At 39.2% G+C, this 57,343-nt stretch carries 57 protein-coding genes, 2 tRNA genes and 2 pseudogenes (1 of these 61 cut by a window edge); 32 read left to right on the top strand and 29 right to left on the bottom strand.

All coding sequences use genetic code 11. The annotated features are described in order from the left end of the window. The 8 genes from glmU to B9T25_RS08780 all read right to left on the bottom strand — a co-directional run. Positions 1–1,191, bottom strand: the 5' portion of a protein-coding gene (gene glmU / locus B9T25_RS08815; RefSeq protein WP_086188072.1) for a bifunctional UDP-N-acetylglucosamine diphosphorylase/glucosamine-1-phosphate N-acetyltransferase GlmU. It extends 174 nt beyond the left edge of the window; 1,191 of the gene's 1,365 nt are visible here — the first part of the coding sequence; the start codon lies at positions 1,189–1,191; its stop codon lies beyond the left edge, outside the window. A 17-nt stretch (positions 1,192–1,208) separates the two neighbouring features. Continuing rightward, positions 1,209–1,736, bottom strand: coding sequence for a phosphatidylglycerophosphatase A (locus tag B9T25_RS08810; protein WP_086188071.1), 528 nt, complete (start codon positions 1,734–1,736; stop codon positions 1,209–1,211). After that, a complete protein-coding gene (gene thiL, locus B9T25_RS08805) occupies positions 1,714–2,646 on the bottom strand; it encodes a thiamine-phosphate kinase (RefSeq protein WP_086188070.1) in 933 nt (310 codons plus the stop codon). The genes B9T25_RS08810 and thiL overlap by 23 nt, the downstream gene beginning before the upstream one ends. 21 nt (positions 2,647–2,667) lie before the next feature. After that, positions 2,668–3,117: a transcription antitermination factor NusB gene (gene nusB, locus B9T25_RS08800; RefSeq protein WP_004649642.1), complete on the bottom strand. Its 450-nt coding sequence runs from the start codon at positions 3,115–3,117 to the stop codon at positions 2,668–2,670. A gap of 3 nt (positions 3,118–3,120) precedes the next feature. Further along, a complete protein-coding gene (gene ribE, locus B9T25_RS08795; protein WP_004649641.1) occupies positions 3,121–3,591 on the bottom strand; it encodes a 6,7-dimethyl-8-ribityllumazine synthase in 471 nt (156 codons plus the stop codon). Positions 3,592–3,609: 18 nt separating this feature from the next. Then, complete coding sequence (gene ribBA, locus B9T25_RS08790; protein ID WP_086188069.1) at positions 3,610–4,725, bottom strand: bifunctional 3,4-dihydroxy-2-butanone-4-phosphate synthase/GTP cyclohydrolase II; 1,116 nt, start codon at positions 4,723–4,725, stop codon at positions 3,610–3,612. Positions 4,726–5,028: 303 nt separating this feature from the next. Continuing rightward, positions 5,029–5,104: transfer RNA gene (locus tag B9T25_RS08785), tRNA-Gly, on the bottom strand. A gap of 40 nt (positions 5,105–5,144) precedes the next feature. Next, positions 5,145–5,220: transfer RNA gene (locus B9T25_RS08780), tRNA-Gly, on the bottom strand. Positions 5,221–5,457: 237 nt separating this feature from the next. On the opposite strand from B9T25_RS08780, the gene B9T25_RS08775 reads away from it, so the two are divergent. The 5 genes from B9T25_RS08775 (at position 5,458) to B9T25_RS08755 (ending at position 8,316) form a co-directional block, all read left to right on the top strand. Then, complete coding sequence (locus tag B9T25_RS08775) at positions 5,458–5,769, top strand: BolA family protein (RefSeq protein ID WP_086188068.1); 312 nt, start codon at positions 5,458–5,460, stop codon at positions 5,767–5,769. Between the two features lie 13 nt (positions 5,770–5,782). After that, a complete protein-coding gene (locus B9T25_RS08770) occupies positions 5,783–6,175 on the top strand; it encodes a SirB2 family protein (protein WP_086188067.1) in 393 nt (130 codons plus the stop codon). Positions 6,176–6,257: 82 nt separating this feature from the next. Beyond that, entirely contained in the window at positions 6,258–7,100 is an 843-nt protein-coding gene (locus B9T25_RS08765) for a ParA family protein (protein WP_086188066.1), read from the top strand. Between the two features lie 8 nt (positions 7,101–7,108). After that, complete coding sequence (locus B9T25_RS08760) at positions 7,109–7,498, top strand: hypothetical protein (protein WP_086188065.1); 390 nt, start codon at positions 7,109–7,111, stop codon at positions 7,496–7,498. Between the two features lie 227 nt (positions 7,499–7,725). Next, entirely contained in the window at positions 7,726–8,316 is a 591-nt protein-coding gene (locus tag B9T25_RS08755; RefSeq protein WP_086188064.1) for a LysE family translocator, read from the top strand. A gap of 179 nt (positions 8,317–8,495) precedes the next feature. Here B9T25_RS08755 and B9T25_RS08750 read toward each other — a convergent pair whose 3' ends face one another. Then, a complete protein-coding gene (locus B9T25_RS08750; protein WP_086188063.1) occupies positions 8,496–9,128 on the bottom strand; it encodes a DedA family protein in 633 nt (210 codons plus the stop codon). A gap of 190 nt (positions 9,129–9,318) precedes the next feature. Here B9T25_RS08750 and B9T25_RS08745 point away from each other — a divergent pair, with 190 nt between their 5' ends. From B9T25_RS08745 to guaA, 3 genes are all read left to right on the top strand, one after another. Next, a complete protein-coding gene (locus B9T25_RS08745; RefSeq protein WP_086188062.1) occupies positions 9,319–9,735 on the top strand; it encodes a DoxX family protein in 417 nt (138 codons plus the stop codon). Between the two features lie 135 nt (positions 9,736–9,870). After that, on the top strand, positions 9,871–10,239 hold the full coding sequence (locus tag B9T25_RS08740; RefSeq protein ID WP_086188061.1) for a NirD/YgiW/YdeI family stress tolerance protein: 369 nt from the start codon (positions 9,871–9,873) through the stop codon (positions 10,237–10,239). Between the two features lie 152 nt (positions 10,240–10,391). Next, the gene (gene guaA, locus B9T25_RS08735) at positions 10,392–11,975 is read left to right on the top strand and encodes a glutamine-hydrolyzing GMP synthase (RefSeq protein WP_086188060.1); all 1,584 of its coding nucleotides are present in this window, start codon (positions 10,392–10,394) and stop codon (positions 11,973–11,975) included. A 64-nt stretch (positions 11,976–12,039) separates the two neighbouring features. On the opposite strand, the gene B9T25_RS08730 is transcribed toward guaA, so the two are convergent. Both B9T25_RS08730 and B9T25_RS08725 read right to left on the bottom strand, forming a co-directional pair. Further along, positions 12,040–14,454 (bottom strand): AAA family ATPase, encoded by a 2,415-nt coding sequence (locus B9T25_RS08730; protein ID WP_086188059.1) that lies wholly within the window; start codon positions 14,452–14,454, stop codon positions 12,040–12,042. Between the two features lie 69 nt (positions 14,455–14,523). Further along, entirely contained in the window at positions 14,524–15,654 is a 1,131-nt protein-coding gene (locus B9T25_RS08725; RefSeq protein ID WP_228146871.1) for a GGDEF domain-containing protein, read from the bottom strand. A gap of 467 nt (positions 15,655–16,121) precedes the next feature. Between B9T25_RS08725 and B9T25_RS08720 the strand changes: the two are divergent. The 3 genes and pseudogenes from B9T25_RS08720 to B9T25_RS08710 all read left to right on the top strand — a co-directional run bounded on the left by B9T25_RS08720 (position 16,122) and on the right by B9T25_RS08710 (position 18,228). After that, positions 16,122–17,070: pseudogene (locus B9T25_RS08720) on the top strand (pirin family protein). A 21-nt stretch (positions 17,071–17,091) separates the two neighbouring features. Next, positions 17,092–17,490, top strand: coding sequence for an OsmC family protein (locus B9T25_RS08715; protein WP_086188246.1), 399 nt, complete (start codon positions 17,092–17,094; stop codon positions 17,488–17,490). Between the two features lie 90 nt (positions 17,491–17,580). After that, positions 17,581–18,228, top strand: a complete 648-nt coding sequence (locus B9T25_RS08710; RefSeq protein WP_086188057.1) for a glutathione S-transferase — start codon at positions 17,581–17,583, stop codon at positions 18,226–18,228. Between the two features lie 370 nt (positions 18,229–18,598). Here the strand turns inward: B9T25_RS08710 and phoR are convergent, their stop codons facing one another. The 3 genes from phoR to B9T25_RS08695 form a co-directional block, all read right to left on the bottom strand. Continuing rightward, positions 18,599–19,957: a phosphate regulon sensor histidine kinase PhoR gene (gene phoR / locus B9T25_RS08705; RefSeq protein WP_086188056.1), complete on the bottom strand. Its 1,359-nt coding sequence runs from the start codon at positions 19,955–19,957 to the stop codon at positions 18,599–18,601. Positions 19,958–19,982: 25 nt separating this feature from the next. After that, on the bottom strand, positions 19,983–20,693 hold the full coding sequence (gene phoB, locus B9T25_RS08700; RefSeq protein WP_086188055.1) for a phosphate regulon transcriptional regulator PhoB: 711 nt from the start codon (positions 20,691–20,693) through the stop codon (positions 19,983–19,985). Positions 20,694–20,913: 220 nt separating this feature from the next. Then, positions 20,914–21,621: a TetR/AcrR family transcriptional regulator gene (locus B9T25_RS08695; RefSeq protein WP_086188054.1), complete on the bottom strand. Its 708-nt coding sequence runs from the start codon at positions 21,619–21,621 to the stop codon at positions 20,914–20,916. A 231-nt stretch (positions 21,622–21,852) separates the two neighbouring features. Here B9T25_RS08695 and B9T25_RS08690 point away from each other — a divergent pair, with 231 nt between their 5' ends. Further along, entirely contained in the window at positions 21,853–22,692 is an 840-nt protein-coding gene (locus tag B9T25_RS08690) for an SDR family NAD(P)-dependent oxidoreductase (protein WP_086188053.1), read from the top strand. A 233-nt stretch (positions 22,693–22,925) separates the two neighbouring features. Here B9T25_RS08690 and B9T25_RS08685 read toward each other — a convergent pair whose 3' ends face one another. Together B9T25_RS08685 and B9T25_RS08680 are read right to left on the bottom strand one after the other, a co-directional pair. After that, the gene (locus tag B9T25_RS08685; protein WP_086188052.1) at positions 22,926–24,293 is read right to left on the bottom strand and encodes an MATE family efflux transporter; all 1,368 of its coding nucleotides are present in this window, start codon (positions 24,291–24,293) and stop codon (positions 22,926–22,928) included. 121 nt (positions 24,294–24,414) lie between these two features. Next, complete coding sequence (locus B9T25_RS08680; RefSeq protein WP_086188051.1) at positions 24,415–25,569, bottom strand: methionine aminotransferase; 1,155 nt, start codon at positions 25,567–25,569, stop codon at positions 24,415–24,417. A 226-nt stretch (positions 25,570–25,795) separates the two neighbouring features. Between B9T25_RS08680 and B9T25_RS08675 the strand changes: the two genes are divergently transcribed. From B9T25_RS08675 to B9T25_RS08665, 3 genes are read left to right on the top strand one after another with little or no spacing between them, the layout of a single operon-like run. After that, on the top strand, positions 25,796–29,113 hold the full coding sequence (locus tag B9T25_RS08675; protein ID WP_086188050.1) for a type VI secretion system Vgr family protein: 3,318 nt from the start codon (positions 25,796–25,798) through the stop codon (positions 29,111–29,113). Positions 29,114–29,115: 2 nt separating this feature from the next. Continuing rightward, positions 29,116–30,426 carry a M15 family metallopeptidase gene (locus B9T25_RS08670; RefSeq protein WP_086188049.1) on the top strand — a complete coding sequence of 437 codons (1,311 nt, stop codon included), beginning with the start codon at positions 29,116–29,118 and terminating at the stop codon, positions 30,424–30,426. Further along, entirely contained in the window at positions 30,416–30,889 is a 474-nt protein-coding gene (locus B9T25_RS08665; protein WP_228146870.1) for a hypothetical protein, read from the top strand. The genes B9T25_RS08670 and B9T25_RS08665 overlap by 11 nt, the downstream gene beginning before the upstream one ends. A gap of 71 nt (positions 30,890–30,960) precedes the next feature. Here the strand turns inward: B9T25_RS08665 and B9T25_RS08660 are convergent, their stop codons facing one another. After that, complete coding sequence (locus B9T25_RS08660) at positions 30,961–31,881, bottom strand: Dyp-type peroxidase (protein WP_086188047.1); 921 nt, start codon at positions 31,879–31,881, stop codon at positions 30,961–30,963. Positions 31,882–32,043: 162 nt separating this feature from the next. Here B9T25_RS08660 and B9T25_RS08655 point away from each other — a divergent pair, with 162 nt between their 5' ends. Beyond that, positions 32,044–32,664, top strand: coding sequence for a LysE family transporter (locus tag B9T25_RS08655; protein ID WP_086188046.1), 621 nt, complete (start codon positions 32,044–32,046; stop codon positions 32,662–32,664). Between the two features lie 92 nt (positions 32,665–32,756). Here the strand turns inward: B9T25_RS08655 and znuB are convergent, their stop codons facing one another. Genes znuB through B9T25_RS08640 form a run of 3 tightly spaced genes read right to left on the bottom strand, consistent with a single transcriptional unit; the run spans position 32,757 to position 34,822 of the window. Further along, positions 32,757–33,557, bottom strand: coding sequence for a zinc ABC transporter permease subunit ZnuB (gene znuB / locus B9T25_RS08650; RefSeq protein WP_086188045.1), 801 nt, complete (start codon positions 33,555–33,557; stop codon positions 32,757–32,759). Between the two features lie 3 nt (positions 33,558–33,560). Continuing rightward, positions 33,561–34,352 carry a zinc ABC transporter ATP-binding protein ZnuC gene (gene znuC, locus B9T25_RS08645; protein ID WP_086188044.1) on the bottom strand — a complete coding sequence of 264 codons (792 nt, stop codon included), beginning with the start codon at positions 34,350–34,352 and terminating at the stop codon, positions 33,561–33,563. Beyond that, positions 34,328–34,822 carry a transcriptional repressor gene (locus tag B9T25_RS08640; RefSeq protein ID WP_086188043.1) on the bottom strand — a complete coding sequence of 165 codons (495 nt, stop codon included), beginning with the start codon at positions 34,820–34,822 and terminating at the stop codon, positions 34,328–34,330. Before B9T25_RS08640 ends, znuC begins: the two co-directional genes overlap by 25 nt. Before the next feature lie 141 nt (positions 34,823–34,963). Between B9T25_RS08640 and B9T25_RS08635 the strand changes: the two genes are divergently transcribed. The 11 genes from B9T25_RS08635 (at position 34,964) to B9T25_RS08585 (ending at position 43,664) form a co-directional block, all read left to right on the top strand. Then, the gene (locus B9T25_RS08635; RefSeq protein ID WP_086188042.1) at positions 34,964–35,803 is read left to right on the top strand and encodes a metal ABC transporter solute-binding protein, Zn/Mn family; all 840 of its coding nucleotides are present in this window, start codon (positions 34,964–34,966) and stop codon (positions 35,801–35,803) included. Positions 35,804–35,973: 170 nt separating this feature from the next. Then, the gene (locus B9T25_RS08630; RefSeq protein WP_086188041.1) at positions 35,974–36,372 is read left to right on the top strand and encodes an ATP synthase subunit I; all 399 of its coding nucleotides are present in this window, start codon (positions 35,974–35,976) and stop codon (positions 36,370–36,372) included. A 105-nt stretch (positions 36,373–36,477) separates the two neighbouring features. Next, entirely contained in the window at positions 36,478–37,353 is an 876-nt protein-coding gene (gene atpB, locus B9T25_RS08625) for a F0F1 ATP synthase subunit A (RefSeq protein WP_004649569.1), read from the top strand. Positions 37,354–37,437: 84 nt separating this feature from the next. Next, positions 37,438–37,689, top strand: coding sequence for a F0F1 ATP synthase subunit C (gene atpE, locus B9T25_RS08620; RefSeq protein WP_039620623.1), 252 nt, complete (start codon positions 37,438–37,440; stop codon positions 37,687–37,689). 38 nt (positions 37,690–37,727) lie between these two features. Further along, on the top strand, positions 37,728–38,198 hold the full coding sequence (locus tag B9T25_RS08615) for a F0F1 ATP synthase subunit B (protein ID WP_086188040.1): 471 nt from the start codon (positions 37,728–37,730) through the stop codon (positions 38,196–38,198). 12 nt (positions 38,199–38,210) lie between these two features. Next, positions 38,211–38,747, top strand: coding sequence for a F0F1 ATP synthase subunit delta (locus tag B9T25_RS08610; RefSeq protein ID WP_086188039.1), 537 nt, complete (start codon positions 38,211–38,213; stop codon positions 38,745–38,747). A gap of 45 nt (positions 38,748–38,792) precedes the next feature. After that, the gene (atpA, locus tag B9T25_RS08605; RefSeq protein WP_086188038.1) at positions 38,793–40,337 is read left to right on the top strand and encodes a F0F1 ATP synthase subunit alpha; all 1,545 of its coding nucleotides are present in this window, start codon (positions 38,793–38,795) and stop codon (positions 40,335–40,337) included. 88 nt (positions 40,338–40,425) lie between these two features. Continuing rightward, complete coding sequence (gene atpG / locus B9T25_RS08600; protein WP_086188037.1) at positions 40,426–41,295, top strand: F0F1 ATP synthase subunit gamma; 870 nt, start codon at positions 40,426–40,428, stop codon at positions 41,293–41,295. A gap of 26 nt (positions 41,296–41,321) precedes the next feature. Next, on the top strand, positions 41,322–42,716 hold the full coding sequence (atpD, locus tag B9T25_RS08595; protein WP_086164851.1) for a F0F1 ATP synthase subunit beta: 1,395 nt from the start codon (positions 41,322–41,324) through the stop codon (positions 42,714–42,716). A 27-nt stretch (positions 42,717–42,743) separates the two neighbouring features. After that, complete coding sequence (locus tag B9T25_RS08590; RefSeq protein ID WP_086164850.1) at positions 42,744–43,163, top strand: F0F1 ATP synthase subunit epsilon; 420 nt, start codon at positions 42,744–42,746, stop codon at positions 43,161–43,163. Between the two features lie 192 nt (positions 43,164–43,355). Beyond that, positions 43,356–43,664 carry a hypothetical protein gene (locus B9T25_RS08585; RefSeq protein ID WP_086188036.1) on the top strand — a complete coding sequence of 103 codons (309 nt, stop codon included), beginning with the start codon at positions 43,356–43,358 and terminating at the stop codon, positions 43,662–43,664. Positions 43,665–43,682: 18 nt separating this feature from the next. Here B9T25_RS08585 and B9T25_RS14860 read toward each other — a convergent pair. The 5 genes and pseudogenes from B9T25_RS14860 to B9T25_RS08560 all read right to left on the bottom strand — a co-directional run. Beyond that, positions 43,683–44,121 (bottom strand): annotated as a pseudogene (locus tag B9T25_RS14860) (ATP-binding protein); the annotation flags it as partial. 143 nt (positions 44,122–44,264) lie between these two features. Further along, positions 44,265–44,846 (bottom strand): hypothetical protein, encoded by a 582-nt coding sequence (locus tag B9T25_RS08575; protein ID WP_086188035.1) that lies wholly within the window; start codon positions 44,844–44,846, stop codon positions 44,265–44,267. Between the two features lie 145 nt (positions 44,847–44,991). Continuing rightward, a complete protein-coding gene (locus B9T25_RS08570; protein WP_086188034.1) occupies positions 44,992–45,366 on the bottom strand; it encodes an RcnB family protein in 375 nt (124 codons plus the stop codon). A gap of 211 nt (positions 45,367–45,577) precedes the next feature. Further along, the gene (locus B9T25_RS08565) at positions 45,578–46,123 is read right to left on the bottom strand and encodes a glutathione peroxidase (RefSeq protein ID WP_086188033.1); all 546 of its coding nucleotides are present in this window, start codon (positions 46,121–46,123) and stop codon (positions 45,578–45,580) included. 408 nt (positions 46,124–46,531) lie between these two features. Then, positions 46,532–47,290: an AraC family transcriptional regulator gene (locus B9T25_RS08560; RefSeq protein WP_416202359.1), complete on the bottom strand. Its 759-nt coding sequence runs from the start codon at positions 47,288–47,290 to the stop codon at positions 46,532–46,534. 187 nt (positions 47,291–47,477) lie between these two features. On the opposite strand from B9T25_RS08560, the gene B9T25_RS08555 reads away from it, so the two are divergent. After that, the gene (locus B9T25_RS08555; RefSeq protein ID WP_086188031.1) at positions 47,478–48,368 is read left to right on the top strand and encodes a DMT family transporter; all 891 of its coding nucleotides are present in this window, start codon (positions 47,478–47,480) and stop codon (positions 48,366–48,368) included. Between the two features lie 375 nt (positions 48,369–48,743). Here B9T25_RS08555 and B9T25_RS08550 read toward each other — a convergent pair whose 3' ends face one another. Genes B9T25_RS08550 through B9T25_RS08540 form a run of 3 tightly spaced genes read right to left on the bottom strand, consistent with a single transcriptional unit; the run spans position 48,744 to position 51,675 of the window. Next, on the bottom strand, positions 48,744–49,313 hold the full coding sequence (locus B9T25_RS08550) for an L-threonylcarbamoyladenylate synthase (protein ID WP_086188030.1): 570 nt from the start codon (positions 49,311–49,313) through the stop codon (positions 48,744–48,746). 43 nt (positions 49,314–49,356) lie between these two features. Then, positions 49,357–50,502 (bottom strand): DNA-processing protein DprA, encoded by a 1,146-nt coding sequence (gene dprA, locus B9T25_RS08545; protein ID WP_086188029.1) that lies wholly within the window; start codon positions 50,500–50,502, stop codon positions 49,357–49,359. A gap of 18 nt (positions 50,503–50,520) precedes the next feature. Further along, complete coding sequence (locus B9T25_RS08540; RefSeq protein ID WP_086188028.1) at positions 50,521–51,675, bottom strand: LysM peptidoglycan-binding domain-containing protein; 1,155 nt, start codon at positions 51,673–51,675, stop codon at positions 50,521–50,523. A 119-nt stretch (positions 51,676–51,794) separates the two neighbouring features. Here B9T25_RS08540 and def point away from each other — a divergent pair, with 119 nt between their 5' ends. The 3 genes from def (at position 51,795) to B9T25_RS08525 (ending at position 55,001) form a co-directional block, all read left to right on the top strand. Further along, positions 51,795–52,325: a peptide deformylase gene (gene def / locus B9T25_RS08535; RefSeq protein WP_086188027.1), complete on the top strand. Its 531-nt coding sequence runs from the start codon at positions 51,795–51,797 to the stop codon at positions 52,323–52,325. Between the two features lie 92 nt (positions 52,326–52,417). Next, a complete protein-coding gene (locus B9T25_RS08530; protein ID WP_086188026.1) occupies positions 52,418–52,852 on the top strand; it encodes a DUF2946 family protein in 435 nt (144 codons plus the stop codon). An 88-nt stretch (positions 52,853–52,940) separates the two neighbouring features. After that, complete coding sequence (locus tag B9T25_RS08525; protein WP_086188025.1) at positions 52,941–55,001, top strand: TonB-dependent copper receptor; 2,061 nt, start codon at positions 52,941–52,943, stop codon at positions 54,999–55,001. Between the two features lie 80 nt (positions 55,002–55,081). Here the strand turns inward: B9T25_RS08525 and B9T25_RS08520 are convergent, their stop codons facing one another. After that, entirely contained in the window at positions 55,082–56,290 is a 1,209-nt protein-coding gene (locus B9T25_RS08520) for an oxygenase MpaB family protein (RefSeq protein ID WP_086188024.1), read from the bottom strand. Between the two features lie 86 nt (positions 56,291–56,376). On the opposite strand from B9T25_RS08520, the gene B9T25_RS08515 reads away from it, so the two are divergent. After that, a complete protein-coding gene (locus tag B9T25_RS08515) occupies positions 56,377–56,973 on the top strand; it encodes a TetR/AcrR family transcriptional regulator (RefSeq protein ID WP_086188023.1) in 597 nt (198 codons plus the stop codon). Positions 56,974–57,343: the final 370 nt, after the last annotated feature.

Raw genomic sequence — 57,343 nt, 5'->3', positions numbered from 1 at the left:
GGAGTCGCCAATAATGGTTTTAAATTTATTCGCACCGTCGTAGTTACACGTGATGGTACCTGCACCAATATTTGAACCTGCACCCACTTCAGCATCGCCTAAATAAGTGAAGTGATTGGCTTTAGAGCCTAGACCGATACTGGAGTTTTTCACTTCAACGAAGTTACCAATATGCACTTCATTGGCAAGTTTAGCACCGGGGCGTAAACGGGCAAAAGGGCCAATTTGGGCATCTGCACCGACAATTGCATTATCAAATATGCTATACGGTTGAACTTTTGTGCCTGCTGCAATTTTAGTGTTGTTGATCACGCAACCTGCACCAATTTCGACTTGATCACCAAATTCACAATCACCTTCAATGATCACATTGATGTCAATACGAACATCTAGCCCTACGCTTAAATTGCCACGTAAATCAAAACGTGCGGGGTCCATTAAGTGTACCCCTTGCTGCATCAGTTTTTTGGCTTGGTTGTTTTGGAATTCACGTTCCAGCGTTGCCAGTTGTACGCGGTCATTGACCCCTTCAACTTCAAAAGCCAATTCAGGTTCAACCGAAGCGACGCTTAAACCATCAGCAATCGCCATGGCAATAATGTCCGTCAGGTAATATTCACCTTGCGCATTTTCATTGGAAAGCTTGGGTAACCATTCATGCAATTTGGCATTGTTGACGCAGTAAATACCGGTATTAAACTCTTTAATTTTTCGTTGTTCATCGTTGGCATCTTTATGCTCAACAATGGCTTGAATTGCACCATTTTTACGCACAATACGACCATAGCCTGTGGCGTCATCAACCGTAAGGGTGACAATGCCAATCCCAGTTTCTAGCGATGCTTGCAGTAATTTTCTTAAGGTCGCCTCAGTGATACAAGGCACGTCACCCGAGAGAATCAGCGATACGCCATCCTTGGGTAACACGGGCAAAGTCACTTTCACGGCATGACCTGTGCCGAGTTGTTCGGCCTGTTCAACCCATTCTACATTTTCTTGGGCGAATGCTTGTTGAACTAGATTTCCACCATGACCATAGATGGTAATAATATTTGCGGCATTGAGTTTTTTTGCAGTTTCAATCACATGTCCCAATAAAGGACGTCCTGCAAGAGGTTGTAATACTTTCGGTAAAGTTGAACGCATACGTGTTCCTTTACCTGCAGCAAGAATAATAACGCTAGTAGACATATGCAATCCTACAAATTTTAGCTTAAGCCAATCACAAAATATAAATAAATGAAGATGCAGAGTGCGGCCCAAATGCCGGCGATAATATCATCCAACATAATGCCAAAACCACCATCCACTTGACGATCAATCACGCTGATAGGCCAAGGTTTCCATACATCAAATAAACGAAATAAAGCAAATCCAATCAAGACCCAATACCAGTTCATCATGCCTAAATAAATCAGCGGTAAAAAGGTAATCGATTGTCCAGCAAACTCATCCCAAACAATACGACCATCATCATGAACACCCATGACTTTTGCGGTTTGTCCGCAAATATAGATGCCAATAATAGACATGAGAATCATAGCCAATGTGGCATTGAAAAATCCCAATGTCAGCCAAATCGGAATAAATAACAATGCGAAAGCAGAACCAAAGGTGCCTGGTGCTTTTGGAAGCAGTCCAGAGCCAAATCCAACCCCACAAAACACAATGCAGCGGTTTAACCAAGACATGTTTTTAAAATTGATTGCGGGTTTATGCAAAGTGTTGGTATCCATGAAATTGCAGTGGATAGTGTGCACCATCCAGTTCAAAAATTAAGCCTTTCTGCTTAGTAATTTGTCCAATAATCGTAATATTGATATCTAATTGTTGTTGCACTAGTTTATCGTAATTTTGCGGACTGATGGTAAAACATAATTCATAATCATCGCCACCCGCTAAGGCATATTGCCATTGTTTTTCTTGGGCTAAAATACGGAGTACTTCGCTTATTGGTAGTTTATCCAATTGAATTTGAGCACCGACATCGGATGCTTTTAAAATATGACCTAAATCTTGGGCTAAACCATCCGATACATCAATCATGCTTGAGGCTAAGCCTTTAAGCTGTTGTCCGAGCTGACAACGTGGTGTCGGATAATCCAAACGTTTCTGTAGTGCATGACCTAGGTGCTGTAAAGCAAAAGCGGCATCACCAACGTGTCCACTCACGCAAATATAGTCACCCGCTTGAGCACCCGAACGCGTTACCGCTTTTCCAGTTTCAATCCAGCCGAGGGCTGTGACTGAAAGGGTGAGATGTGGGCTTTGCGTGGTATCACCACCAATTAAACTGACCCCAAATTGATCGCAACAATCATATAAACCCTGACTAAAGCCTTTGAGCCAGTCATGATCAATTTGGGGTAAGCTCAACGCCAGCAAAATGCTGTGTGGTTTGGCACCCATTGCAGCAATATCTGATAAATTAACGGCAACAGATTTCCAGCCAATGGCATGCGGAGAGGTATCTAAAGGGAAATGTCGACCCGCAATCAAAGTATCGGCACAGATGACCAATTGTTGGTTGGGTGGGGGAGTGAGCAAGGCTGAGTCATCACCGACACCTAAGTCGACAGAGTTGCCATCGTTAGGTGTAACAGTCTGTCGATTGAAATAAGTGTCAATGATGGAAAACTCAGCCATACAACAAATCTACTGAAAAAATTAGTCGGCTTGTTGCTTTTCTGCTGCACGTAAGCTGGTTGCTAAACGGTCTAATACACCATTGATGTATTTATGGCTGTCAGCACCACCAAAGTGTTTAGCAAGCTCAATCGATTCATCTAAAACAACGCGATATGGAATTTCAAGATGATCTTTGAGTTCATATGCGCCTAGACGAAGTGCCGCGAGTTCAACGCCATCTAGGGCATTCAGTTCACGGTCAAGCACAGGGATTAGGAGCGCATCCAATGCTTCATGATTGGCAACCACTTGAGTCAACAATTCATGATAATAGCCAAGATCCACTTTGTGCATGGCATTTTCCACACGCGTGCGTGCTTCAATTTCATGGACTGGATTGTGGCTCATCTGCCATTCATAAATTCCTTGTACAGCAAAGCGACGTGCTTTACGTTTCGCTGCATAAGTAGCTTGAAGTGTTTGCGACATGCTTTAAATAGCCTTTAACAAGTTAACCATTTCAATTGCAGTAAGGGCAGCTTCGCCACCTTTATTACCTGCTTTTGTACCAGAGCGTTCAATCGCTTGTTCAATACTATCCGTAGTGAGTACACCGTTAATCACTGGTAAGCCAGTATCTAGACCAACAACGCCTAAACCTTTGGCACATTCACCAGCAACAAAATCAAAGTGAGGTGTGCTGCCACGAATCACAGCACCAAGTGCAATGATCGCATCAAAACGATCTGAAGCGGCAAGTTTTTTTGCAACCACAGGAAGTTCCCATGCGCCAGGCGCGTGAACAACAGTAATATTATCCTCTGATACACCATGACGTTTCAATGTATCAATTGCACCTTCTAATAGATGTTCTACAACAAAGCTATTAAAACGACCCACTAAAATCGCGTAACGGCCTTCGCTCGCGAGATGTAACATACCTTCAATACGGCGAACTGCCATAGCAACCTCGATTATTTCTTAAGTTGTTTGATTTGCGGTGATATATTCCACCACTTCTAAGTTAAAGCCTGATAGTGCGTTGAAACGTAAAGGTGAACTTAGCAACTTCATTTTTTCCACGCCTAAATCACGTAAAATTTGTGCACCGACACCAATCGTTTGATATTGCTGAGAAAGTGCTGCATTTGATTTTGTCGGTTTTGGTGCAGTTAAGCTTTCTAAAGCTGGACCTAAATCTTGTAAATGGCGTTGACCAATCCACACCAAGACACCACGATCGCTGTTGGCAATTTCTTTCAGTGCACGGTCTAAGTTCCATGCGGGTTCGCCATCTTGTTTATTGAGTTTCAATAAATCACGAACTGGACTAAAGCCATGCACACGAACTGTGGTCACGCCTTCTTTAGGCTGGCCTTTAACTAAAGCCAAGTGAATATCTGGATTACCCAATTCACGGTAGCGATACAAATCAAAAGTACCGTATTCAGTGTCTAGGGTTTGTTGATCAATACGTTCAACTGTTTGTTCATTGGTCATGCGGTAATGAATTAAATCAGCAATGGTGCCCATTTTCAAACCATGTTTTTCTGCGAAAACTTCAAGGTCTGGACGACGTGCCATGGTGCCATCTTCATTAATGATTTCACAAATCACAGACGCTGGTTCGAGTCCTGCAAGACGTGATAAGTCACAACCTGCTTCGGTATGACCTGCGCGGTGCAATACGCCACCGGGTTGCGCCATCAATGGGAAAATATGACCGGGTTGCACAATGTCAGTAGGCTTAGCATGCGCTGCGACAGCCGTTCGAATGGTGTGCGCACGTTCAGCAGGTGAAATACCCGTTGAAATGCCTTCCGCTGCTTCAATAGAAAGCGTGAAATTTGTACCATGCTGCGCGCCATTGGCATCGACCATAAGCGGAAGATTAAGTTGCTGACAACGGTCGCGGCTAAGCGTTAAGCAAACTAAACCACGTGCATGGGTGATCATAAAGTTGATGTCTTCTGGACGCACATGTGTCGCAGCAATAACTAAATCACCTTCATTTTCACGATCTTCATCATCCATCAGGATGACCATTTTTCCTGCACGGATATCTGCTACGAGCTCTTCAACGGTATTGAGCGGCATCAATCTTCACCTTCTTTTTGTCTCAAACGACATTTTGCTTGCATTGATTGTTGCATAGTCTAACGTGTTTTGACGTCCTTTGCCTATGCTTATCAATTTTCCCTAAACTGCCCATTGTTATACACAGTCGTCGAATGCTTGAAAAGAGGCTTTTATTCTAAAAAGACAAGATTGTGACGAATCTTTAAGCATCTGAAATACATAAATAATGACTAGTTTATGCAAAATGATGATGGTTGGTTGGATTTTAAAGGATTAATGTATAAAAAAGCCCCCATCTTTCGATGAGGGCTTTTTTGAATTTGGAGCGGGAAAAGAGACTCGAACTCTCGACCCCAACCTTGGCAAGGTTATGCTCTACCAACTGAGCTATTCCCGCTTATTGAGCAGTTTTTAATAAAAACTTACACTAAAAAATTTGGAGCGGGAAAAGAGACTCGAACTCTCGACCCCAACCTTGGCAAGGTTATGCTCTACCAACTGAGCTATTCCCGCATGCCGTGTATAATACATTATGTGAAAATGTGGTCAATCATTTTGTGAAAAAACTTGTATCAATTGCATAAAATAAAACCACCATTCCCTGGAATGGGTTGTTTTATCAGCAAGGCTGATAGCAGTAAAGAAAATTTTGGCTGGAAAATGATGAATGATTTCTAGAGTGACAAACAAAAGATTGAATCAGAACACGTTATACTGAAGCGAGAGCTTGAGCCTTTTGGGAGTATTATTTTGAATTTAGAACAGCAATTAATTCAACGATTACAAAGTTTGTCACCAATCCATTTAGAAGTGGTAAATGAATCATCCGGTCATGGTGGTTATTTCCCTGGTAAAGAGTCACATTTTAAAGTGGTTGTGGTCAGTGATGCTTTTGAAGGATTACGTTTGGTACAGCGCCATCAAAAAATTTATGCTGCCGTAGGTGACTTACTCAGTCCGAGTCGTATTCATGCTTTGGCTATTCATGCTTTTGTTGCTTCGGAATGGCAAGGGCAAGCGACTGCTAGCCCTGAATGTGCCCATGCACCCAAATCTCAATAAGGAGTGTTGAAAAATGGACATGCAGCTGACGGTTAAAATTGTGCATATGATCAGTGTGACCTTGCTGATTGGTGTAGTGATTGCACGGGCTTTTACTTTATTTGTGGGCGTTCAGGGTAATCAACCGAATCCTGTAGCACGTAAACTTTTTGTGGCATTACAACATCTTTCAATGACTTTAATTGTTTTGACGGGTCTTACTTCTTTAGTCATTAAAAACTTTGAGGTGCAATCATGGTTTTATGCCAAGATTGTGCTCTTTTTGGTTTTATTTTCCTCTTTAATCAAAGCCTATAAAAAAGATGACAGTATTTTATTGGTACAACGTCGTGCCGGCTTAGCCATTGCCGTAGTGGCACTTATTGCGATTATTGGTTTAGTGATCGTGAAACCTAATTTCGGTTAATTGTTAGACATTATTGTTTGTGCAGAAATCTGCCTAGGTTAAACTGTAAACAATACATAAATATAAAATATAGAGGGTAATAATGCGGACACGTGTGGTTTTTAATCAAAAAGGTGGGGTGGGTAAATCCAGTATTGCCGTGAATTTGGCAGCAATTAGTGCATATCAAGGTTTTAAGACCTTGTTAATTGATCTTGATCCACAAGCCAATTCTAGTCAGTATTTATTGGGTGATGATGCAACGTATTCGGCTGATAAACCTGCTTTAGAGCCGAATATTGAAAACTATTTTGAAGAAATGCTAGGTACAACTCAAAGTAAAGGACTTTTGAGCAACGCGATTGGTTCCATTTTAAAAAATCGTGCCAAAGGTTTACAAAGTTATGTGCACCAATCTCCTTTTAAAGATTTAGATGTAATTCCCGCAAGTCCAACCTTGGGTGCGCTGGCCTATGCTTTGGAATCGAAGCATAAAATTTATAAATTACGCGATGCTTTACAACAGTTGGATGGAGAGTATGAGCGCGTTTATATTGATACGCCGCCCGCATTTAATTTCTTTACATTATCAGCTTTAATTGCTGCGGATCGCGTATTGATTCCTTTTGATTGTGATGTTTTTTCAAAGCGTGCTTTACAAACCTTGATTGAAAATGTCATCGAAACGCAAGATGATCATAATGATCGCTTGGAAATTGAAGGCATTGTGGTGAATCAATTTCAAGCACAAGCAAAATTACCACGCGAAGTGGTACAACAACTTAAAGATGAAGGTTTACCTGTTTTAGCCAGTATGTTGCCGCCGTCAATTTTGATGAAGGAATCTCATTATAAAAATCAGCCTTTAATTCATTTGGCTACTGATCATAAATTGACGCAAGCCTATCAATCATTGTTCAATGAAATTGAGCAAAATAAGATTTGAGATTTCCTATGAAAAAATTTTATGTCAGCCTATTCATGGCGAGTAGCGTTTTATTAGCTGCATGTGCGACCACAGTAAAACCGACTTATATATCACCCACGCAGTATCAGGCTTTAAACTGTCAACAATTACAAAGCGAATATAACCGTATTCAGCAATATGTCGATAACGGTGTGCAACCAGCAAAGCGTACTGGCGTAGGTGTCGGTGTTGGATTGGGTGGTGGTTGGGGCAGTCGGGGTGGCTGGGGCATTGGTCCAAGTGTTTCAGTCAACATGGGGCAGTCATCTAATACGAAAAAAACTGAATTAGCACGTCTTTTAGGCGAACAAGAAGCCATCGTTCAAGCGGCAAGATTCAAAAATTGTCCCCTGATTATTCGCAATAAAGCGCAATAAAGCGCAATAATGATGGAAATGATCACTTTGTTGTTACTATTTCATAAACAGCAGAGTGATAAAATCTTAGCAAAATGTTTCAAGAAAATGTTATATATATCAAATAACTAATTATTTGGAAGGGTATATTCCAACGATTGAAGTCATATTTTTGGGTTGAAATACTTGTCACTTTTTATGACTTTCATATAAGGTGTGCCACTGTTTAATGGCGATGTTAGGTATTTATGATTGAGAGTTGGCTTTTTGTGTTGGCAGTGATTGCGATTCTGATGATTCCTGGTCCGACCAACGCATTATTTGCAAGCTCGGCATATCAAAAAGGGATGGCAAAAACCAGCCTTTTTATTCCAGCAGAGTTCTTCGGTTATTTTTATGCCATTAATTTGTGGGCGTTATTTATCCATTTATGTAGTCCAACGTGGCCACATTTAATCGATTTGTTGCATTTGCTCAGTGCCATTTATGTTGTTTGGCAGGCTTTTCATTTATGGAAATCATCACATTTAGAACAGCATAGTCAACGCTATCAATCTATTCAGCCTCGTCAATTGTTCTTTTCCACCCTAAAAAATCCTAAAGCTTTATTATTTGCTGCGGGCGTATTGCCGCCTGAAACTTGGCATAATCCGAGTAATTTTATTTTGGTCTTTGCTGTCTTTAGTTTGGTTCTGTTGCCAACAGTGATGTTTTGGATGTCTTTTGGCCGTGCCATTTTGGCAGGTCAATTAAAGCAAATAAAAGCCGGTCTTTTATATAAAGGATCGGCCATGTTGTTGTTGCTTTGTATGTTACCTATAGTAATTCGTTTCTTTTAACGCTTAGACCTTTGGTAACACCTTTATTTAAGGTAATACCAGTTAGTTAAGAAAACGATTGGAATTTTATTTTTTAAATTCATTATGTTATCTAAAATAAAATAATAAGACTCCGTCGTGAATAACTAAAAAGCAAAGGAGTTAATTATGAAATCCCTTAGCTGATCAGAATTACTTATTTAAGAGGTCTTTTTTAGCTTTTGGCGAATAAAACCAATAATGCCAGGAAGCACACTAATAATAATAATGCCAAAAATAAGATGGGTGAAATTGTCTTTTACAATCGGCATATTGCCAAATAAATAGCCTAGCGTAATAAATGAACCGACCCAGCAGATTGCACCAATCACATTAAAACTGAGAAAGAATTTGTAGTTCATATGACCAGCACCAGCTACGAATGGAGCGAAAGTACGAGCAAAGGGAACAAAACGCGCAAAAATAATGGTTTTACCACCATGTTTTTCAAAAAAATTCTGGGTGTAATGTAAATGTTTTTTATTAATAAAGCGTGATTCCATTTCAAATACACGTGGCCCGATAAATTTACCAACATGATAATTCAGCGTGTCGCCAAGTACGGCAGCAGTAAACAGCAAAATCACCAAAACAAAGGGATCCATCACACCTGTTGAAGCAGCTAATGCCCCTGCGGCAAACAATAAGCTATCACCCGGTAGAAAAGGCATTACGACCAAACCCGTTTCTACAAAAATAATTAAGAAAAGAATGGCATAAATCCAGATGCCATAATTGGTGATAAATTCGAGTAAATGGTCATCAACATGTAATATAAAATCAATCAGTTCCATGGGGTCACAGACAGCGAAAATGTGCTGAAATCCTAGCAGTCTAAGGTATGAAAGTCAGTATAAAAAAGTAAATAAATTCCGTTTAATTATTCTGTATTTGCAACGATGTCTCTACAAATAGCTGCTTTATTCAGCAAAAAAATAGTCTAGTATGAATTCATCATTAAAAAAATATCGAATAGGTCACCTCATGTTAAATCCGAATGTTGTGCTCAAAAAATTACTTCAAGGTCCACAAACTGACGCGTTGATCAGTCTAATTGCACGTGTACTGATGGCATATATTTTTATTGTTGCAGGCTGGGGGAAAATTACGGCTTATAGTGCCACTGTTGGCTACATGGAATCGAAGGGGGTGCCCAGTGCCATGTTGCCTTTAACCATTTTGATTGAGTTTGGAGGTGGTCTGGCTTTGTTATTTGGTTTTCAAGCACGCTTTGCTGCATTGGGTTTGGCGGTATTTAGTTTACTGACCGCTTTTCTTTTTCATGCTGGTGCAGAAGATGCGATTAATTTTATGAAAAATATGGCAATGACGGGCGGTCTATTGTTCTTGATGTTGCATGGTGCGGGTAAATTTAGCCTAGATCATCATATTGAGAAATAATAGACTGATTCTGAAGTTATAAAGGGTGATTTTTATTTTGATTCAATGGCTTCGAAGTTACAAAAAGTCAGCGTACAGATGACTGGAATTTTGTTTAGATGAGATTTTGGTGTGCTTTAGAATAGGAAAATAAATATGCATAAAATTTTGATGGTTATTTTATTCACCAGTTCCATCTGTACAACAGTAACCACTTGGGCCGGTAAGGATGATCATATCATTATTCAAGAAGCCGCAAGTAATCAGGTAAAAGTAGCAGATGTTAAAAACTTAAAAGATGAAACAGCTGTCACTTTAACGGGCACATTGCTTAAGCATTTAAAACAAGAACATTATGAGTTTAATGATGGCACAGGTTTAATTTTACTTGAAATAGATGATGATATTTGGAAGTCGGCAGCTATTCAGGTGGGTGACAAAATTAAGGTCATTGGTGAAGTGGATAAACATCGGTATAAACCAACCGATATTGAAGTGGTTAAAATAGAAAAAGTTATGGATTGATTGGTATAGAGCACTCGAAAATGGGTGCTTTTTTAGCGCTGAAATATAATGCAATCAATTGATAGTGAGCCTTGTATGAATGGTGTGCGTCTATCAGATAAAAATGATAGAATGTCGCGCTTATATTCGTTTGCCTGCATAGTTGTTTACCCATGACTACCAATACCCAAATTACTGAAGATCGTATCCTGATTTTGGATTTCGGTTCTCAATATAGTCAGCTTATTGCACGTCGTGTACGTGAAGCTGGTGTTTATTCTGAAATGTATGCCTATGACATGTCTGAAGAAGACATTCGTGCGTTTAATCCGAACGGTATCATCTTGTCTGGTGGTCCTGAAAGTGTGCATGAAGAAGGTAGTCCACGTGCGCCAGAAGTTGTGTTCAACTTAGGTGTGCCTGTATTAGGTATTTGCTATGGTTTACAAACCATGTCAGAGCAACTTGGCGGTAAAGTAGAGCCGGGTACAGTTCATGAGTTTGGTTATGCAGCTGTAGATGTTTTGGTTCGCGACCAGCTTCTTGGTGATTTAAACGATGCTGACCCTGAGAGTGGCGACAACAAACTCAATGTTTGGATGAGCCATGGCGATAAGGTTTCTGCGATTCCTGAAGGATTTTCCGTTACTGCAAGCACGCCAAGCTGTCCATTCGCAGCAGTAAGCGATGAAAAACGTCGTTTTTATGGTGTGCAGTTCCATCCAGAAGTAACCCATACTGCAAAAGGTGCTGAGTTAATTTCTAACTTCGTTCATAGCATTTGTGGATGTCGTAATCTTTGGAATTCTGAAAATATTATTGACCTACGTGTTGAACAATTACGTCAACAAATTGGCGATCAAAAAGTTCTTTTAGGTCTTTCAGGTGGCGTAGATTCATCTGTAGTTGCAGCACTTTTACACCGTGCGATTGGCGATCAGCTCACTTGCGTCTTTGTAGACAACGGTTTACTTCGTTTGAACGAAGGCGAGCAAGTGATGGACATGTTTGCGAAAAACATGGGTATTCGTGTGATTCGTGCCGATGCTGAAGAGCGTTTCTTAACTGCGCTTAAAGGCGAAGTTGATCCTGAGAAAAAACGTAAAATCATTGGTCGTGAATTCATTGGCGTATTCGCTGAAGAAGCACGTAAGCTTGATGGCGTAAACTTCCTTGCACAAGGGACGATTTACCCTGATGTGATCGAATCTGCTGCGACTAAAAATGGTAAAGCACATGTGATTAAATCACACCATAACGTGGGTGGTTTACCAGAAGATTTAGCTTTTGAATTGGTTGAGCCAATTCGTGACTTGTTTAAAGATGAAGTACGTCGTTTAGGCACTACTTTAGGTTTGCCGTTTGAGATGTTGTATCGTCATCCATTCCCAGGTCCAGGTTTGGGCGTGCGTATTTTGGGTGAAGTGAAAAAAGAATATGCTGATATTCTTCGTCTTGCTGATGATATTTTTATGCAAGAGCTTCATGCCAGTGGTTGGTATGACAAGACTGCGCAAGCATTTGCCGTGTTCCAACCTGTGAAATCTGTAGGTGTGGTGGGTGATGGTCGTCGTTATGCATGGGTGATTGCACTTCGTGCAGTTGAAACAGTTGACTTTATGACAGCACGTTTTGCACATCTTCCTTATGATTTGGTTGATAAGATTTCAACACGTATCATGAATGAAATTAAAGATGTGTCACGTGTGGTTTATGACGTGTCTTCTAAGCCACCTGCTACGATTGAGTGGGAATAATTTTCGCTATAGAAAATTATCTTTAAAAAAAGAGCGCTTAGGCGCTCTTTTTTATTGAGTTTATTTATGGGGCGGTGATACCGATACTTTCCAACAGAGAATTATATTGATCAGTATCTTTTTGAACTTTTTCTATAATCGCTTGGGCTGCACGTTGCATTTCAGGTTCATCCATCATACTCATACCCCTCTCTAGTACTCCTGAACAATGTGAATATTCATTATTTATTCTTCCTATAAATAATCTATAAATATCATCATTCCAAAACTCTTTCAGGCGGTCATCATCATATTTCATATAAGTAGGAAATTTATAAAAGGAATATATTTCTATAAATTTTCTAGCATTATTACTGAAATTGTAAAAACTACTAAAATTGTGATCACTAATTAGATTTGTAGTAGCACAAGTATGAATTTGATTGAACAGGTAATTAAATTCTGTCGCATATTCACTCATATATTTTGGCATTTTTGATATGTGGGAATTATTTTCTGTCCTTGATATTAGGTACTTACAAGCTTCTAAAGTAATATTTAGATTATTTCGCTTAACTTTGGTATTTAATCTTTTTAAATATTTGAGGAAGTCTAAATTGTGAGTAGAGATAAATAGCTGTAAAAAATTTCCTTGTAAGCAGATTTTTTCATTGATTAAGGTATAAATGAAGAAAATATGATTGCTGTCCAAACTACAGATAGGATCATCTATCCATATAATAGGCTTCTTATCTTGATCGAGAGAATCTTGAATTTTCGCTAAAAAATAGCAAAAAGCTATCAGACTTTGTTCACCTTCACTTAAGTTATAAGCCTTTACTTTATCCCCATCTAGGCCTCTTTGGATTTCAAACTGTATTTGTGGTGATAAGAGGCCGTCAATAGGTTCAAGACTTAGATGTTGATGGCCAAAGTCATGTTGTAAAATATTATTGATACGAATACATGCTTCTCCTTCGGTCTTTAATTTATTTTCTTCAGTTTGTATTTCTGCAAGAATTTCACTTTTTCTCGTATTAAGTGCTGTTAGTTCATGAGTTGGTGGTGCAATTGCTAAGTGTAGGGTTTCAATTTCTGTCTTTAAGTTACTGTAATTAATATCTTGTAAAAAATGATGAATATAATTTAAGCGTAGTTCTTTTTTTGCATTAGTTTGTTTTATACCGAGGTTATTTGTTAATTGGATACAAGCAGTTCGAATGTTTATTATTTTATCTCGGATTGAAAGGATTTCAGTGGAGTAATCTAATGGATATTCAGCTTGTAACTCAGTAAAAAGTTTTCCTTTTTTGTCCTCTAAAAGAGCCATTAGTTGTTTAATGGAAGCCTTTTGCTTATCTAAAGCATTTTTTAATTTTTCGCTCAGTTGTGAGAGTTCAGAATGAAAATTTTCATAGTAATGATTGAAATCAAAATTGATGCTTAAGCTAGAAGATTTTAATTGATTTTCTAGATGTTTTAGACCAGTTGTAATACGTGTTTGAAGCTTTTGAGTTTCTTCATCGAAGTGTTGTCTAAGTTCTTCATTCCGCTTTTTAGAAATTGAATTATTACAAAAGGCGCATGTATTACGATCATGATGTAAAGATAAACCTGTTTGAACCCAAGTATTTAAATGACTATTACTGACTAACTCTACAATTTTTTCTGATCCTCCTACAATTGTTTTTAATGTTAAATCAGTTGATTTAATAAGGTCTAAAAATTTTAAATCATAAATAGGAGGGATTGGTGGTTCAGGTAAATCACGTTGAATAATGAGAGATTCATATTCTTGTTTCTGAGCTTCAGTTAAAGGCTGATAAGTAGGCTGAAGTACTAAAGGGATATCTGTTTCTGTAAGCTTTCTTTTATCGTAGCGTATATCACCAAATATTTGATGTTGATTTTTTATTGAATCTTGTCTTCTTGTTGCTTTATCAGTAAGTAAATCATTAAGTGTTGTAGTTCTGGAAGTGTGGTTGTTTTGAGCTGTTTGTAGTTCCGTCGTTTTATTTTTAATAGATAAATAAATACTAGTTTCAGCATTTTCTTGATCTATACCTAATTCATTTTTTAGTGTTTGAATATGATCTAATACCTGTTGATTATCACCACCTAACGTTACCGAAAAAGATTCGATATTTTGAGTATCATCATGTATAAATTTCAAATTTTCTTTTACAAAGTCCGAGTTATAAACATGAATTGGATGGGTAAATGTAGCTAAATTTGCCGATGTAATTGTCAAACTATCTGTAAGAGTAATTTTGAAATCAGGATTTTCGTATTTAGGAGAAAGTGCTTTTGTTTCTAAAGCTCTGATAATTTTAGAAAGACTAGTTTTCCCTGAGTAGTTTCGCCCATAGAAAATGTTGATATCCTTAAAGTCGTAAACTTCATTTTGTCCTTGTTTGTTTTGATAGGTTAAGTTTGAGTCCCAATTGAAGTTTTTAAAAATTGAGAAGTTTTGTATTTCTGCTATTCGTTTGATTTTCATTAATTTCCCTCAGACAAAGTCTAAAGAAACTAATATACAGATTTGTTTAATTTTTATTCAATATTTTAACTATTTACATGCATAAATAGCAACTTGATTACGTCCATTTTTCTTGGCTTCATAGAGTGCAATATCTGCATTTTTAATCAGTAAATTTAAATCGTTTTGCTGTGGTTGCAGTTGAGCTATACCAATTGACACGGTAAAGTTAAAAAAGAATTTATCTTGAACACAAATTTGATGACTTTCAATTTTTTTACACAAGCGATCTGCAATAATAATTGCATCATTTAGTGTGGTATTGGGCAATAATGCAATAAATTCTTCACCTCCAAAACGAGCGAGCACATCGGTGTAGCGCATTTCTTGACGAGAAATCTCGGCAAGTATGCGAAGAACCTCATCTCCTACATCATGTCCGTAGGTATCATTAATTTTTTTGAAAAAATCGATATCAAACATGATTAAACAGGCTAAATTATATTTAGGCCATTTTTGAATGGTTTTTTCAGCCACCTGCATAAATTGTCTACGATTATTAAGTTGTGTTAATTCATCTGTATGAGCGAGTTGACATAAAGCGTAATAATTCCAATCATTTAATAAAACCCGTAAAAAATTCCGCTTTGAATTTAAAGTGTTATTCCAACTGATATACATACTGAGCAATAAAACAGGGGTATAGATTAATGAAAATAAAATGGCTTCTTGAAAACTGACTAAGTTAAATACCCCTCCAAAAATGACCGCACTAATGAGTAAAGATGTAAATATGGAATATCTAAAGGAAACCTGTATACATAAATTCCCCAATAAAATAAAAATAACAGAAGCATAGAGATATATATGAACGAGCGGGCTTTGTGATAAATGCAACAGTCCTAACCAGATGATTGCAGCTATCGCGACATAAATCGGCAGTAAACTGTCTAAGATATTAATATTCTTACAGTAACGGAAGAAGAACCAATTGATGAATAATGCGCTCAATACAAGACCGAGTCGTGATATAGCAGAAATTACGGCGATTTCAGGTAATAAAAACCAATCTACAAAAAAATAGCTTAAAAATATAAGTTGACCAATGTAATTCACATATTTTAGAAATTGTCGTTGGTGTTTATTTTGATAGTTTAAGTAATATTGTTGAAATTGTATTGGAATACGAGTGATTGGAGCATCTAATGCTTGTTCTATCATTTTTCGATTTTCAGCACTACATAGCTGCTCTGGTAAAATATAAGCAGTTTCATAATTGAATTTTTTCTCTCTAAGTGTCTTAAAATAATGACTATTTTTATCACTTTTTTCACGAGAGCTTTTTTGATCTCTCCTAAACATTTAAGTTAGCCCTGCATGGGGTTGTAAGTAAAGAATCATATGCTGAAGAACAAATCTTGTATATGAAATAAACAATGAGTGGTCGTTGTAATTGTGACAATTTTTTATATATGTATAGAATTCATATGAATAAGAGAATAATTTTAAATTGAATAAGTGAGCAAAGCGTTGCTCATTAAGAAAAATTTCAAAAATGATATTGTCCTATACATAGTATTCAGCGTATTAAGTAAGTTATAGGTTGAGTCGATAAGAGCCTATATGATGATAAGAATAGATTAGGACATAAAAAGCACGGTTTAGTCCGTAAGACTTAGGATAGGAATATGACCAATAGCAACTATACAGAGCTTTCTAACTCAGACGATTGTGAAAAATACGTGAATCAATTTATTCAAGAAATTCCTTTGCGTAGTGCGGAAATTGGGCAGGGAACCATCATTAAACGTGCATTACCTAGTCGTCATAAACGCCTAATTGGCGCATGGTGTTTTCTAGATCATGCTGGCCCAGTCACTTTCCCTCAAGGTGATGGCTTAGATGTGGGGCCACATCCACATATGGGTTTGCAAACCTTCACGTGGATGATTGAAGGCACTATGATGCATACGGATAGCCTAGGTACAAAACAGTTGATTCGTCCGAATCAGGTTAATTTGATGACAGCAGGTTATGGTATTTCACATACTGAAGTTGCGCCAGAAACAGAAACCCATATGCATGCTGCTCAGCTTTGGATTGCATTGCCAGATGATAAAATCAATATGGCACCGCGTTTTGACCATTATCCAGAACTGCCAGTTGTCGAAAAAGATCAGGTGGAATTTACTCTTTTGGTCGGAGAATTTTTAAAAACCCAATCTCCAGTAGCGGTGCATACCGAATTACTCGCTGTTGATTTAACGGCAAAAGAATCGACCACCATTCGACTTCAAACTCAACTCAAAATTTGAACATGGTTTTATGACTTTGCATGGGACGGCTGTGGTGAATGGTCATGAATTGACTGAAGACAATATGGTGGTATTAGAATCAGGTCTGACTGAAATTGAAATCCAATTGCATGCGGGCAGTCGTATTTTATTGTTGGGCGGCGAACCTTTTGAGTCACCGATATTACTGTGGTGGAATTTTGTCGGACGTACACAGGAAGAATTGAGCCTTGCACGAGATCAATGGATTAATCAAGATCAACGCTTTGGCAATATTGCTGATTACCAAGGTCCAAGGTTAGAAGCACCGACATTCCCAGATAAAATGCGTGCATCGCGATAAAAAAATTGAGGATTTATGATGATGGCAATTATTGCAAATGCAGAAGTACGAACGCTTGTTGCGCCTTGGTCGGGCGAGGTGAGAAGTGGTACACACCAATTTATCACCGATAAACCTGAATCTTTTGGTGGGCAAGATCAAGGGCCTGAACCTTATGATTTGCTTTGTTCAGGTCTGATTTCTTGCACCATGATCACGCTACAAATGTACGCCAACCATAAAGGGATTGAATTGGGTGGATTTTCCGTGGAAGTTGATTTTAATGCCAATAAAGAAGGCAAAGAATGGATTGAACGACGTTTATCTTTTGCACAGTCGCTATCGGAGGAACTCAAGCAGAAAATTTTAGAGATCAGCAGTAAAACGCCTGTGACCAAGACCTTGTTACGTAGCGTAGAGATGAAGACGGTAATTGTTTAATGACCCGATAGTTATGACATTTTGTTAAATCAGGGTGTCATTCTTTTAGAGCCATGCGTATAGTCAAAGCATAAAAATAGAGGTCAAAAAATGATTACATTACACCACTTAGACCAGTCGCGTTCCTTTCGAATTTTGTGGGCTTTAGAAGAATTGGAACTTGATTATCAAGTACAGTTTTATCAACGCTTAGCAACATTTGCAGCACCACCTGAATTAAAATTGGTTCATCCTTTGGCTAAGTCCCCTGTATTAACTGATGATGATCAAACCATTGCTGAATCTGCGGTGATTTTACAGTATTTGCAAGAAAGCTATGACACGCAACAACAGTTTAAACCACAGGGTAAAGCTGAGCAGCAACAGTATCGTTATTGGCTGCATTATGCTGAAGGTTCATTAATGCCATTATTGGTCATGCAATTGGTGATGAATAATGTACCCAAACATGTACCATGGCTGATTAAACCCATAGCACAGAAAATCACAGCAGGTGTCAAGGCTGGGTTTATTCGCCCTCGTTTAAAAGATCATATTGAATATTTGGAAGATTATTTATCCAAGCATGAATATTTTGCGGGCACATTTTCTTTTGCTGATATTCAAATGTGCTTTCCATTAGAAGCGATACAATCTAGAACGACAGGTTCTTATCCACACATTAGTGCTTATGTAAAACGTCTTGCGGAGCGTCCAGCTTTTCAACGTGCACGCGCTAAAGAACAAACTTTGGCTTAAATGATGGATAGCGAGTTCAACAACAGTTGCTATAAATAATGTCGGTCAGTTAAGAAATGGATTGGATTTTTTTAAATTCATGATGTTATTCGATACGCGGAAACGTCATCCGCAACTGTTCGAGGCATGAGGTGTATACACCGCAAGATTGAAAAAGGTAAGGTTTCTGCGATAAATTGATTAATAAAAGGTATTTGACGAGTTTTGCGGATGACAAATGTTTTTGGTTCTTTTGGCGAAACAAAAGAACAAACGAGCTCCAAAAATTTGATTTAAAACGATAAGACTCCGTCGTGAATAACTAAAAAGCTAAGTGTTAATTGTAAAACCCCTTAATTGACTGGCATCAGGATATAAAGTATTTATATCGTTAGTTCATATGGTAGAGACGTTCTTTCGGGAACACCACTTTAAAGGTTGAACCTTGATTTTCTTTCGATTCAATTTCTAAGTGCGCGCCGTGTTGCATGAGCACATGTTTAACAATCGCTAGACCTAAACCTGTTCCCCCAGTTTGACGGCTACGTGCGCTATCGACACGATAGAAACGTTCGGTTAAACGGGGTAAATGTTTGGGATCGATGCCAATACCCGTATCTTCAACGGTGAAATAACCTTGTACACCATCATCGTGCCAACCCATGGTAATGGTGCCCCCTTTGGGAGTGTATTTAATGGCATTGGTAATAAGATTGCTAAATGCACTGGCAAGCTCCATATCGGAACCAATCAGATCGCAATGACTATCAATTTCGAGGTTCAGTGTATGCCCATAATCAACGTTATAGGCTTGTGCATCATCAAACAATTGATTCATTAAACTGGGCATTTCAATAATTTGATTTTTGGCAATCTGTTTGTTGCTTTCTAAACGGGACAGCAGAAGTAGGTCATTGACCAAGGCATTCATGCGTTTGGTCTGTGCCTGCATTTGGTCAAAGGCACGTTTCCAACGCGGGTTTAAATCTTCTTGATCGGTAAAGGTTTCAATATAGCCACTGAGTACAGTCAGCGGCGTGCGTAATTCATGGGAAATATTATCGACAAAGTCTTTACGCATTTGTTCTAGGTTATGCATACGCGTCACGTCATAGGCCACCAATAAGCGACTTTCCCCACCAAAACGGGTCATCTTGACTTGCACATAATGATCTTCAAAGGCTGAAGATTTCATTTTCAAGCCATCAGGTGCTTGGTCAATATGATTAAAATATTCAATAAAACTAGGCTGACGCAGAATAGTTAAAATATTACGCCCACGGTCTAAAGGCTGAATACCGAGCAATTTTTCCGCTGCTGGATTCCACCATTCAATCTGGTGTGATTCATCAATTAACACTACGGCTTCTGCTAATGCCACCAGTGAGGATTGCGCGCGATCAATTAAGCCGACCATTTCTGCTTGTACAATACGTTCTTGGCGCTGGGCACGATAAACATTAAACAGCAATGCACCCCAAATGCCATCTAAATTCGGTGGCACATCATAAGGGCGATTGGAAATCCATTCATTGACCAAATACAGTGAACGTAGTTGCAAGGCAAAAAAGATTGCAAAAGCGGTAAAAATTAAAATCCAAAAATACCCAATCCCGATGCCAATTAAACTGGCAATCAGCAGTAGAAAGGCGAGTAGACGTAAATCTTGTTTCGCAAAAGTCCATAAACTACTGTAGCGAAATTTTTGATGTTCTCGTGTTAATTCTGGGACAGGGTATGGTTCATACATAAAACATGATTTACCTAAAAAACGACTAACCTAAAGCGATATCCGCGCGGGTAGAAAAACGATAACCTGTGCCACGAACAGTTTGTACAAAGCGATCTACGGCATACGGTTCAAGCACTTTACGTAAACGGCGAATATGCACGTCAATAGTACGGTCTTCAATATATACATTACCACCCCAAACTTGATCCAGCAATTGAGCACGCGTATAAGCACGTTCTGGGTGGGTCATAAAGAAGGCCAATAAACGATATTCGGTCGGGCCCATCTCTAAAATGTTCTGACCAAAACTCACACGCTGGCTTACTGGATCAAGTATTAAACCATTGGCATCAATGGTTTTTTCACCACTTAGGGCATTGGCACGACGTAACACCGCTTTAATGCGTGACACCAATTCTCGGGTAGAAAAAGGTTTGGTCATATAGTCATCTGCACCGGCATCGAGACCTTGAACTTTATGGTCTTCTTCACCGCGTGCGGTCAGCATAATCACTGGAATTTCTGTCAGTGTCTCGTCACGTTTTAAACGACGGCACAAGTCAACGCCACTGATCCCACCGGGGAGCATCCAATCGAGTAAAATAAGTACAGGACGTTGATCCACGATCATTTGGTGCGCTTGTTTCGCATCTTCTGCTTGTAAGCATTGAAAGCCTGCCATGTCTAAAGAGGTGTGAATCATCTCTCGAATGGGAAGTTCGTCATCGACGATTAAAATGTAGTCATCTTTCACAACGCAATATCCTATTTGATGTTAACGGTGAACCGTTTTTTATTTATGACAGGCTTATTACAAAGATTAATTATGACAGTATCATTGCAGAAAAGGGCACTCCATCCATTTTAGCAAATAAATGTGACAATTTTTATCTGATAAAATTAAGATTTTAAAATAAATCAGTCATATAAATACAATAAATTCAAAGTCTTAATATTTTGTAAGCACTGTATTATCAAGAATTTTCTTTTTTCAATATTTTTTCTTTTTCTGAAAAAGTATTCAGTAGCGATAAGAAAACAATGCTACAAGACGATAAAACATCTTCCATTGGCTGTTTAAAACCGCTGACGACCCAACGAATCGCAATTTGAGTTACATAACCATTGAGACCTGTGGCAACTAAAGAAATTTCACGTTCTGAGCGATCAATATGCGGCATCATCAGCATGACAAAAGCTTGAATCATACGGTCAAAACGTGACATAGTTTCATGAATGGTGGCTTGATTATGTAGCTCTTGAACCAACATCGCATCGATATAAATAATCCGTGCCATCCTTGGATTATCTCTTAATGTGATGAGTAATGCAGTTAAGCCTGCTTCAATCATTTTTCGTGGATCGGTGGATGCCTGCATGATGGCTTGCATGACATTATTCTGTAATTGATCAATTAAAGTTAAAAAAATAGTCTGAAAAAGTTCATCACTTTTCTTAAAAGATTCATAGAAATAGCGTTCAGTTAGTTTGGCTTCAGTGCAAATATCTTTGACGGTGACTGCAAAAAAACCATGTGTACCATAGGCTTCAATGCCAGCTTCAATCAGTTTTTCACGACGTGCTTGTTTACGTTCAGTTAAAGATAAGCCCTTAAATTGACGTTCTTTGGTTTTTGGCGCTTTCTTTTGTTTTTCTTCGAGATTTTCGTGTTGCTCAGTCATAAAGGTCATGTGCCAAATGCAATTAAGGTTTGCGCTATGTTAACAATAATTTGTTCGTAGACCTATGTCGGAAAGAGTTGAATGGTCTTTATTCTGTTATTGATCCAATATTATATTGACAATGAGTATTGTCAAAATTATATTGGATGAATGAACTGCACATCATTGCAGCAAAAAAATAATCGATCTGTTTGGGTTAATGATGCAGAAAGTATTGAATAAGGATGAGTCATGAAAAATTTTAAAAATAAAGTTGCCGCAATTACGGGCGCAGGTTCGGGTATTGGGCAGCAATTGGCTGTTCTTTTAGCAAAACAAGGTTGTCATTTGTCATTGAGTGATGTCAATGAAAAAGGTTTAGCACAAACTGTTGAATTGGTAGAAAAAAACAATGTTCGTGTCACGACTACAAAGTTAGATGTTGCTGACCGTGATGCAATGAAAGCTTGGGCTGCTGATACGGTACATAATCATGGTTCAGTCCACATGATTTTTAACAATGCTGGGGTCGCACTGGGTTCAACGGTCGAAGGTGCTTCTTATGAAGAACTGGAGTGGATTGTGAATATTAACTTTTGGGGTGTGGTCTATGGCACCAAAGAGTTTTTACCGCTGATCAAGAAATCGGGTGAAGGGCATGTGATTAATATTTCGAGTCTTTTTGGTTTAACTGCTCAACCGACTCAGTCTGCATATAATGCGACCAAGTTTGCGGTGCGTGGTTTTACTGAATCATTACGTCAAGAATTGGATATTGAAAACTGTGGCGTGAGTGCGCTATGCGTACATCCAGGGGGAATTCGTACCAATATTGCCAATGCAGCAAAAATGAATGACAGCTTAAAAACACTGGGGATGAATCCTGAAAAATCGGCCAAGACTTTCAATAAATTATTGCGTTGTCCACCTGAAGAAGCAGCGCGTCAAATTTTGGAAGCTGTGCAAAAAGATAAGCGTCGTTTATTGATTGGTAACGATGCAAAAACTTTAGATTTAATTCAACGTGTTTTACCGACGGGTTATCAAAAAGTAACCGCGATGGCGACCACATTGAGTAAGCATTTTAAATAAAAAGCTCGGTTAAAAGATGGCTATTTGAACTGTGTTTTTAAATTTTCATAGCCAGTTTAGTCGTTTTAAAGGACTGCCTCTTGTGTTCTACAGGAGCAGTCCTTTTCATTTGCTCTTATTGCCTAAAGGTCGTTATTTTTTCTCACTTAGAGCTTAATTTTCAGCAAAAAAATAGCGATATCTGAGCGCAAAACCAATGTTATAAAATGTGGGTTTTATTTAAAAATATAGATTTAAATCAAAACCTGAATGGTTTTTCTTTTCCAGAAAAAGTGATAATACAGACCTTGCAAAATACATAAGCAGACAAATGCCAAAGCATAGGCATACCAAATACCTTGCAGTCCCCACCATTGACTAAATAAATAGGCACATGGTACTTCAATGGCAATAATAGCGAAGATGTTAATGATCATTGGTACAGTGACCGTCCCGCTGGCACGCATGATTGAGGCAAAAATCGAACTGGCACCAAAGAATAAAATCGACCACAACACGATAAATAATAACTGTTGACCCAGCGCCACGACGTCAGGGTCGGTAATGAACAATGCCATTAGATATTTGGAGAACAGATAAGCTAAAGTGACCAAAGTACCTGTAATGAGAATATTCATACTCAGTGCCGTACGCGTCACTTTCGCGAGTAAATCAGATTTCCCTGCACCAATGGCTTGCGCTGCAAAAATTGAAGCAGCAATGGAAATAGACAGGGCTGGGAATTGAATATAATTCAACACCTGATTGACTGCACCATAGGCTGCTGTTGCATGTGAACCATACTGATTGACTAAACCAACAATCACCAAACCGGCAACTGACGTGGTCATCATTTGGATACCAGTTGGAATCCCCAAACGCAGAATAATTTTACTCAGTTCAGGTTGGTGGCGAATATGAGTCAACAGCAGACGATTAGGTTTAAGCGGATGATCTTTTTTATTCAGGTAGACCACTAAAAAGATCAGTACGGCAAAGTAGCCGACAATTGTGGCAATCGCTGGTGCAATAATGCCCATTTTCGGAAAACCAAAATAACCCGCGATCAGCACAGGAGTAATCAGTAAGCCAATTAAAATGGTCATCCCTGAAACAATCAGTGGTGTGGTGCTGTCACCGACGCCGCGTAAAATAGAGGTATAAATAATATAGAGAAACAGCAGTGGGCTTCCTGCTAGCATCCACTGTACATAGGGGAGTGACAGGTGCATAACATCTGGATCCGTACCTAAAGCAAGCAGAATATGTTTAGCAAAAATAACGCCTAAAAAAGCAATAATACTGCCGCCAATTAAGGTCATAAACAGCGTTGAGCCAACGACACAGCGGACTTTTTCAATATTTTGTGCCCCCCAAGCTTGCCCGACCAATACCGTTGCACCCGCTGATAACCCAATCACAAAAGCCATGAGAAGAAATAAAATGGGGAAAAATACCGCCACGGCAGCGATGGCATTGACACCCATCATTTGTCCAACAAAAATGGTATTAATTGTCCCTGACAAGTTTTGCAGAATATTGGTCGCAATTAATGGCATGAGAAAAATAAAAAATGTTTTCCATAAATTTTGTTGATTAACCATCGGCTGGTTTTTAGGCATTGAACGTCCTGTAAATATATTTTTATCATTTTTCAGATTTAAACTTACACTACCTGAGTTGGCCTAAAAAAGCCTTAGCTTTTAGGTAACTAAGGCGAAATTTTATTAAGCAATAATCTGATCAAACTGCTGACAAAATGGCAGAGGCTCGTTCTAGCGTTTCATCTTTTTTCGCAAAACAAAAACGGATTAAACGTAAATTTTCGGGTACTTGTTGATAAAAAACTGAAATAGGAATGGCGACAATGCCATGCTGTTCGGCCAGAAAGGTACACATCTCAACATCGTTTAAATCGGGACGAATCGCACTGTAATTTAAATTCTGAAAATAGGTGCCTTGTGAAGGGGTAAATTGAAAGCGTGAATTTTTTAGACCTGAATTAAATAGATCGCGTTTTTGCTGATAGAAGCCTGCTAATGCTTCAATATGTTCAGGATGCTGCTGCATAAAGGTTGCCAATGCCATTTGCACAGGAGTGACAGCGCAAAAACTGGCAAATTGATAAACCTGTCGAAATATTTTCATCAGCTCAGGGGCAGCAATGCAATAACCTGTTTTCCAACCCGTGACATGGAAGGTTTTACCGAATGAACCCACCACAATACTGCGATCACGCAATTCAGCAAAGGACAGTGCTGAATAGTGTTTTTGACCATCGTAAATGAGATGTTCATAGACTTCATCGGACAGCAGTACAATATTTTTATCACCCATCAATTCAATTAAATTTAACCAGTCTTGTTTTGACCAAATCGCACCTGTTGGATTGTGTGGGGTATTGACAATGATCATTCGGGTCTTGTCATTGATCGCATCTTTGACTTGATTCCAATCCACCGAAAAATCTGTTGGCGTTAGAGCAATATGGATGGCTTTTCCGCCAACCAATTGCACACTCGGTGCATAACTGTCATAGCTGGGGTCAAAAATAATCACTTCATCATCTGTAGAGATGAGTGCTTGAATGGTCGCAAAAATGGCAATAGTTGCCCCAGATGTAATGGTAATTTCAGTTAAGGGATCAAGGGTGAGTTGATCGCGCTTTAAAAACTGTTGTGCCAATTGTTCACGCAGTGCAATCAGCCCATCGCCTGAAGCATATTGATTAAATCCGTCCAAAGTTGCTTGGCTAAGGGCTTGAAGTAGTGCAGGCGGGGCAGCAAAATCTGGAAAACCTTGGGATAGGTTTAAAGCATTCAAGCGTTGTGCCATGGCAGTCATTACGCTGAAAATCGTGACCCCTTGTGCAGGTAGTTTGGAATGGACGTCAATCATGGCCCGAGCTCTTTTAAGGTGTTTTGATCATTTTTGAGTGTAACAGTAACTTTGTAGTAGCAAAATAAGCCTGTAAATTTAATGCCTTAATTTTAAAATCGATGCATAAATTTAACCGAATTTCTGTTTTTGCTAAAATTAATCAAAAATTAACTAGACTAAAAAAACAACATTTCCTAGAATGCAGCCACTAATTAAAATAATACCCTTACAACAATAAAATATTATGCTAAAAACGATCTATGCTGTTATTGAAGCTATGGGCTTAAGTTTGCACAAGCGAGCCCTACATATTCATTTTTCCAATGAATTACTCAATCCTCAAGTCTTGATTCAAAGAATTGAAGGGTGCCATCGTATCAATCAGGGGCTTAAAGCTGAACTGATTTGCTTGTCGAGTAATACATATATTCCACTGAAACAATTTATTGGCACGCAAGTGGCAGTCGATCAAGTTACAGATTTGGGTGAACTCTACCGAATAACAGGCATCATTACGGGGGCTAGCCAAGGGCAAAGCGATGGTGCATTGGCCTTATATAAATTGACCCTTGAAGATGCCACGGCACTTTGGCATAAACGCCGTAATAGTCGCGTGTTTATGAACAAAACTGTGCGTGAGATTAGTGAAATCTTATTTAAAGAATGGCAAAGTAAGAGCTCATTATTTGCAGCAAGTTTAAGTTTAAATGCGCAGGGCTTAAGTCAAGAATATGATGTGCGGCCTTTTGTGATGCAAGCCAATGAAACCGATTATGAGTTTTTAACACGACTTTGGCGCAGTGAAGGCATCAATTGGTTGGTTGATGAAGCTGAAGCGCTGGCTATGCATTCTTCAAGCACGATTCAAGCGCAAAAATTACGTTTAATCGATGATCATCAACAATATAGTGCCTTAAGCCGAAGATCCATTCGTTTTCATCGCAGTCATGCCACAGAACGTTTAGATAGTATCACCAGCTTTACTGCACAACGTTATTTACAATCAACGTCTATACAGACGCAGCGTTGGCAAGCCAATCGCCTATCTCAAGATCAAAGCCATAGTCAGCTGAGTCATCATCAACATAGTGATGTACAAGACAATGAAAGCTTAAGTTTGGAACAGGCTTGGAGCATCAGCCCCGCGTGGACAGCAGATTTAACGGGGGCAGATCAAAGCACGGCTTCAGGCAGTCAGCAATTAGACAAGCTCAATCAAAAACTGTCGCAATATCAGAACTTACAATCTAAATATTTCACTGCCAAAAGCAGTGTACGTGATGCACAAGTGGGTTATTGGTTTGAATTGATTGATCATCCTGAAATTGATTCACATTCAGGTTCAGATAAAGAGTTTCTGATTTTAGGCAAAATTTTTTACAACCAAAACAATTTGCCCAAAGATATTTTACAGCAATTCGATAGCCTATTAAGTTTGAGCCATTGGCAGTATCAGGGCGATGAACGGCAGGCTAATGAGCTGTATCTTGTGCGCCGTACAATTGCCGTTGTTCCAGAATATCATCCTTTACAGCATCGCCCAGCAGCCTATCCACAACGTGCCAAAGTGGTTGGACCTGAAGGTGAAACGATTTATGTCGATGCTTGGGGGCGGATTAAAGTACGCTTTATGTTTACGCGTGCCGATGACCATGCACATGATGGTGGCGCGGGAAGCAATGACAATGATGCCGATTCAGCATGGGTCGATGTGTTGACTCCTTGGGCAGGTGAAGGTTATGGGGCGAGATTTCATCCACGTATTGGTGAAATTGTGGTGATTGATTTCTTTGAAGGAGATGTTGACCGACCCTTTGTGTTGGGGCGTATCCATGAAGCTGAGCGACACCAGACCATGTTTGATATCAAAGGACAGTTACCCGATACCAAAAAACTCAGTGGCATTCGTTCACAAGAAGTTGGTGGTTCGGGGTTTAACCAGCTGCGTTTTGATGATACGACGGGACAAATCAGTACTCAATTGCAGAGTAGTCATGGCGCGAGTCAGCTTAATTTGGGTCATTTGAGTCATCCTAAAACTGCTGAGACCAGTGTTGGTCGAGGAGAAGGCTTTGAACTCAGAACAGATCAGTATGGTGCTGTTCGAGCAGGCAAAGGGATGTTAATCAGCACCTATGCTCAAGAACAAGCCATTGCAGATCATTTAGAAGCAGCACAAGCACAGTCTTTGCTGACCCAAGGTCACGAAAGCATGAAAATGCTCAGTGAAATTGCGGTTAAACAGCAAACCGATGCACTCAATGTCATTGGGCGCTTACCGAAACTGATTCAATCTTTGGAACTCAAAAGTACCAGTCAAGCTTTGAATACCACGTTGAATTTATTTAAACAGAGTGTGAGTCGTGATCCACTGAACGCTTTAAAAGATTGTGGTGGCTTTATTCAGGATATGGGGCAGTTTGCCGAACATGGCAAAGGCATTGTTGATGAATTTAATAATTTTTTTACCGATGCAAAAGAAGCGGTCGAAAACTTAAAAGAATTTATTGAAAATGTCGAAGAACATGGATCTGACCTAATCAAAGGCAAGCTCGCGAGTATTAAAGACAATCTTGAATCGAACCCTTTGGGAAGTTTACAAGAAGTGAGCAAAGTGCTAGCGAATGTTGATATGAAAGATTTTGATATCATGAGTACTTGTGGCACGTTCAGTAAGGGCAACAAATTAGACATAACACCAAATAAAGCATTCAGTTCATTACAAGGCTTTATGGAAGGCTACACCCAAGGTTTACAAAGCAGTACTGATGAAAAAAAGCAACAACAAGGTAAATTGTTTAGACAAGCACTGATGTTATTGGCTTCACCGAATGGTATCGCTTTAACTACACCTGAAGACATTATTCTACAAGCCTCTCAAGATATTGCGACGAGTGCACAAGGCTCAATGAATTTAAGTGCGCAGAAAAATATTGTGGCACATGCTCAAGATAAAATCAGTTTATTTGCAGCGCAGAAAGGACTCCGAGCCTTTGCTGCGAAAGGTAAGGTCGAAATTCAAGCTCAGGATGATGCCATTGAAGCCATTGCACGTAAGGTAATAAAACTGATTTCAACTGAAGAAAAGATTGAAATTGTTAGTCCTAAAGAAATTGTTCTTACTGCTGGGGGTTCTCAAATCAAAATTAATGCTCAGGGTATTTTTACTACGACGGGTGGAAAGTTTGAGAGTAAAGCAGGGCAGCATAGTTTTGTGGGTGGGCAGAAAGTAAAAGCAGAAATAGTTTCCTTGTCAAGTATAAATAAAATAAAAGTATTTACCAATAAATGGGATTTTTATGACTTATTCTATGAAACTGATTTCTCGAATGTGGGATATAAATTAATTAATAATCAAAATAATACTTATATTTCAGGGGTTTTAGATGAGCATGGCCGAACTCAGCGCATGAATACAATGACTAATGAACATCATGACATTTTGATTGGAACGGATGATGAATGGATGGTTTCAATAGATGATGACAGTGAGGATGATGATCTCGAATATAGCTGTAGTTGTGGGGCACATGCGGATCTTAAGAATGAGAGGGAGATATAATTATGGACTGCTTAGCAAATATTAAATTTTTAGATGCTCTTGATCAGCCGATTAATGCCTTAGCTCATCAACTGTGGGTTGGTTCATTACTTATATCTGATCATATCACTCTTGATAACGGGGAGTCTGTCTGGATTAAACGTCCAATAGGTACAATTATTGATGTAAAAATAAGAAGTCTTGTATCGGCAGAATATAAATCTAAGGTAAAAATACAGCTCATAGGAGATAAGACCACATTCATTGTACGTAGTCCTAAAGTGTTACTGAAGGGGGTAAATTTATCTGCTAAAGATGTAGTGACAGGCACATATTTAAGATCAACGTATATTGTTGCTGAAGGTGATTATTTATCCCGAATAGCCAATGATAACGATACAACTACAATAGTACTCGTCACAATCAATAATTTAAAAAGTGAGACAGATATTCATCCAGGACAAGTGCTAAAAATTCCTATTAAAAAGAATGAAATATCTACTTCACAGTCTGAAAATAAACCTAAAGTAAAAAAGCCTAGCCAGCAAGAAAAAATAAAGGTTATTGTTGTGCAGCAAAAAGATAATTTACCTTTAATTGCCAAACTTACAGACAATACTGTAGATGAAATTAAAAAACTTAATAATTTAGGTAGTGGTAAGCTTATTGAAAATCAAAAATTAACAGTTTATGACCGTAAAGTTACGCGTATAGAGCCAGAGTCTCAAGTAGAGAAGAAAAAGGAAGAAAATAAGCCAACAAGCCAACTAATGATTAAGCAAGATGCATCTAAAAATAAAGAAGAAGCACCAGTAGCAAAGGTAGAATCTAGCACTACAGTACTTTTAAAAGTTTCCCAAAGAAATGAAAAATCAATAGCTAGATTACATCCTCAAGTAAGAGGGTTGATAAGACGGTTTATTAATGATGTATACATAAAGCATCAGGTACAGCTCGTTATAGTTCAGGACTATCGTACATATGCACAACAAGATGCTTTATATGCAAAAGGTAGGACTACATCTGGGAGTATTGTAACAAATGCAAAAGGAGGGCAAAGTAATCATAACTTTGCTTTAGCTGTTGATGTTTTTCCATTGTGGAATGATGGCAAGTTGCATATGGATGCAAAGTCAGATAAGAAAAATATTGAGATTCTTAGAAAAATTTCGTCTGTAGGTAAAAGTATTGGACTTGAATGGGGAGGAGATTGGAAATCAATAGTTGATAATCCGCACTTCCAACTCAAAACTGGCAAAACGATGTCTCAATTAAGGGTGTTAACTGAAAGTGCAGGTGGAAACCCTTTAAAGGTAAAATATGATGTTGAATAAAATTTTTAATAAAACTTATATCTTTCTATTCATATTTTTAGTCGCATGTGGTAGTTCTGCAAATCAGAATACTCAAAAAAATAAAATATTTGAGCTGGACTTAACTAATGAGCAAATAAGTGCAGAAGGAGGTGCAATTGAACTGCAAAAGAGTGGAAATAATTGTTCTCTTATACTTAATCTTTATAATGAGTCTGGTCAGGAAAGTTACAATTTCCAATTTAAAGCAAATGATTTGATAAAGACATCTCATCTAACTTATAGATATAAGAATGGTTTATTAGTCACTGATGATGATTTAAAAGATCTCATTGCTGATGACAATACTGTTTCAAATGACAATGATATGGAGCTAGTCAGCAAAAAATATTTTATTGGAAATAAAAATAAGAGTATCGCTAAAAAGTTCAAACTTTTTAAGCAAAAAATCCCTAAATCTATTTTAATTAAAAATTGTAACTAAACTGAATCCTGCTTAAGTCAACGATTCAAGTTCATGAAACATTGATTTAAGCAGGATTTGGGTTATTCATTTCACCCTTCCAAAACTTCCTCCAATAACTCTTCACTTGGCGCGAAGTAATAAGCCCCATCCATTGGGGTGACAAAATGAAGCAGTCGATCGTGAATACCATCACCGCTTGTCCCAAACATACGAAATAACATTGCATCAATAATGCTTAAATCTTGGGTGTAAGCAATAAAAAATAAACCCTGATCACCTTTACCATCACCATAAGGCAGTGAGTGACGTAAAATTTCCATCTCTTCGCCTTCATCATCTTCAACCACTGTACGGGCAACATGCGAATTTTCAGGTTTAACGTCATCATCAAGTTCAATGGACTCTAATTTAGTACGACCAATCACTTGTTCTTGTGTATCAACTTTGAGTTGTTTCCATTTTTCTAAGTTATGTGCATAGCGTTGTGCAAAAACAAAAGAACCATCTACAAAGATTCCAGCATCGTTACCCAGTAAAGCAACCTCAGCACGGTCATCTGGGAATTGAGGGTTTTCAGTACCATCAATAAAACCCGTCAAGTCACGACCATCAAAATTGCGGAAGCAGACACGTTCATCCAGTACCTCAACTTTGTCCGTAATACCTTCAAAAAAAGCTTGGCTCAATGCAAAACAAATATCAGTACGCTGCGCTGCAATGTGGATGAGTACATCGGCAGGTTTTACAGGCATTTCAAAAGAACCCTGAATGGGTGCTAATTGTTTAAAACCTTTAGGCGCTTGCTTATAAAGTTGTGCCCACAGCTCTGGACCAAAAGCGACTCCAGTTTTAATTTCGGCATGAGGAAATTGTGTAATTAAACGATCTCGTGTGCTAAATAAATTTTCAAGTTTTTCTTTTAATTCTTTAGTGCTTAAGTCTTTTAAACGCAGAACAATAAATCGAGCATGATCTGAAGGTAAGGGTAAAATTACAGATTGGGCGGTCATTTATGGCTCCTAAAATTTTTATAAAATATGTGATTAGCTTTATTGTGCCTGATCATCAATGGAGTGAATAGTCCAAATTTTTATTTTTAGTGGATCAATAATTACGCATTTAAAAGATGAAACATCATATAATTCTGAGATCTTTTTTTACTCTGTTGAAATATGTCTTACCAAATTTGGCTGGCTTATATGTTGGCATGTTGGGTGATTAGCATTTCCCCTGGTGCTGGTGCAATTGCGTCCATGTCGAGTGGTTTAAATTATGGATTTCGACGTGGTTATTGGAATGCTTTGGGTTTGCAATTGGCCTTATTGGTACAAATAGGGATTGTCTCGGCTGGGGTCGGGGTGTTATTTACTACCACACCTTGGGCTTTTTTATTGGTAAAATGGTTTGGTGTTGGCTATTTACTCTATTTGGCTTATCTCCAATGGAAAGCACCTCTGCAGTCGATTGAAATTAAAAATGAACAATTCAGGAAGTCTATTTTCAAATTAATTTTGTCTGGTTTCTGGGTCAATCTGAGTAATCCCAAAGCGATTGTCTTTTTACTGGCCGTGTTACCGCAGTTTTTAGATTTGTCCAAACCACTGTGGATTCAGTATCTGATTATGGCTATGACGATGATTACCATCGATCTGATCGTCATGGCTGGATATACTGGTTTAGCTGCAAAGGTTTTGAGATTATTGAAATCACCAAGACAACAAAAATATATGAATCGTACTTTTGCGGTGCTGTTCAGTTGTGCGGCTTTATTGTTAAGTATGCTACATCAATAAATCGAATTTTCTAAAATATGCTCCACCCAATCATTTTGATAGGAGGATTCCTTTTCTTTTGGAAAAGGAAGTGGAACCTAAAAAGAGATCATTTAAGCAATTTTTTTCATTTTCTGAAAAATAAAAATTGCAGTAAATAAAATAGCCATCGTTAGCACGATACTTAAACCCGTGGAAATATTTAAACCAGCACTCGACCATAAGCCAACTGTCACACCAATTTGTGCCATCACAAAAGCCCAAACCACCATCTGTTTTGGGGAGTGTGCCAGTAAACGTGCTGTTAAAGCAGGAATAACCAGAAGTGCACCCATCAATAATGAACCGACGGCACGTAAAGCCAATACGGTAAATAATGCCAACAGCAACATAAATACCAGACGTTGCCATTTCGCATTCACTCCTTCGCTCACAGCAATATCAGGGTCAATGGCAATTTGAATTTGCGCTTGCCAGCTTTTATAGAGCACGGCTAAAGCAGCAATAATTACTAAGACAAACATGGGTAAATCTGACCATGAAATTTGTAGCAAATCGCCAAATAAATAGCTGAGTAATTCAGGTCTTAAACTGGGAATATGTTGAATAAACAATAAACCTGAGCAGAGTAGGGTAGCTGAACAGAGTGCAAGCAAAGCATCGTTGGGGAGGCGAGGGTCATGGAGTACCCATAAAATAGCCACCAATAAAAAGGCTAAAAAAGTCACACCCAGCCAAAGCGGTAAACTTAAAGCACCTGCAATCGCCACACCGAGTAAAGTTCCGTGTGCCATGGTGTCTGCAAAAAAAGACATGCGTCGCCATAACATTAAACAGCCTAATGGTGCAGTGAGAAACACCAATAAAGTTCCCATTGTCCATGCAGGTAACAATAGTTGTAACCATTCCATCATGGCTTAGGCTTCCGGTTCGGGGTGAATATGTGGTCGTGAATCATGTTGACATGGAATGGCACTATCACCATGTGCGCAATGGTCATGATGATGTTGATAAAACACCCGATTGGTGCCAAAGATAGCTTGATATTCTGGGTGTTGTTGCACGTTTTCAGGTAAGCCGCTACAACAAATATGTTTGTTTAAACAGACCACACGATGTGTCCCTTGCATCACCCATTGCAAATCATGCGAAACCATAAGTACAGCACAACCATATTTTTGTGGCAGGCTGCGCACATAATCATACAATTCGGCTTCAGATTGAATATCCAAACCTTGCATCGGTTCATCAAGCACTAAAATGTGGGGTTGACGCAATAAAGCCCGTGCCAATAACACCCGTTGTCGCTCGCCACCAGAGAGTTGTTGCACTTTAGAATTTTGTAATTTAGTGATGCCAGTATCGCGAATAATTTCTGCTTTTTTCGTCGCATCACATTTTTCTAAAGCCAATAAATCTTGTACACGTAGTGGCAAGCTATGCGATGGATTAAACTTTTGCGGTACATAAGAAAACTTTAGTTTCTGATGGCTATGAATTTTACCAGAGTTGGCTTTCACAATGCCTAACAGTACTTTAATTAAGGTCGATTTCCCTGCGCCATTGGGACCAATCAGCGTGACAATTTCTTGCTCATGTAGCGTAAAATCAACATTTTTTAAAATATCGATTTCATCAATCCGCACACTGATTTTGTCTAAGGCAATCAGTGGCTGGGCCGTGACTATTTGTTGCGACACTGCTGACATATCCCAGAAATTTCAATAATACTGTGATGTGCAGTAAATTGATCAGATGCAGAAAGCTCATCTAATTGTTTAAGTAAGTTTTGAGCAGATGCTTCTTTAACATTTTTGCAATCTGTACAAATTAAAAATGCAGCCTGATGTCCTTCACGCGGATGGCAACAAGGAATATACGCATTAATCGAGGTTAAACGGTGGATTAAACCCTTTTCTAATAAAAAATCTAAAGTACGGTATACCGTGGGTGGGGCAGCAGGGCGGTCAGATTCACTTTTTATTTTTGCCAACAAGTCGTATGCACCCATTGGACCTGTCGCATTTAAAATCAGTTCGAGGACTTCTTTACGTAAAGGTGTTAAACGTGCACCAACAATTGCACAGAGGTTTTCTGCTTCAGCAAGACGTATTTCGACATTATGATGGTCATGTACGCCATGTAATGCATTGTGATGTTCGTGCGAACATGAGCTCATAGCAAAACCTCAAGAGCGAAATTGATAAAAACAAAATGACATGAAATATTAACATGAAGCGCCAGCTGTTTCGATTAGACGTATGTATTTCTGCCCATTTGTTATATTATAACACCTAATGAGTATTTGGTGATCTTCTTCATGTCCCGTTTTTTTGCATTTTGTGCACTTGCTTTATTCAGTAGCCTAGGCTGGTCAAATAGTTTAGTGGTTTCGACGCATCCGATTTATCTGATTGCGCAAGAAATTACGCAAGGGATTGAAAAGCCTGTACTGTTATTAGCAGATCAAACTGGACACGATGTCACTTTAACGCCTGCCCATCGTAAAGCAATTCAAGGTGCTTCTTTGGTGATTTGGTTGGGTAAAGCCCATGAAGCACCGCTAGATAAGTTATTGTCGGATAATCCTAAAGCGATTTCTATTTTAGATTCAGACATTGTTCAAACGCTACCGCAGCGTAATACTCGTGGTGTTGCTTTAAACAATACCGTAGATACCCATGTTTGGCTTGATCCAAATAATGCGGTACGGATTGGTTTTTTTATTGCGGCACTACGCTCACAACAAGTCCCTGAACTCAAAGAGGCTTATTGGGCGAATGCGAAACGTTTTGCCCAAGAAATGTTGATAACTGCACAACACTATAATAGCAACTCATCTTTGAAGACTTACTGGTCATATCATGATGCTTATCAATATTTAGAGCGCGTTTTAAATTTAAAGTTTGCTGGAGCGTTGACCGATGATCCACATGTTGCACCGACCCTCGCGCAAATTAAATACTTAAATGATAGTCGCCCAAATCGAAATATGTGTCTATTGGCAGAGGGGCATACCAGTAAGAATCAGTATCAGAAGCTGACGCCTATTACCTTTCAGGCTGTCGATGAAAGCATGAGTGGGGCAGGTGATTTTGTGCTGGCATGGAAAGCATTGGCTTCGAAAGCCTATAGCTGTGTGCAAAATGCACGAAAATAAGGCAAAAAATAAACAGAAAGTGATTAGATCAAAAGCAGGCTGGGCATCGAAAAAAACACGACTAAGGTTGGGAAAAGATTGCATGTTTAGGGGTGTAACTCTATAATGCCTGCGATTAAAACGATCATCAGCTAAACTTGTCAAGCATGAATGCTGTGAGTGAATAAATAATGAGCCGAACTAGTCGCATGATTGACCGACGATTAGCGAAAGCTTTAGTCATCTTACAAGCGGGCATGATCCCTGTTTCAGCCTTGATAGCGTGGGTCTTGAAAGACTCAACTGCAGCTCTAAGCGCCGCACTTGGTGCGTTGGTTTGTTGGCTTGCAAGTTGTTATTTTTCTTGGCAATCGTTTCGAGCCGCAGGTGCACGAGCCTCAAAACAAGTTCTTTTGAACATGTATCGGGGGCTAATGGGTAAGTTTGCAATTGTGATCGTTGGTTTCATTTTAATTTTAAACACTGTCAAACCGTTGTCAGCGGCGGCATTGTTTTGTAGTTTTATTCTTGTTCAAGCTATGTCGTGGGTCGCTCCATTTTGGGTGTCACGGCAACAAAAACGATTATAGACGCAACAAAAAATTGAAAAGTTTTTTAGGAGATGAACGAGATATCAAGCAGCACGCGATGTTCGTTCACTCTATTTAGTATTTGACATTGACCAGGTGTGATTTATGGCTGCTGAAGAACATGCCCTTACTTCGACCGAGTATATCAAGCATCACTTGACCAATTTGACCTATGGCAAGATGCCGGATGGTTCATGGAAGTTGGCTGAGACTGCTGATGAAGCTCAACAGATGGGGTTCACTGCTATTCATTTGGATTCAATGGGTTGGTCAATTACGCTTGGTGTGATTTTCTGTTTGTTGTTCTGGTGTGTAGCGAAAGCTGCTAACTCTGGTGTTCCGACCAAGTTCCAGTCTGCAATTGAAATGATTATCGAGTTTGTTGACTCAAGTGTTCGCGACACATTCCATGGCAAATCACGCTTAATTGCACCACTTGCACTGACCATTTTCGTGTGGATTTTCCTCATGAACGCAATGGACTTAATCCCTGTTGACTTTATCCCGTATACAGCTCAACTGATTGGTGCAAATGTATTTGGTATGGATCCTCACCACGTTTACTTCAAAATCGTTCCATCTACTGATCCAAACATTACCCTTGGTATGTCTTTGTCAGTTTTTGTTCTGATCTTGTTCTATAGTATTCGCGAGAAAGGAATCGGCGGTTTCGTCGGTGAATTGGCACTGAACCCATTTAACCCAAGTAACCCAGTTGCAAAAGCGTTACTTATTCCAGTAAACCTTATTTTGGAATTAGTAACTTTCCTTGCACGTCCAGTTTCATTGGCTCTGCGACTTTTCGGTAACATGTATGCAGGTGAGTTAATCTTCATCTTAATCGCATTATTACCGTTCTGGATCCAATGGGCGTTGTCTGTGCCTTGGGCGATTTTCCACATTCTTGTTATTACGCTACAAGCATTCATTTTCATGATGCTGACTATCGTATACTTGAGCATGGCAAGCGAAAAACATTAATGGTATTGCCTAACTATCACGAGATGGTTAGGTACAGTTTTTTAAACTTAATTAGGTGAAAACCTAACCTCTGAGGAATTTTTCATGGAACCAACTATTATTCCAGGTTTAGTTGCTATTGCTGCTGCAATCCTAATCGCTTTTGGTGCTTTAGGTACTGCAATTGGTTTTGGTCTTTTAGGTGGCCGCTTCCTTGAAGCTGTTGCTCGTCAACCAGAATTGGCTCCACAACTTCAAACTCGTATGTTCTTAATCGCAGGTCTACTTGATGCTGTGCCTATGATCGGTGTTGGTATTGGCTTGTTCTTCATCTTTGCTAATCCATTTGTAGGTTAATCAGCTTAATTCCTAAATTAAACTATTGAGGAATAGCAATGAATATTAACCTCACATTGATTGGTCAAGCGATTTCATTTGCGATTTTTGTCGCATTTTGTATGAAGTTTGTATGGCCACCACTAATCAATGCGATTAGTGAACGTCAGCGTCGTATTGCTGATGGCCTAAATGCTGCTGAAAAAGCAAAAGCTGACCTTGCAGATGCGCAAGCACAAGTGAAGCAAGAGCTCGATGCAGCAAAAGCACAAGCGGCTCAATTGATCGAACAAGCGAACCGTCGCGGTGCACAATTGATCGAAGAAGCGCGTACCCAAGCATCTGCTGAAGGTGAGCGTATTCGTCAACAGGCGAAAGAAACTGTTGATACTGAAATCAATGCTGCTCGCGAAGAATTACGTCAACAAGTTGCTACTTTAGCAATTACTGGCGCAGAAAAAATTCTAAACCAGCAAGTTGACGCAGAAGCTCACAATGCCATGCTAACTCAGCTGGCTGCTAAACTTTAAGCGAGGCGAAATATGGCTGAACTCTTGACGTTGGCACGCCCGTACGCCAAAGCAGCATTTGCTTTCGCTTCTGAGCAAAGTGCAACTGACAATTGGTCGAATGCGTTACAAGTGCTCAGTGCTGCGGTGCAAGACGAAGCATTTTCCGCTTATTTGAATCGCCCTGAGCTTACTCCTGCTGAGCAGGTGAGTATTTTTGCAAAAGTTTTAGGTGATAACCAAACACAAGCAGTGTCAAACTTTTTGACACTTCTTGCGGATAACGCTCGTTTAGCGTTGTTGCCTGAAATTGAAGCAGAATACGAACTACTCAAATCACAGAATAACAATACTGTGGATGTTGTGATTGAATCAGCATTCCCGATGACTTCTGTACAGGAACAATTATTGACTCATGCGTTAGAGAAAAAACTTAACGCTGCAGTAAATGTTTCTGTTGAAGTCAACCCAGCGTTAATCGCGGGTGTTGTTATTCGTGCAGGCGACCAAGTGATAGATGATTCTGCGCTTAACAAGCTTGAAAAAATGCGGACTCGTCTTCTTGCATAACTGCTTGAAGAAGACTGAACTAATAAAAGATTGAGGTATAGCGCAATGCAACAACTGAATCCATCCGAGATCAGTGCGCTCATTAAACAGCGTATCGGCGATCTGGACACCAGCGCGACTGCTAAAAACGAAGGGACCATTGTTATGGTTTCCGACGGTATTGTGCGCATTCACGGTCTTGCTGATGCAATGTACGGTGAGATGATCGAATTCGACGGCGGCTTATACGGTATGGCACTGAACCTAGAACAGGATTCAGTGGGCGTCGTTGTTTTAGGTAACTACTTAAGCCTTCAAGAAGGTCAAAAAGCGCGTTGCACAGGTCGTGTATTAGAAGTTCCGGTTGGTCCAGAACTTTTAGGCCGTGTAGTAGATGCTTTGGGTAACCCAATTGATGGTAAAGGCCCTATTGATGCAAAACTCACTGATGCTGTTGAAAAAGTAGCACCAGGTGTAATTTGGCGTCAATCAGTGGATCAACCTGTACAAACTGGTTATAAATCAGTAGATACAATGATCCCTGTAGGCCGTGGTCAACGTGAGTTGATCATTGGTGACCGTCAAACTGGTAAAACAGCAATGGCGATCGATGCGATCATCGCTCAGAAACATTCTGGCATTAAATGTGTATACGTAGCTATTGGTCAAAAACAATCGACTATCGCTAACGTGGTACGCAAGCTAGAAGAAACTGGTGCTATGGCGTATACCACTGTTGTAGCTGCTGGTGCAGCTGATCCAGCAGCAATGCTGTATTTGGCTCCATATTCTGGCTGTACAATGGGCGAATACTACCGTGACCGCGGTGAAGATGCGTTAATCATTTATGATGACTTGTCTAAACAAGCTGTTGCGTATCGTCAAATTTCATTGCTTTTACGTCGTCCACCAGGTCGTGAAGCGTATCCAGGAGACGTGTTCTATCTACATTCACGTCTACTTGAACGTGCTTCGCGTGTATCTGCTGACTACGTTGAGAAATTCACTAACGGTGAAGTTAAAGGCCAAACTGGTTCATTAACTGCATTACCGATTATTGAAACTCAAGCGGGTGACGTATCTGCATTCGTACCGACTAACGTAATTTCGATTACTGATGGTCAGATCTTCTTAGAAACATCATTATTCAACGCAGGTATTCGTCCTGCTGTGAACGCGGGTATCTCTGTATCTCGTGTTGGTGGTTCTGCGCAAACGAAGATTATCAAAAAATTGTCTGGTGGTATCCGTACTGCTTTGGCGCAATACCGTGAATTGGCAGCATTTGCTCAGTTTGCTTCTGATCTTGATGAAGCAACACGTAAGCAACTTGAACATGGTCAACGTGTAACTGAATTAATGAAGCAGAAACAATATGCTCCATATTCAATTGCTGACCAAGCTGTTTCAATTTATGCATCTAACGAAGGTTATATGACTGACGTTGAAGTGAAGAAAATTGTAGACTTTGATGCTGCATTAATTTCTTACTTCCGTTCAGAAAATGCTGCGTTGATGCAAAAAATCGATGAGTCTGGTGATTACAACAAAGACATCGAAGCTGCAATTAAAGCAGGTATTGAAAGCTTTAAAGCGACTCAAACTTACTAATTTTAGCAGTTGCTAAAAGCTAGTTAAGTTTGGTTCACGGATCAACCTTCGGAGGCTTGAAAAAGCCTTCGAATACTAGGTTAAGCGTATGGCAAATTTAAAAGAAATTCGCGCCAAAGTAGCCAGTATCAAGAGCACGCAAAAGATTACTCGCGCGATGCAAATGGTGGCTGCTTCTAAAATGCGTCGTGCGCAAGAGCGCATGGCTCAAGGCCGTCCGTATGCCGAAAATATGCACCGTGTAATTGCTCATTTGGTACAAGCGAACCCTGAATACAAACACCGTTATATGGTTGAACGTCCTGTAAAGCGCGTTGGCTATATTATTGTTTCTTCAGATCGTGGTTTGGCAGGTGGCTTGAACATTAACTTGTTCAAAAAAGTTGTTAAACACGTACAGCAACAACAAGAGCAGTCAATTGAAGTTCAATTTGCTTTAATTGGTCAAAAAGCGGTTTCGTTTTTTAAAAACTACGGCGGTCAAGTGCTTGGTGCGACTACGAATGTAGGCGACGCTCCAAGTCTTGAACAGTTATCTGGCTCTGTACAGGTGATGTTGGATGCATTTGATAAAGGCGAGTTAGATCGTATTTATCTTGTATCGAATGGCTTTGTGAATGCCATGACTCAAAATCAAAAGATTGAGCAACTCGTTCCTTTAGCTGCGGCTGAAGAAAGCGATAATCTGAACCGTTCATACGGTTGGGATTACTTATATGAGCCTGAAGCTGAAGAGCTTTTAAATGGCTTATTGGTTCGCTATATCGAGTCTGTGGTGTATCAAGGTGTGATTGAAAATATCGCATGTGAGCAATCTGCACGTATGGTCGCTATGAAAGCAGCGACTGATAATGCGGGTGATATCATTAAGAGCCTACAACTTATTTATAACAAGCTGCGTCAAGCCGCGATTACTCAGGAAATTTCTGAGATCGTTGGTGGTGCCGCTGCCGTTTAACATTATTTTGAATTGAGGAGACAGCAATGAATAGCGGTCGTATCATTCAGATCATCGGCGCGGTTATCGACGTCGAGTTTGAACGTAATAGCGTTCCTAAGATCTATGACGCTCTGCAAGTTGTTGGTACTGAAACTACTTTAGAAGTTCAGCAACAGCTTGGTGATGGCGTAGTTCGTACAATCGCAATGGGATCTACTGAAGGTCTTAAGCGCGGTTTAACCGTTACGAATACTGAAGCACCAATTTCTGTACCTGTTGGTACAGCATGTCTTGGTCGTATCATGGACGTTTTAGGACGCCCTATCGACGAAGCTGGTCCAGTTGCAACTGAAGTGCGTTTGCCGATTCACCGTCAACCACCTTCATATGCAGAACAAGCTGCTTCTACTGACCTTTTAGAAACTGGTATTAAAGTAATCGATTTACTTTGCCCGTTTGCTAAAGGTGGTAAAGTTGGTCTGTTCGGTGGTGCCGGTGTTGGTAAAACTGTAAACATGATGGAATTGATCAACAACATCGCGAAAGCTCACTCAGGTTTATCTGTGTTTGCTGGTGTTGGTGAGCGTACTCGTGAAGGTAATGACTTCTATCACGAAATGAAAGATTCTAACGTTCTAGACAAAGTAGCAATGGTCTACGGTCAGATGAATGAGCCACCGGGTAACCGTTTACGCGTAGCGTTGACTGGTCTTACTATGGCTGAATATTTCCGTGATGAGAAAGACGAAAACGGTAAAGGCCGTGACGTATTGTTGTTCGTTGACAACATTTACCGTTACACATTGGCTGGTACCGAAGTGTCTGCACTTCTAGGTCGTATGCCATCTGCAGTAGGTTATCAGCCTACACTTGCAGAGGAAATGGGTCTTCTTCAAGAGCGTATTACATCAACTAAATCTGGTTCGATCACTTCGATCCAAGCGGTTTATGTACCTGCCGATGACTTAACAGATCCATCGCCTGCTACAACGTTTGCTCACTTAGATGCAACTGTTGTATTGAGCCGTGATATCGCGTCTTCTGGTATTTACCCAGCGATCGATCCACTAGATTCAACTTCACGTCAGCTAGATCCTTTAGTTGTTGGTGTTGAGCATTATGAAATTGCACGTTCTGTACAGAACATTTTGCAACGTTATAAAGAGCTTAAAGACATCATCGCAATTTTGGGTATGGACGAATTGGCTGAAGAAGATAAATTGGTTGTTTACCGTGCGCGTAAAATCCAACGTTTCTTCTCTCAACCGTTCCACGTAGCTGAAGTATTTACCGGTGCTCCTGGTAAATTAGTATCTCTTAAAGAAACGATTCGTGGCTTTAAAGGTCTTCTAGCTGGTGAATACGACCACATTCCAGAACAAGCGTTCTATATGGTTGGTGGTATTGACGAAGTTATTGCTAAAGCAGAGAAACTTTAATTAGCGACTCTAATTTAGGAGATTCTCATGGCGACTATGCAATGTGATGTTGTAAGTGTAAAAGAGTCTTTGTACTCTGGCACTGTAACTATGCTAATTGCGAAAGGTGCTGGTGGTGAGTTGGGTATTATGCCTGGTCATGCTCCACTGGTAACTTTGCTTAAGCCGGGCGCGATTCGCGTTCTGTTAGAAAACGGTACAGAAGAGTTAATCTATGTATCTGGTGGTGTTCTAGAAGTTCAACCGCATGTTGTTACTGTTCTTGCAGATACTGCAGTTCGTGCTGACAGCCTAGATGAAGTAGCAATTCTTGAAGCGCGTAAAAACGCTGAAACATTGCTTGCAAATCAAAAAAGCGATTTGGACTCTGCTGCTGCATTGGCTGCTCTTGCAGAAACTGCTGCACAGTTGGAAACCATCCGCAAAATTAAAAACCGCGCTCAATAAGAGACGGTTTGAGATTGAAGAAGCCACCCGAGAGGGTGGCTTTTTTTTATTGTAAAGACTAAAATTTTTATATAACAAAATCTTTTTGAAATACAGGCCTATTCAAGGAAAAGTAAAAAATTATATCTAAAGTTGAATTTGTTTAAGACTTGTATTGAGTTAAGCTTTTAGAAAATTTAATAAAGATTATCAATGAATATCATCGAACACGAACCGCATTTTTGGGAACTTTACCAAGACTTTGATCATTATTATTTAAGTGTCGCTGTGGACATGAGTTCCGTGGTGTCTTGTTGGGATTTAGTGCTCAATCAGGATGAAATTTTGGCTTATGAGCATCGTGGCCGTGAAAGTATTCAAACATTGGCAAAGTCTATGGTTGCTTTAGCCTATCGGGGGGATTTTACCGAGATGGAATCCCGTTTAGCCAAACCTTATGAACGTCATGTTATGCAGGTGGTCTTTAAAGCTTGGCAGGACAGTCAAAAAGTTAAACCATGATTTATGTGGAAAAAAAGGTTGAATAGAACATTCACCATTACCCATAATTTTGACCTTAAACATTTCGTCAAAGCCTTCATCTAAACTAGGTACTTCTAATTTTTATAGGTTACAGGTACAGCCACCTCAGAAAGATTGGTTTTAGTTACTCGAAAACGATTTTGTCTTTAAAATACTGTTTAAACTGGCGTTAAAATAATCATAAATTCTTTCAAAGCCAAGAGGTTTAGTACGCTGTATAGAATGTGCACGATCTTCACGGGTTGGTGTTATCAATCAGCATTTTAGTTTTACTGGCTAAGCAGGCTTCAAAAATCATATTTTCCCGATGTTGGGTTTTCAGCATATCCAAATTAATCCGAAAATGTGTATTATAAAAAGACTGCTTATAAAATGTAGACTTACCAGAAGCTTGAACACCTGTAAAATGATGAGTTACATGGTATTTGCTATAGATTTAGGTGGGATCAATGATTAAAGCATGTCAGAGCTGCTGTAAGTTAAAGTGATTCAGTCTGTTCACGGTCTGTTTGAGGAAATTGTAAAGGTTTATGGTGCTCGACCAATTCAGAGGGAATGAATTGGTCTAAATATTTGAAATTAACTTTCTTGATCTTGTTCATTCTGCTCTTGTGGAATCAACATGCCTGCCAATTTGATCATTTCCGTTTGTATGCTGCCCATTTGTTGTTCAATTTTCTTGAAATCGATCTGATTTAAATTTATGTCGCCATTTAAAAATGGAGTCGCCAATACTTGTTGATTGGCTTGCAGAATATTTTGACGAATTGAATCAATTTCTTGGCTTTTTAAGTTCAAGCTGGTCAACGCTTGATTAAATCCAGTCAGTTGTTGTTGCAGGGTTTTGGCAGTTGCTTGTAGTTGCTGTTGATCTTTGTCATTGATTGCAGTTTGCAACTCATTTTGAGTTTGCTTAAGTTGTGCAACATAATCACCCGCTTTCAATTGCATATCTGCAACATCACGAACCATATAAAACATGTTGCCGCTTTTTAAATCCGCTTGAGGTGTTTGAGCAGATGAGTTCATTGCCTTTTCACTTGATTGACCTGTTTGGATATCACCAGACTGAGGTTCAGAGACCTGTTCACAAGCACTCAATAACATGCCTGTGCTAAACAGCATAAAAGGTAAAACTGCATTTTGGATGAATTTTTTCATAACCGAATTCATATTTTTTCTAGATTAGAGTGAATATAAGACCGAAATATGTGGAAAAAACGGATTGTTGCAAAGCAATAACAAATTTACTTAATCGCACTAAAAAAAGAGTGTCAAAGCACTCTGTTGATTAAACCTAAATTCTTTAATTTGCGACAATTTTGAGAATATTATGGTTTAGTACATTTATTAAAACGTAATTGCCATTCACTTTAATCCATTGTTGGTTTTTGCCCGGCTTACTTAATTTTTTGTGTTGATTATGATCAACTTGATAACTTTGACCATGATATTGACTTGGTAATTTTTGACCGACCTTCCAATTATGTGATGGATTTGCCGATTTTTTCACATCGTTGTGCGAGTTTTTAACAATGGGTTTAGTTGGTTGCTGTGTATTGTGGTTATTTGGATGTTGGCTATGTTGTTGCGGATTATGATCTTGTGGTGCAGCTATTGCAGGTGCAGCAACTAAAGTCGTCGTTAATGATAAAACGATTGCTTTTACGAGCGTATTCATACTTCACCTTTTGTTCATGGCGGTTGGTTTATGAATTGATTGTATCGCTAAGTTATTGATAGATCGTGAATGAAATGTTGTTAAATGATTAAAATAATGAAAGAAAGATGAAGCGTTAAAAGTTTGTATTTTATGTGTCTAATTATTTGTTTTTTAAATAAAAATGTAAGCATGTACAATGTGTATAGATGCTTACATTACGGTTATACAATTACTTGATTAATTCCGCATTAATCGCATCCACGATACGTGCATCATCTGCGGTAATATCGGGTGCGAAACGTGCCACCACTTCACCATTTTTATTGATCAGAAATTTTTCAAAGTTCCAAAGCACTTCTGGTTTTGGGTTTGGGGTTAAACCGTAATCCACTAAGTCTTTCCACCAAGGACCTTCACCCATACGTTCTGGAATCGCTTGAATCAAAGTTTGATACAGCGGATGTTTGTCTTCGCCAGCCACTGAAATTTTAGCAAACAGTGGAAAAGCAACTTGATAATTCAATGAGCAAAATTCTTGAATTTCTTCATCAGAACCTGGTTCTTGGGCTAAGAAATTATTGGCAGGGAAACCTAAAATTTCAAGTCCTTGTTCTTTCTTTTCTTGGTATAGTTTTTCTAAGCCTTCATATTGTGGTGTTAGACCACACTTCGATGCGGTATTTACAATAAGCAGCACTTTACCTTGATATTGGTTCAGTGTGGTTTCATTGCCTTGAATCGTTTTGACTGGGATGTCATAAACAGAATTGCCCATTCGCTTGTCCTTAAATACTTGAGATCATTACTGCTTTGTTGTAACGGTTATTGTGTATATCGACAAGTATTTATTGCGATTTGTGCATAAATATTTGTGTGATAAAAAGAATAAGAAAACAGCTTAATAGCGCTATCTTTCATGATCAGCTCGAGACTATGAGCAGTATTGGTTTTGTTTGGGCAATCTCTGGCTTTTTTGCTCGCCTGTTTTTAAATTGTTTTTAATACCCATCCGCATAGAATTAATTTCATCATTAAACCTCATGCTGTTTTTTTAGATTTAAAAATATTGCACCTACTCAATCGAGTACTGCGGTTAAAATTGCATATGGATGTTGGTGTCGATAAGAATATTCTTGTTGCTCAGCTGTAAGTTGCAAAAGTCGTGATTGAAGCTGATAAAAAATTAGACATCACGTAATTGGGCGGGCGTTTGTTCGGTATAGCGTTTAAAGAACTCAATAAAACTGGAACTATGCTGATACCCCAGTTCGTAGGCGAGTTTTTTCACGGTTTTACCTTGGCGAATTTGTGTAATCGCATATAAAATTTTAGCGCGATTGCGCCATTCAGATAAGCTTAACTGTAATTCCTGTTGGCTTAAACGCAGCAAATGCCGTTCACTCATCGAGGAATGGTTGAGCAGTTGCTGCAAGCTTTTATGAAAGAGTGCGGGATTGGATAATTGTTGTAAGAGTGGCTTGAGTGACACATGGTTACTCTGAGGTAAATAATGTTCATAGGCTGGGGCAGCTTTCAGTTGATCGACTAATACCTGTAACAAATGCCGATAACCCGTTGTTGTGCTGTCTTTTTGTTTTTGTTCCAAAATTTCATGCACCAGATGACGAAGAAAGGGGCGAATACTTAAAGTTCTGGTGCAAGATGCAAAATCTCCACAGAGTGATGGATGGATGCGAATGCAGACATAGTGGGTGATTTGTTCATCTAAAGCGATGGAGGTATGCGCTGTTTGAGGTGGGAGCCATAAACCATAATTTGGTGGGGATAGATAAATTTGTTGTTCAATTTCATATTCTAAAATACCATTCAGACTAAAATTAAAATCGCCCCACAGCGAACTATGCGGTGCCACAATTTCATCTTTTTGATAAAAAAAATCATTCACTTCTATATATTGTTCAATCGTCATCTGCATATCCATGTCCTCATTTTTACTTTTTTTATCCAGCTGTATGTCAGTTTTTTAGTACGTAGAAATTTGATTGAATGACAAAACAAAAATATCACTGTGTCTGTAGCCCGATATTAATGTCTGAAATTCGATATTCTAATTATTTCAGACTTCAGTGAAAATGAATACTGAGAATATGGATACATCAGGAGAGGACATGACACAGCAAAACAAAACAGTCTGGTGGGCGCTGGCTTTACCGCTGCTGGCTGTTTTAATTTGGTCATTGAATATTACCGTGACACGTTATGTGGTGGACTATATTTCTCCCGTCAGTATTAGTTTCTATCGTTGGTTGGTGGCTTTTCTGGTTTTAACACCGTTTATGTTGGCTAAAGTTTGGCGTGAACGTCAGTTGGTGTTGCAACATTGGAAACAGCTTGCGGTACTTGCTGCTTTTGGGATGGTGCTGTATCAAGGCTTGGGCTATACCGCAGCGCATTACACCACTGCGACCAATATGGGTATTATTAATGCTTTTATTCCGATATTTACCATTTTTGTTTCAATGTTGATGCTGAAGGATATTCCCAACCGTTTTGCTGTGGTGGGAAGTCTATTATCTTTTGTTGGCTTACTCTATGTGATGACACAAGGAAACTTGGTCAATTTAGTTCAATCTAGTGGGCATCTGGGCGATGTCATGATGGTGCTTGCAGTGTTTTTCTATGCTTTTTATGGCGTATTTTTGAAAAAGTGGCAGTTGCAAATACCGTTGATGATTAGTCTGTATGTACAGATTATTTTTGCATTACTGTACCATTTGCCTTTTGTTTTATGGATAGGATTGGATGCAGTTGATCAGCAGAATGCGGGTAGTGTACTGTATGCTGGTGTTTTCCCTTCCTTAGTTGCACCATTGGTTTGGATGTTGGCAGTGCAAATGATTGGCCCCAATCGAACCAGTATTTTTATGAACTTGATGCCAGTTTTTACCGCAATTATTGCCAATATGTGGTTGGGTGAGGCATGGACCAAATATCATACTATTGGGGGTATTGTGATTTTATTGGGTATTTTATTGGCACAAAAAAAAGTATATAAGTGAAACTTAAAGATCAAAAAACAAGCAAACAAATTTATTTTTTCATTCCATTTAATTGAATTAGACCGTGAATAATCATTTTAAAGTGGTTGTTTACATAAAAGGTTATTAAAAATAGTGAGATAATTTAAATTATTAATAAAATTTGATGAATCGATCATCATATTTGAATTTCTTATAAAGAGAATAATATATTTGTATATTAAAATAATTTATTAGATAATACTGCTGTCGTAAATATTTAAGTTTTTATTCATAGTGACTTAATTTTTACACCCAGATTTAAAGACCCTCTGGATGTGTTTATGCACATCCTTTTTTATGCTCAACCATGTATATGTGGTTGAGCTTTTTTTTGTCTCAATTTAGCCATCATATTTAAGCACGAATAATGTGACCTGTTTCGGCATCGATAATTCGGCTTGCTTCTTGGCTAAGCCCTAAGTCACCATTCAAGTAATCGATTTGATTTGAAAAATATTGATTGGCTTGTTGTAGTGAAAGGGCTGGTTTTTCACTGGCAGGATTGGCACTGGTCGATACAATAAAACCATGAAATGCATTACATAGTGCCACGCATAAAGGATGGGTGGTGACGCGTACAGCTACTTTAGGATGGCTGCCTTTAATCCATGTTGGAATCTGATCATCTGCGGGCAACAACCAAGTGGTTGCTCTTTCGGTCGGTGATTGGTGGCTCCAAGAATCGATGACTTTTTGGCGCATTTTTTCTGAAAGAGACTGCACTAAATGTTCAACTTGGGAAAGGTGGCTGGCCAATAAAATAACGCCTTTTTCAATCGGACGTTGTTTCAAGCGCAAAATTTCTAAAAAAGCGAGCTCATTAAAAGGATCACAGCCTAAGCCCCACACTGCCTCCGTAGGATATGCTAAAACATGTCCTTGTTTTAAACATTGAGCAGCTTCGGCAACAGAGGTGGTAATCATTAGATTTTATCCCGTCAAATTCGTTAGAGGAATATTGTGAACCTTATTTGCTTAGACGACAACGTAGATACAAACCTGCCTGCTGTATACATAAGCCAAGTAGCTCTAATTCCATCAGTTGGCTAGTCAATGTGCCAACATCTAATCGGAGTTTGGCAATCAACTCATCTATATTTTGTCCAACCCAATCCAGTTGCTTATACAGTGGTGCTAAGTGCGTAGGTAATTCGATTTGTACTTCAGTTTTAGGAGCACTTTTTGATTGTTCAATCTGTTGTTGATTTTGCCATTGTGTTGGTAGTGCTAAGTCTTCAAGCACTTGCTCAGGATGATCAACTAAAATAGCACCTTCACGAATCAGTTGGTGGCTACCTTGATGGTGTTCACTATAAATATGCCCTGGAATGGCAAAAACCAATTTACCTTGTTCTGCTGCAAGTTTTGCGGTAATTAATGAACCACTTTTCAATGCAGCTTCAGCGACAATCACGCCTAAACTTAAAGCACTGACAATTCGATTACGTCGTGGGAAATGGTGTTGTAAAGGCAGGGTTCCGGGTAAAAATTCAGTAATGACGGTGCCTGAATGGGCAAGAATTTGTTGTCGTAGTTGTTGATGCTGTGTGGGATAAGTCTGCTCTAAACCTGTGCCCATCACCGCGATGGTTTTATGCTGCCGTAAAGCCCCCTGATGTGCAGCTTCATCAATCCCTTGCGCTAAGCCACTGCTAATATAAAAGCCTTTTTCACTTAAATAATAAGCAAAGTCATAAGCGACTTGTCGTCCATGGCTGCTGGGTTTTCGGCTGCCAACAATGGCAATTTGAGCTTGTGATAAGGCTTTAGCATCACCTTGACCAAATAAAATAGGTGGTTTATCTGAATAAGGAAGCAGTTGGGTCGGATAGTCTGGATGATCCAGTGTAAGAATAAAATCACTATTTTTTTGAATATCCTGTAATAGGATTTGGAATTTTTGTTGCCCTGTTGCGGTTTGAAATTCGCTCAGGCGTTGTAAGTGATTTTTATGTAATGCCAGTGCCGACCATTGAGGAAAATTTTGAGGGTCAATTGCTTGGCGAATGCTGCCAAAATGTTGTTCTAGTTTGTAAAAACTCGATAGCGAATGTTGAACCAAATACCATAACGTAATAGTTTCAATTTGCGTTGCTGACAAATGGTTCAACATAGAATGACCTTAAATTAGTTAGTCATCCATCTGCGGTGGTTGGATACCAGCGCCGATCTTAATTGGTAATTCACTATCTAGGACGTAAGCATAGCTTAAATTATCGAAGCTTTTGAATACCATAACATTACCAATACGTTGTCCTGGTAATTGAACACGTTCTTTGGTTTTTGGATCTGTAACCACTTCACCTTTTTGGTTGATGCTGAACACATGACCGACTTGAACGCCTTGTAAGCTACCACGATCAAGCGTCACTACACTGTGTTTTGCAGCAGTACCAATTGAGCCCATCACGCGAACGACTTGGCCACCAGCGACGACATCTTCGGCATTGGTTGGATAGAACAATGTCGGTAACATTGGATCATATTCAGGGAGAACTCGATCACCACGACGTACTTCAGAATTATACGTGTCAGTCAATTCAAGGGTGGTAATGTCATTTTCCCCACGAACAGCTATTCCTGCTGCAACCTGAATAAGCTCAAGACCAGCATTGTATTTTTTGCCATGTGCATCGGGAAACATATATGGTTCGGCTTCACGGTAAACCGCATAGCGTTGACCTACTTCTAACCCATTTCCGCGAGCATAGACAGTTTGACCTTTTGCCGCGAGTACACGTTGGTCAGCAGTACCTAAAATGTATGGCGTAGACTGAATTGATTCAGGCGCAACAATACTGCTACGTTCTAACCAGTGTTGAATGTATTCCAATGGGATCACTGGAATAGCACTATTTAAAGATTCCATGCGAACTTGCGGTTGTAGCTTAGAGCCACCTGTATAGCGACGGATAATACCTTCACAACCATCACCTTCATCTTTACCGATGATCGGGCGACCATTATAGGTACACATCAATAAACGGTCACCAGGGAAAATCCAGTGCGGATTTTTTACGTGTTTATTGCTTGCCCAAATTTCAGGCCAACGTACTGGGTTTTTCAAAAATCTTTTTGAAATATCCCACAAAGTATCGCCTTTTTTCACCACATAAACTTGTGGTGCACCTACTTTTAACGCAGGTGGATTGATATTGCGAGACGGCGCCGCTTCAGCAACATTAACGACTCCAACCCCAACACTTACACAAACGGCAAGTGCTAATAATTGTTTTTTAAACCCCAAGGCACTAAAAATTGGCATGCCATTAAAAACCTTTTTCATTATCATAATTCCTAAAATTATGTATGTAGTTGCGTTATAATAACGATATTACACACATTTTTTTGATGAAGCATTCCTTCATTTTGTTTTTTGATCAATGGCATAAGTGAGGACACCGTATGGCCTTATTACCTGTTTTAAGTTTCCCGGATCCCCGTCTTCGTACCATTGCTAAACCAATCGAAGAAGTCACTGATGAAGTTCGTCAGCTTGCAGCAGATATGTTTGAAACCATGTATGAAGCCCCGGGTATTGGTTTGGCTGCGACACAAGTTGATCATCATATTCAGCTGATTGTCATGGATTTATCTGAACATAAAGATCAACCCATGGTGTTTATTAACCCGAAGGTTACGCCATTAACTGAAGAAACTCAGCCTTATGAAGAAGGCTGTCTATCTGTGCCTCAAATATACGATAAAGTTGAGCGCCCGTCACGCGTAAAAATTGAGGCAATTAACCTTGAAGGTCAATCATTTGAGATAGAAGCAGACGAACTTCTCGCTGTTTGTATTCAACATGAAATGGATCACTTAAATGGTAAATTATTTGTCGATTATTTATCGCCATTAAAGCGTCAGCGTGCACGTGAAAAAGTGGAAAAAGTGGTTCGCCAGCGCGAAAAAGAGCAAGTCGCAGTAAAGCGCTAAGCCGCTGCTTTAAGAAAAAATATGTCAAACAAAGCCCAATTTTGATTGGGCTTTGTTATACTTGTGGCGCGAAAAATTGCAGGATTCACTTTTTGCTGTTACGTAGTGGGTTGTTGCTATCTTGTATAGCAGTGTTTTTACAGATTGCTGTTTTTTTACAGCCTTTGCTACCGAAGCAGTATCAGATTGCTCCGGTCTGTGAAACCATCACGCGTGCATTATTACTTCAACCTACTACTTCTCATCAGTCCCATCATATATCTTCCAATCATGCTCATAACCCTGTTGATCAGGATAGTCAGTTGCATAGCCAAGATGCAGGACATCATCACGATGCTAATCATCAATGCCAGTACTGTACGGTTTATGGCAATTTGGTTTTGCCGCCTGAATTAAATGTCAAAGAAGTATTAGTTCGGATACAAATTCGTTTAGTTGCCTTTCAAAAAGCATTTTTACATGTTTATTTTGTTCTGCAGCGCCTCTATTTACTCCCTCAAGGGCGAGCCCCACCACGCTTTGCTTAAATCAAAACTTAATTTTTAGGGTCTTTAAGACTCTAGACCTTGTGCTGCTTTATTCGCAGCTCATATTTATGATTTAAGAGAGATGAAAATGGCTCAGCCAAAATTCTTTTTACAGCCTTTGTCGGCTGCAATTTGTGTTGCTTGTTATTCGGGAACAGTCTTTGCTGTAGAACAAACTAATGTGACACAACGTTTAGCACCTATCGTCGTGACAGCTCAGACTGCAAATGATACCAATGGACTGATTATTCGGGCCGATCCTAAACAGCCGATTCAACCGATTCCTGCTACCGATGGCGCAGATTATTTACAAAGTATTCCGGGCTTTAGCTCGATTAAAAATGGTGGAACCAATGGAGATGTCACGTTTCGTGGCATGTTTGGTTCACGGATTAAAATTTTAACCGATGGTTCTGAAAGTCTAGGCGCATGTCCAGCACGTATGGATGCACCGACGTCTTATATTCAGCCTGAAAGTTATGATCAAATTTCTGTGGTTAAAGGCCCGCAAACCGTGCAATACGCCAATACCGGTTCAGCAGCCACAGTTATTTTTGAACGAAAAAAACCAGAACTCACTGCTGCAAAACCTTATCAAGGTCAAGCCAGTGTATTGATGGGTTCTTTTGGGCGCTTGGATCACAATGTGGAAACAACGCTTGGGGATGAAAAGAAATATATTCGTTTAAATGCCAATCGTTCTGAATCGAACAGTTATCAAGATGGTGATGGTAATAAAGTGCCTTCTGCTTGGGAACGTTGGAATGCAGATGTCGCACTGGGTTGGACACCAGATGAAAATACATGGCTGGAGCTGACGGGTGGAAAATCGGATGGAGAGGCTTTGTATGCAGGTCGTGATATGGATGGTTCACGATTTGCTCGTGAAAGTTTGGGACTGCGTTTTGAAAAGAAAAACCTGACCGATGTGATTCAGAAAGTCGAAGCGCAGGTGAACTATAGTTATAACGATCATGTCATGGATAACTTTAGATTAAGAACGCCGCCGATGACACACGACATGATGACGCATCAAATGGTATCTAATCCATCAGAGATGCAAGTCACCCGCCGTACTTTGAATACCCGTTTCGCTATGACCAGTGAGTGGAACAAACTGAATTTAATGACGGGTATCGACTCTCAGCAGAATCATCATGCAGGAAGTATGAAATCCTTGATGATGGATATGCCATTGACCACCAATATGAAATTCCAATCCTATGGTGCATTTGCTGAACTGGGTTATCAATTGAGTGAAAACTCAAAACTGGTGACAGGTGCACGGGTTGATCAAGTCAAAATTGATGCGCTTAAGCTCAGTAATGATCGTTCAGAAACTTTACCTAGTGGCTTTATTCGTCTGGAAAGTCAACATCCTGAACATGATGCCAAAAGCTATATTGGTTTAGGTTATGTTGAACGTGTGCCTGATTATTGGGAGTTATTTAGTACTGCGCATGGTAATTCAGGCATGTCAAAACCCACTTTTAATGATTTGGATACTGAAAAAACCTTGCAGTTGGATTTGGGTTATCAACATCAACATGGTGCTTTTAACTCATGGGTTTCAGCTTATGCAGGTTTGATTAATGACTATATTTTAATGAGTTATCATAATCATCCGACCTCAGGTGGGCATGACCATGGCTCAAGCTTTAGTGCAGGGGCGAAAAATGTCGATGCCACCATTGCGGGAGCGGAAGCAGGATTCGGCTATCAGTTTAGTGATGCCATTCAGGCGGATGTGAGTGCCATGTATGCATGGGGTAAAAACACCATAGACAACAAAGCATTACCGCAAATTTCGCCGTTAGAAGGACGCTTTAATCTGCGCTATGTTCAAGACAAATATACCTTCGGGATGTTGTGGCGTGTGGTTGCGAAACAAGATCGTATTAGCTTAAACCAAGGTAATATCGTGGGCTATGACATGAATGAGAGCAAAGCGTTTAGTACACTGGCGTTAAATGCTTCTTATAATCTAATCAAAGATGTTGATGTAGCTGTTGGTGTGGATAATGTTTTAGATAAAACCTACACCGAACACTTAAACAAAGCGGGAAGTTCAGGTTTTGGTTTTGCCAGTAATGAACAATTCAATAATACCGGTCGTAATTATTGGGCACGAATCAGTATGAAGTTCTAAGGTCTTGATGTGCAAAAAACCGAGTTAAAATACTCGGTTTTTTGCTTTCAAATGATAGAAAAGTATAAGCAAAAATAGAGCTATTGATGCATGCTCGCCAATTGTTTGGCTTTGCTTTGATATAAAGCCAAACCTAGTTTTTGAATATTGCGACCACTATGTTGTAGGCGTTGACTTAATTTAGGTGAATATTTAGCACTGGTATATAGAACCACATTTCGGGCTATTAAGTAATAAGCAAACCACGCTGCTGGACGATGCTTTAAACCCAGTTTTTGCATTTTTTTACGACCAATAAAAAATTGTGTCACTTCTAAATGCTGACGATATGCCCATTTTTGTTGTAAAGGTTTTAAATAACGATACTGACGTTCAAAAGGCTCTTTAGATAGACTTGAGCCTAATTCAAAACTGGAGTGATCCGATTGCGGATGGGCATATTGCATCCAATACAGTAGTTTCCATCCATCAGACTCTTTATGGACCAGCCATTTTTCATCTACGCCCATCAGCCAGCCGATATATTTCCAAAAATGCAAAAAGCTATCGACTTCATCTTGGTTGGGAAAAATTCCCAGTGCACGAATACCAATCAAAACTACACCACTAAACGCAATATTGGTCATGGCCAGATCAAACTGATTGATGGGCGTGCCCCATGTTTCCGCATCCCAACGTTCCGATTTTTTCAGTTGATGACGAACTAAGGCATGAATAAAACGTACATAGATAGTTGAGGTGAAACCAGCATTAAAGCGTTGTAAGCCATGAGCTTCGGTGATGTCGATCCACCATTTCGTGGTTTCAGCTAAGCGTGTGCCAGCCTGTTTTTTCAGTGCACCTGTCAGCACAAGCGGTTGATTAAATCCGGGATATAAATAACCGGTCATTAATGATAAATCACGCAGAATAAAACCATTGTTGATGCCTAAGCGATGAGTAAAGTTGAGTGCCTGCTCAATTTTACCTTGATCGACCCAATCTGGCAGCGTTTGCACCGTATTAAAAAACGCGATGAGTTCGGGAATGGGTTCAGCTAATTGATCCAATCCTTTAAATAATGCCGTTTCAAAATATTGTCGGTGTAATTTAGGGTTTTGCATCATCCAAACGATGACTTGATCCATGGCTGTATCGCCCTTTTGCAAAGCTTGATTCAAAGATAAATATTCTGCATAAGTCGGTTGTAAATGTTGTCCTGTGAGCAAACTCAGCATTTGAGTTTTCCAGTTACGACTGAACATTGTTTCAAATGGCGCTAATCGTTTGAGAATCGAGATCGTTGACATTGCAGGTGAGTCCTGATTATTGTTTAATCAAACTCTAATATGAATGTTTATTCGTATTCAATTCGCATTTCTATGTGAGTCAAAGCATGAGAAAAAAACCACAACAACAACGGGCAAAACTGATTGTTGATCATATCTTACAAGCCGCCCAAATTTGTATTGTAGAGCAGGGCTTAATGCACATAACGACACCTAAGATTGCAGAGAAGGCAGGTGTCAGTGTTGGCTCGCTATATCAATATTTTGAAAATAAAGAAGAGATTATTCAGGAATTATTGCGTCGTAAAAGTGAAAACTTAGGCTTAGCGTTAAAACAGATGGTAATTACACAAGCGCAATTAAGCATTCAGGAGATTATTCCCTTAAGTATCCAATTCGGGTTTGATGTGATGCGAGCGGAAAGTGGTTTTTTTATCGAAGTCTTAAAACATTGGCATGGATATAACAATTCAGAAGCAGCACAGGTTCTAGAAAAGCACTTTTTTGAAGTGGGAATGTATGTATTTAATCGTTTTTATCGGCATTGGGATTTTGAAATGCTTAAACATAAATCATTTGTGATCATTAATAGTACCTTGTTTACCATGATGCGTTATGTGAGTAATAATGATTTTCTTATTTCAGAACAACAGCTTAGAGATGAATTGTCGAATATGATCTTGGCTTATTTAGAGCAAAAATAGTTTTTAAAAACAATATTGAAATAAATTATTTAATAAAATCATATGCTTATTTATTTTATGGTTTGAAAAACGAACGGCTAGTTCATTTAATTTGAAAAAGGGGTTGCGTGGGGATTTTTTTCGCCTATAATGCGTATCCATCGGCGGTGATGTTAAATAAAACCTCTGGTAAATCAATAAGTTGATTGGGTTGTTAAGATTTCGAATGAGATTTTAGGATTAGATTTAAACTTGGATTTGTCGGAAAAATATTTAACAAAACCAGTTGACTTTCTCTGGAAAGAGAGTAGTATTGCCGACCTAGCTTGCTGATGACGAATCAGTAAGAAGATCATTAAGAGATTATGAAGAACAACTTGTGTGGATTTTT

The sequence above is a fragment of the Acinetobacter sp. ANC 4470 genome, assembly GCF_002135335.1.
Lineage (GTDB): Bacteria > Pseudomonadota > Gammaproteobacteria > Pseudomonadales > Moraxellaceae > Acinetobacter.
Note: the sequence above shows the minus strand (reverse complement) of the source record. Positions and strands in the feature narration are given on the sequence as shown.

Excerpts from the sequence above, each read along its gene's own strand:
- B9T25_RS08555 (WP_086188031.1), top strand. The coding sequence starts at position 47,478 with ATGACACAGCAAAACAAAACAGTCTGGTGGGCGCTGGCTTTACCGCTG.
- B9T25_RS08610 (WP_086188039.1), top strand. The coding sequence starts at position 38,211 with ATGGCTGAACTCTTGACGTTGGCACGCCCGTACGCCAAAGCAGCATTT.
- def (WP_086188027.1), top strand. The coding sequence starts at position 51,795 with ATGGCCTTATTACCTGTTTTAAGTTTCCCGGATCCCCGTCTTCGTACC.
- B9T25_RS08745 (WP_086188062.1), top strand. The coding sequence starts at position 9,319 with ATGTTAAATCCGAATGTTGTGCTCAAAAAATTACTTCAAGGTCCACAA.
- phoR (WP_086188056.1), bottom strand. The coding sequence starts at position 19,957 with ATGTATGAACCATACCCTGTCCCAGAATTAACACGAGAACATCAAAAA.
- B9T25_RS08715 (WP_086188246.1), top strand. The coding sequence starts at position 17,092 with ATGGCAATTATTGCAAATGCAGAAGTACGAACGCTTGTTGCGCCTTGG.
- atpB (WP_004649569.1), top strand. The coding sequence starts at position 36,478 with ATGGCTGCTGAAGAACATGCCCTTACTTCGACCGAGTATATCAAGCAT.
- B9T25_RS08760 (WP_086188065.1), top strand. The coding sequence starts at position 7,109 with ATGAAAAAATTTTATGTCAGCCTATTCATGGCGAGTAGCGTTTTATTA.
- B9T25_RS08640 (WP_086188043.1), bottom strand. The coding sequence starts at position 34,822 with ATGAGCTCATGTTCGCACGAACATCACAATGCATTACATGGCGTACAT.
- B9T25_RS08710 (WP_086188057.1), top strand. The coding sequence starts at position 17,581 with ATGATTACATTACACCACTTAGACCAGTCGCGTTCCTTTCGAATTTTG.
- B9T25_RS08665 (WP_228146870.1), top strand. The coding sequence starts at position 30,416 with ATGTTGAATAAAATTTTTAATAAAACTTATATCTTTCTATTCATATTT.
- atpD (WP_086164851.1), top strand. The coding sequence starts at position 41,322 with ATGAATAGCGGTCGTATCATTCAGATCATCGGCGCGGTTATCGACGTC.
- atpA (WP_086188038.1), top strand. The coding sequence starts at position 38,793 with ATGCAACAACTGAATCCATCCGAGATCAGTGCGCTCATTAAACAGCGT.
- dprA (WP_086188029.1), bottom strand. The coding sequence starts at position 50,502 with ATGTTGAACCATTTGTCAGCAACGCAAATTGAAACTATTACGTTATGG.
- B9T25_RS08560 (WP_416202359.1), bottom strand. The coding sequence starts at position 47,290 with ATGGATATGCAGATGACGATTGAACAATATATAGAAGTGAATGATTTT.
- atpE (WP_039620623.1), top strand. The coding sequence starts at position 37,438 with ATGGAACCAACTATTATTCCAGGTTTAGTTGCTATTGCTGCTGCAATC.
- B9T25_RS08675 (WP_086188050.1), top strand. The coding sequence starts at position 25,796 with ATGCTAAAAACGATCTATGCTGTTATTGAAGCTATGGGCTTAAGTTTG.
- atpG (WP_086188037.1), top strand. The coding sequence starts at position 40,426 with ATGGCAAATTTAAAAGAAATTCGCGCCAAAGTAGCCAGTATCAAGAGC.
- B9T25_RS08515 (WP_086188023.1), top strand. The coding sequence starts at position 56,377 with ATGAGAAAAAAACCACAACAACAACGGGCAAAACTGATTGTTGATCAT.
- znuC (WP_086188044.1), bottom strand. The coding sequence starts at position 34,352 with ATGTCAGCAGTGTCGCAACAAATAGTCACGGCCCAGCCACTGATTGCC.
- B9T25_RS08615 (WP_086188040.1), top strand. The coding sequence starts at position 37,728 with ATGAATATTAACCTCACATTGATTGGTCAAGCGATTTCATTTGCGATT.
- guaA (WP_086188060.1), top strand. The coding sequence starts at position 10,392 with ATGACTACCAATACCCAAATTACTGAAGATCGTATCCTGATTTTGGAT.
- B9T25_RS08565 (WP_086188033.1), bottom strand. The coding sequence starts at position 46,123 with ATGGGCAATTCTGTTTATGACATCCCAGTCAAAACGATTCAAGGCAAT.
- B9T25_RS08520 (WP_086188024.1), bottom strand. The coding sequence starts at position 56,290 with ATGTCAACGATCTCGATTCTCAAACGATTAGCGCCATTTGAAACAATG.
- B9T25_RS08585 (WP_086188036.1), top strand. The coding sequence starts at position 43,356 with ATGAATATCATCGAACACGAACCGCATTTTTGGGAACTTTACCAAGAC.
- B9T25_RS08635 (WP_086188042.1), top strand. The coding sequence starts at position 34,964 with ATGTCCCGTTTTTTTGCATTTTGTGCACTTGCTTTATTCAGTAGCCTA.
- B9T25_RS08630 (WP_086188041.1), top strand. The coding sequence starts at position 35,974 with ATGAGCCGAACTAGTCGCATGATTGACCGACGATTAGCGAAAGCTTTA.
- B9T25_RS08810 (WP_086188071.1), bottom strand. The coding sequence starts at position 1,736 with ATGGATACCAACACTTTGCATAAACCCGCAATCAATTTTAAAAACATG.
- B9T25_RS08550 (WP_086188030.1), bottom strand. The coding sequence starts at position 49,313 with ATGATTACCACCTCTGTTGCCGAAGCTGCTCAATGTTTAAAACAAGGA.
- B9T25_RS08670 (WP_086188049.1), top strand. The coding sequence starts at position 29,116 with ATGGACTGCTTAGCAAATATTAAATTTTTAGATGCTCTTGATCAGCCG.
- B9T25_RS08770 (WP_086188067.1), top strand. The coding sequence starts at position 5,783 with ATGGACATGCAGCTGACGGTTAAAATTGTGCATATGATCAGTGTGACC.
- nusB (WP_004649642.1), bottom strand. The coding sequence starts at position 3,117 with ATGTCGCAAACACTTCAAGCTACTTATGCAGCGAAACGTAAAGCACGT.
- ribE (WP_004649641.1), bottom strand. The coding sequence starts at position 3,591 with ATGGCAGTTCGCCGTATTGAAGGTATGTTACATCTCGCGAGCGAAGGC.
- B9T25_RS08685 (WP_086188052.1), bottom strand. The coding sequence starts at position 24,293 with ATGCCTAAAAACCAGCCGATGGTTAATCAACAAAATTTATGGAAAACA.
- B9T25_RS08690 (WP_086188053.1), top strand. The coding sequence starts at position 21,853 with ATGAAAAATTTTAAAAATAAAGTTGCCGCAATTACGGGCGCAGGTTCG.
- B9T25_RS08655 (WP_086188046.1), top strand. The coding sequence starts at position 32,044 with ATGTCTTACCAAATTTGGCTGGCTTATATGTTGGCATGTTGGGTGATT.
- ribBA (WP_086188069.1), bottom strand. The coding sequence starts at position 4,725 with ATGCCGCTCAATACCGTTGAAGAGCTCGTAGCAGATATCCGTGCAGGA.
- thiL (WP_086188070.1), bottom strand. The coding sequence starts at position 2,646 with ATGGCTGAGTTTTCCATCATTGACACTTATTTCAATCGACAGACTGTT.
- B9T25_RS08575 (WP_086188035.1), bottom strand. The coding sequence starts at position 44,846 with ATGAAAAAATTCATCCAAAATGCAGTTTTACCTTTTATGCTGTTTAGC.
- B9T25_RS08525 (WP_086188025.1), top strand. The coding sequence starts at position 52,941 with ATGGCTCAGCCAAAATTCTTTTTACAGCCTTTGTCGGCTGCAATTTGT.
- B9T25_RS08765 (WP_086188066.1), top strand. The coding sequence starts at position 6,258 with ATGCGGACACGTGTGGTTTTTAATCAAAAAGGTGGGGTGGGTAAATCC.
- B9T25_RS08725 (WP_228146871.1), bottom strand. The coding sequence starts at position 15,654 with ATGATAGAACAAGCATTAGATGCTCCAATCACTCGTATTCCAATACAA.
- B9T25_RS08570 (WP_086188034.1), bottom strand. The coding sequence starts at position 45,366 with ATGAATACGCTCGTAAAAGCAATCGTTTTATCATTAACGACGACTTTA.
- B9T25_RS08590 (WP_086164850.1), top strand. The coding sequence starts at position 42,744 with ATGGCGACTATGCAATGTGATGTTGTAAGTGTAAAAGAGTCTTTGTAC.
- znuB (WP_086188045.1), bottom strand. The coding sequence starts at position 33,557 with ATGATGGAATGGTTACAACTATTGTTACCTGCATGGACAATGGGAACT.
- B9T25_RS08540 (WP_086188028.1), bottom strand. The coding sequence starts at position 51,675 with ATGAAAAAGGTTTTTAATGGCATGCCAATTTTTAGTGCCTTGGGGTTT.
- B9T25_RS08755 (WP_086188064.1), top strand. The coding sequence starts at position 7,726 with ATGATTGAGAGTTGGCTTTTTGTGTTGGCAGTGATTGCGATTCTGATG.
- B9T25_RS08750 (WP_086188063.1), bottom strand. The coding sequence starts at position 9,128 with ATGGAACTGATTGATTTTATATTACATGTTGATGACCATTTACTCGAA.
- B9T25_RS08680 (WP_086188051.1), bottom strand. The coding sequence starts at position 25,569 with ATGATTGACGTCCATTCCAAACTACCTGCACAAGGGGTCACGATTTTC.
- B9T25_RS08740 (WP_086188061.1), top strand. The coding sequence starts at position 9,871 with ATGCATAAAATTTTGATGGTTATTTTATTCACCAGTTCCATCTGTACA.
- B9T25_RS08660 (WP_086188047.1), bottom strand. The coding sequence starts at position 31,881 with ATGACCGCCCAATCTGTAATTTTACCCTTACCTTCAGATCATGCTCGA.
- B9T25_RS08730 (WP_086188059.1), bottom strand. The coding sequence starts at position 14,454 with ATGAAAATCAAACGAATAGCAGAAATACAAAACTTCTCAATTTTTAAA.
- B9T25_RS08695 (WP_086188054.1), bottom strand. The coding sequence starts at position 21,621 with ATGACTGAGCAACACGAAAATCTCGAAGAAAAACAAAAGAAAGCGCCA.